Here is a 57,671-nt window from a genome sequence, read left to right as displayed (position 1 = left end):
TGTAAATCAAGATCAGTCAACCATTCTGATTTAGTTAAGTTACCTTTGATTAGTTTTTCCCTTAAGCCCTGGTTTCTGGTCATTCCATGGATTGATATCAAGGAGGTATGGACAATTTTTTGTTCTACCTTGATTTTCTCTAACTCAGCTCTATTGGTATCAAATTTAAAATTATTTTGTGCTGGTAAACTGGCATCAAATATTTGGCATGCAAAATCCCAATGAGATTTATGATCTTGAAATGTTTCCTCTTGGGAACTGCTTAAGGCAAACAAATTAACAAAATCTGATTCAAATTTTCTTTCAATATATTCAACAGCGAGTTTAAATTGTTTTCTAGATGCATCAGTGGCTGGATAATTGGGATTTTTACTCCTGTAACGACCAAATAAAATTTCGAACTGTTCTTTATTTAGATTCATTGTAAAAAACCAATTAAGTGACTTATAAATTGATTATAGACCTTAATTATTAAAGAATTATTAACCGATGTGCATAATAAATCGTCTTTAAGTGCTCTTTATTAATCCAATATATTCTTGAATTGCAAAAGTGAAGTTCTAATACAGTAGTAATTCATCTAGTGATGGGTAAGTATCAACATGAGTAGGGGTACATGGCTTTAGGAGATATATGGGTGATTGCCGCTCTCAGCACTATTTCGAACCGAGAGCAGATATAAAAAGATCAGGCGTTCTGTAGTGATTCTATGACTGCACCAAGGAACCGAGTTGCCTCACCTCCAGTTACAGCTCTGTGATCAAAACTGAGGGAGAGTGGAAGCATGTTGTGCGCTTCAATTGAACCTTCAGGAGTAACAACAGCACTTTTATAGAGTCTTCCTACAGCCAATATTGATACCATCGGAGGAACTATTATCGGGCTGGCAAAACGACCAGCAAATTTACCGAAGTTGGATAAGGTTATTGTTGCACCTTTTAACTTATCTGCGGTAACAGCTCGATTTCGTACCGATTCTTTGAAGTCATTGATGATTTGGCGTAATTCACCATCTGAATGCTTATTGGCGTCGTGTATGACGGGCACAAATAAACCTTCATCATTATCCATAGCCAATCCAAGATGAACTTCTTTAAAACACTGGCGGGCACCATGTCGGGTATCAAACCAGGCATTAAGAGCTGGTTCCATGTTGGATGCATGTACAATTGCTCTAATTAACCGAACAGTGATGTCCGTGCCTTGTTTCCAGTTATTAATATCCGCTTCGTCAAAAATACTTACTGGTACTATTTCCGCATGTGACTGAACCATACTGTTTAGCATGGCTCTTCTAACCCCACGCAATGGTTCAAAACCAACAGGGGGTTGGGAGTTTTTATCTGCCTGATTCTGAACATCAAGGCGGGTGATGACTCCATGCTCTCCTGTGCCTTTTAAGGTGTTCAGATCAACACCCAGTTTTTTAGCCAGCATCCGTACCGCAGGTGTTGTCTTAACACGTGTTCTGTCTGAATTCTGCGAGCCAATTACAAAGTTATCTTCACTGATTTCGGTACTTTCTTCAAGATTACCTACTACAGTACCTTTATCAGCAGGTTTGGCACTTGTTGAAACGAATGCAACTAAAGGTTCACCGGTTTTAATAACATCACCAGGTTTGCCAAAAAGTTTGGCAATAGTACCGCCTTGAGGGCAGGGTACATCAACTACAGCTTTAGCTGTTTCCATAGAAACTAAAGGTTGATCCGCTTTTACTGTATCACCTTCTTTAACAAACCATTCATGAATTTCAGCATCAGGTAATCCTTCACCTAAATCAGGTAGATTAAAAATATTCATTATCACTCCATTATGCTCATAACACTGTTTTTAATACGTGTAACACTTGGTATGTACTGTTTTTCAAGCTGGAAGTAAGGCATTACGGTATCATAACCAGTGACCCGCTGAACCGGGGCAAGAAGATCAGCCATACACTGTTCCATAATTTGAGCAGATATCTCAGCTCCAACTCCACAGGTTTTAGCTCCCTCATGGACAATTACACAACGTCCTGTTTTTTCTACGGAAGCGATTATGGTCTCAATATCTAATGGTTTGATTGTCGCCACATCAATCACGTCACAGGAAATGCCTTCATCACTTAATTGTTTCGCTGCTTGCAGGGTTTCGTGCATACTGGCACCCCAGCTGACTAGAGTTAGATCATCACCGTGCTGCAATGTAAAACATTTTCCTATTGGTAATGCCTGTCCATCATCTGCGACGGGTTGTTTGACTAAACGATAGATACGTTTTGGCTCAAGAAAAATAACAGGATCAGGATTTCGCATAGCGGCTAGCAATAATCCATAAGCACGTTTGGGAGATGAGGGAATAACTACTTGTAAACCGGGTATATGAGCGAATAAAGCTTCTGTACTTTCAGAATGATGTTCGGGTGCTCTAATTCCACCGCCAAATGGCGCTCGGTATACCAGTGGGCAATGCAGTCGTCCACGAGTTCTGTTTCTCATACGAGCAGCATGAGAAATGATTTGATTCATCGCAGGATAGATAAAACCCATAAATTGAAATTCTGCTACAGGCTTTAATCCCTGAATGGACATTCCTATTGCCAGACCGGCTATCATGGATTCTGCAAGGGGAGTATCAAAAACGCGTTTCTCTCCAAAACGCTCTTGTAATCCAACGGTCGCACGAAACACGCCACCGTTTTTACCCACGTCTTCACCAAATACGACGACGTTTTCATCATGGGCTAACTCATAAGCCAGAGCCTGAGTTACTGCTTCAATTAAGGTTATATCAGGCATGACCTGCTTCCTCCATGGCTATTGCGCGTTGTTCCACAAGATATTCAGGTAACTCTGCATAGTGATAATCGAAAATACTGCCTATAGATTGAGGGGCAGTACTTAAATATTCATTAACTGCTTGTTCTACCTTTTCGGAACATTCCATAACTAATTGTTCCTCTTCATCTGAAGACCATAGTTTTTGTGCCATCAGAAAATGTTTGAATCGAGCTATGGGTTCTTTAGGTTTGGCCTGCTCCACTTCTTCCGAAGGTTGATATCGTGTTGCATCATCAGCAGTAGTGTGATCGCAAAGTCGGTATGTTAATGCCTCAATCAATGTTGGGCCTTCCCCGCGGCGTGCTTTGTCAATGGCTTCACCAATGATTTGGCGGGTTGCGAGCACGTCATTGCCATCGATCTGTACGCCTTTAAATCCAGCAGCTATGGCTTTTTGGGCAATAGTTTGAGTACTTGTCTGTTTGTCTCGAGGAACAGAGATAGCCCACTGGTTATTATTTACTACAAAAACAACGGGTAAATTCCAGGTTCCTGCTACATTCATTGCTTCATAAAAATCACCTTCAGAAGTACCGCCTTCACCAATACAGACTACAGCAACACGGTTCTGATTTCGATATTTAAAAGCAAAGGCAACTCCTGCGGCATGAAGGCATTGAGACGCTATTGGTACACAGATAGGTAAATCCTGGGAATTGCCGGAAAAATTACTGCCACGCTCATCTCCACCCCAAAAGGCAAGAATTTCGGACATTTTTACACCGCGCTGCAACTGAGCGGCATAATCACGGTAATAGGGGACGAAGACATCATCGGGTTTCATTGCATGGCCAATTGCCGTTGAAATAGCTTCCTGACCATTAATAGGAGCATAGGTTCCCATTTTGCCAGTTCTTTGCAAGGCAATTGCTTTTTTATCAAAAGTACGGGTAAGTACCATTGTTCTGTATAAATCTTTTAAAGCGGAATGATCTTCTGCAAAGGAGGGTAGTTTACCTACTAACTCACCTTGCTCATTCAAAAACTGCGTGAAAGTAATATCAAATTGAGCAACTGTTGTCATTACATGGCTCCTTGTCAACAACGCGTTGCCATAGAATACTCACAAATTGATTTAAAAACCAGTGAATTAAATTGAAATTAAGTAACTTCCTAATAACTGAGGTAGACGTTATATCGATCCTCTGTACGAGGTGTTGTTCCTGAATTTGGAGATCCTTCACTGCGTTCAGGATGACGGAACTTATCCGTCATCCCGAATGTAAAGAGGGATCTCCTGAACGTGGTGTGGTGCCTGAATTGTGAGAGCCTTCACTGCGTTCAGGATGACGGAACTTATCCGTCATCCCGAATGTAAAGAGGGATCTCCTGAACGTGGTGTGGTTCCTGAATTTGGAGATACTTCACTGCGTTCAGGATGACGAAAGTTAACCGTCATCCCGAATGTAATGAGGGATCTCCTGAATGTGGTGTGGTGCCTACATTTGTAGATCCTTCACTGCGTTCAGGATGATGAAATGTGACTCAGAAATTAAAACATTAGATTGAATATGAAGTTGAGTTGGAGGATGAGGCTTGATTATGAGCGTGTTCCTCATCTTTAGTTAATGAATCCAATTTCTCCTTTAATACTTCGCGAACTACATTATAAATCTCTTGTTTCAATTTTTCAGGTTTCATGCTGTCTTTTTTATTTTTATTAAAAAGTTGCATTTTATTGACAAATTTCGTGTCCAATGCACCTTTCCATTCAGGGCTAATATATATATCGGTATCAGTAGGTCGGAGAGTATGTGATATAAATTTTGCTGAAGTGGAGCGAACGTCTCCATTAGTTGACTCAAGAAATAAGGGTTGAGTTAATTTCAAAGTCTCTGCAACTAACTCAGATATACCATGTTCTTTTAGTTTTGTTTTAGCATCAGGATGCAATGCAGCTTGATACCATGCATTGATCATCGACAACAGTGAGGATAAAACTGGAGGAAGAGTTAATACGGTATCTTCTGGGAATTTATATTCTCTATCCAGGCGGTCGAGCGCGTATTTAAGGGTGGTTTTACCTTCATGCATCGATTTGATCGCGGCAACAAGCAGGTTAAAGTGTAGTTGTCCATTACAAATTATTGAATTTAATTGAAGTTGCTTGTAGTCATGATCCATTAATCCAGAACAAATAATTGATTGTTCGAGAGACAAGAGAGTCGTATTGATTAACTCCCAATTCTTGGAACGAAGGGAGCGTTCTCTAACTGTTTCTTCATCAAGATAAATATGTGCCTTAAATTCATGAAGCCATTGATCTAATTCAGGATTACCCGTGTCTGAACTGGATGAATAATCAATAAAATACAATAAAGAAGATAACATTTCTCTAGCATAAACAGCACGAACCTCATAGTTCGATTTAATAGGGATTGGTGTGCTCTCCAGAATGAAATTGGTTTCAAAAGCAGTATCTTTACTGTTGTAAGTGGTATTAACCATGATGTTTCGTACAGCCAGCGCAAAATAGTCTAAAACAAATTTAGGTACAGGCTTACCATTTTGAAACTCATGAATTGCAGGTATCAGTTCATCATCAAATAGTTTCTTCACCATGCTGATTTGGTGTTGGCGCAGAAAATACAAATTTACATTTTTTAAGACTTGTATGGTGAGATTGACTGAGCCGACAGAATGTACACCAAGTGACGATAGTTTTTTAAGATTGCTTAAATTGTTAGCAACTATATTCGGTTCGGCGTCAACATCGTATACAAGGGTTTCACCTGGATAGGATGAAAGCAGGGACGCAAATGTCAATGCAAATCGAACTCCTCTGGGCGTCCTTGGTGGTGGAGGTGGGGCTGAGTCTGCTCTGGGCGATATACTGGATGATGAGGACATCGGAAGATTTTGGTCTGAACCACCTCTATAAAATGTAGTTCCTCTGATTGAGCTTGGACTTATTTGAAGCTGTCCTTGATCTTCGAGCGGAAGAACAATATTAAAAGGATGACGAATTCGAAACACTTGGATATTAGATACAGTTGCAATACCGTCTATAATTTCTATACCTTCGATTCCTGCTAAAGCATCGTTAATTAGTTGGTGATCAATGGGATCTTTTTCCCCTGCAAATTTATAAACACAATCAGCTGAAGTTGAGCCTTCGGGGAAAGACCATAAGATGTGTTTGGTTTGACAAGTAATATCTTGGAAGTAAATGAACATAAGGCTTATAAAATCAGGGTTTATGGAAAACAACACTGTACAATTTATTAACTTTTATGTAAAGATATATTCAAAAAAAACAGTATTAATAGGGGTTATTTTGAGCAAATTCGTATCATTAGAACTAAATTATCATCTTTTTTTGCAAGATTCATATAAAAAGTTCTGTGATTTACCAGGATTTGTATTGCTCGAAAGCACCGACAAAGCGCGTGGACGCTATGATATTTTAAGTGCTTATCCCTATGATCGTGTTGTAATCTGGTCAAATCAAGAGTCAAAAAACTCCTCTCCAGATACATTACGTGATCTCCTGTTAGACCATGAATCAATCAATGATCTTCCATTTCAGGGCGGAGCAATAGGGTATATTTCTTATGATTTTGGAGCCCAGCTGCTCGGGATCAAAACAATGCCTCAAGAGTCTCTATCAGACATGCCGCTTTTGGATATGGGACTTTACGATTGGGCGATTATCGCGGATCATCTTTTGAGAAAAGTCACATTATTTGCAGCAAATCGTCATTCATCAACAAAAACTCTAATTGAAGAAATCATTCAAATATGGAATCAATCTCCAATTGAACCTCAGAAATATGAATTAAACAGTGAGTTCATACCGCTCGTTTCAAAAGAGAATTATCAACAATCTTTTTCGGCAATAAATAAATACTTGAACGAAGGGAGAGCATATCAGGTTAATTTGACCCAGCCATTTCATGCCAATTTTTCAGGCGATTCCTGGGAAATTTATAGAACGATTACCGATAAGAACCCAGTTCCATTTTCAGCCTTTTTAAGGAACAAGGAAGCGGATATACTTAGTTTTTCACCGGAGCGATTTCTCCAATATGATCAGGGGACTATTCTTGCATCCCCAATAAAAGGCACTATTGCACGTTCGATTGATCCGAAGATTGACGAGCAATTGAAAAATCAACTGATTTCCTGCGAAAAAAATCGTGCGGAAAATGTGATGATTGTCGATCTGATGCGTAACGATTTAGGAAAAATTGCGAAGCCGGGTTCTGTGAAGGTTACTAATCTTTGTGAAGTACAAAGCTATAATTCGGTACATCATCTGGTTAGCGACATCGAAGCACTCTGCATGGATCACTTGAATCCATTTGATATTTTTCTTTCATGTTTTCCCGGTGGATCAATAACTGGCGCACCAAAACTGGAAGCAATGAACATCATTAATGAACAAGAACACTATGCTCGAGGCATTTATTGCGGCAGCATAGGCTATTTCTCAAGCCATGGTCGATTCGATACCAATATTGCTATTCGTACCATAACCGCAAAAAAAAATATTCTTCATTTGGCAGCTGGTGGCGGAATTCTTATTGACTCCAAATGCGAAGATGAATATCGTGAATGTTATACTAAAATTGCAGCGATAATTAATGGACTTAAATAAATTCTCAAAAAATGAGACCACACATTCAGCTGTAATCGTTTTGCATGAACTCGCAACTGATTCTTTAATTCTAACAAAACGTAGCGAACAGTTAAGGAATCATCCTGGAGAAATCAGTTTTCCAGGTGGATTATGGGAAGAGAATGACCTAAATTTTTCAAATACAGCATTAAGGGAACTCCATGAAGAACTTGGGATAATAAAGGAACGCGTTACTCTGATTAAGGAGCTAAAAGATGAACGCACTCTGTCCGGTATTATTATTCATCCATGGTTAGGTCAGATTGAATCTATAGAACCCTATGTTTTAAATTTTGATGAAGTAACAGGGCTTATCACCATTCCTATGTCTTTAGTCCATAGTGCCGCGAATTATCAGAAAATCACTGTTGAGCGGTATGGTGTTCAATTTACGACATGTGAATTTATAACAAACAATGATTATATCTGGGGTGCTACAGCCAGAATCATGAAACAATTAGTTATTGATTCCAAATAATTGTACAAAAATAGAAATTTATACCATGCTTATGGTGTTATTAATGCTGCTCTTCCAAGGTAAAACTTATGAAATCATTCGTTTTATTGATATTGTGTATCTCGTCTTTATTGTGTCATTCCCAATCCATAACGATTGGTTCGTCCAAATTTAATCCACCATTTGAAACATGGACCAGTCAAGAGTCTGCTTATTACGGATATGATATTGATTTGATGATGGAAATTTGCAAAAGATTAAAGATCACTTGTAAGTTTAAAGCGTACACTTTTAATGATCTCTTTGGCGCTACTAAAAATAAAAAAATTGATTTAGTCATCTCATCAATGATTATTACCAAATCGAGAGAAAAACAGTTTTTATTCAGTATTCCTTATTTACAGAGTTATTCGCAGTACATTACCTCAAACGATAATGCCTCAATTAACACGCTTGAGGACCTTTATGGAAAAAGAATAGGCGTAAGAGAAGGAACGCCCTATGGCGATCAAGTACGTTCTGACAATAGAAACAATACCATTGTCACGTATCCAATGATTAATGACATATTTGTTGGGTTACAGAACAATGAAATTGATGCATTTATATTGGACTACGAGTCAGCTAAATATTGGATAGCAACAAATCCAGGTATTTACAAACTTATTGGCAGTAAAAAACCAGTAGGGGAAGGTTATGCAGTTATGACCAGTTTAGATAATAGCGAATTAATTAAACGAATCAATCAAGTGATTTTGCAGATGGAGGATGACGGTACATTCATTCATCTTTATTCAAAGTATTTTGAATGGAAAAACCCTGATTAAATCAATCGGGGTTAACGAATCCCGATTGATTTAAACAATTAAAGCAAAGATATTTTAAGCTGTTACTATAGGCTTTTTATTTTGTTGCGCATCATTTCCAGAAGCTCCTTCTTTTAATGATCTACGCATTATTTTGCCAACATTGGTTTTAGGTAACTCATTAAAAAACTCGACTATCTTTGGCACTTTATAAGCGGTTAAATGTTCTCTGCAATGAGCGATTATTTGTTCCGCTGTCAAATTCGGATCTTTTTTAACTATGCAGGCTTTGACTCGCTCACCAGATTCTTCATCAACAACTCCAACAACGCCAATTTCCAGTACCCCTGGGTGCATACCTATTACTTGTTCTACTTCGTTGGGATATACATTGAAGCCGGACACTACGATCATATCTTTTTTCCTGTCAACCAGATAAATAAATCCTTCTTCATCCATTCTGGCAATATCACCTGTTTTTAAAAAGCCATCTTTAGTGAAAACCAGAGCTGTTTCATCAGGACGCTTCCAGTATCCAGGCATAACCTGTGGTCCTTTAATGCATAACTCTCCACTTGTGCCTATTGGAACTTCCTTGCCATTATCATCGCGGATAGATACATCTGTTGAAGGTAAGGGCAAACCTATACTGCCGTTATATCCATCCATATACATTGGATTCATCGTTGCAGCAGGACTTGTTTCAGTTAAACCATAAGCCTCTAACACACGTGTTTTAGTCATTTCCGCCCATCGAAGTGATACGCTTTTTTGAAGCGCCATTCCACCAGATAAGGCCAGTTTAAGTTTACTGAAATCTATTTCTTTAAATTTGGGGTGATTTAACAAAGAGTTATATAGAGTATTAACGCCTGTAAAAGCTGTAAAACCGGAGTTTTTAATTTCATCAATAAAATGACTTAAATCTCTAGGATTGGTAATTAGTATGTTTTTGGCACCAACTTTCATAAAGGTTAGACAATTCGCTGTTAATGAAAATATATGATAAAGAGGGAGGGCTGTAACAATAATGTCATTATCCGAAATACCTAGGGGTGCAATCCAGGAGTACGCTTGTAATACATTGGCTACCAGGTTTCCGTGTGTGAGCATTGCTCCTTTGGCAACACCTGTTGTTCCTCCTGTATATTGAAGGAACGCAATATCTTCATGATTTAATTCAACATGATGCAATGTTGCTTGCTTGCCTTCGAGTAACGCATAGTTAAATGCTACCGCGTGAGGAATTTTGTAAGCAGGAACGAGTTTTTTTATATGCTTTACAACAAAATTAACGATTAATCGTTTAAATGTCGGGAACAGGTCACCAATTTGAGTAACAATCACATGTTTGACTGAGTTCATTGAAGGTAAGGCTTTCTCTATGGTGTTTGCAAAATTGGCAAGAACGATAACTACTTCTGCTCCAGAATCATTCATTTGATGAATTACTTCATCCGTTGTATAGAGTGGGTTTGTATTTACCACAACAAAACCTGCACGTAAAATTCCAAATAATGCTACCGGATATTGAAGCAAGTTTGGCATCATGACGGCAATGCGGGCGCCTTTTTGTAGGCCCAGTTGTTGCAGGTATGCAGCGAAATCTCTGGTTAAGTGATCCAGTTGAGCATAAGTAATGTCGCTGCCCAGATTGGTGTATGCTGTACGATTGGCATAAAGGCTACATGATTCTTTAAATAAAGATACTAGGGATAAATATTGACTGGGGTCAATTTCATGTGGCACGCCATTTTGATATTGTTCAAACCATCGTTTATCCACTTTGATATCCTTCTGTTATTGGTTCCCACATGCTAGTATAAACAAAAATATCAGTTATGGATATCATAGAAATGAGTGAAAATATAACTAAAACTCAAGCATTTAGATTAAAAGGAAGGCTTTATACCTTTACAGTTTTACAAGTGATGAATACAGATATTGATTTTTTTTCACAGCAATTTGCAGAAACTGTAGTTAAAGCCCCTAAATTATTCGAAAAAACCCCAGTGGTATTTGATCTGTCTTCAGTGAATCAGTTGGAGTTTGATCTTATTGCTTTATTTCAAATTGCTCGAGAGCATGGGATGATTCCAGTAGCAATACAGGGAGGCAATGCGCTACAAGAAACTCTGGCTCAATGTAATGGTTTAGCGGTTCTAAATGCCTCTGCTTCACAAGATAAACCTTTAGTTGAACAACCCGTTGAGCAGCTCACTGCGGAACTAACTACAACCAAATTGTTGACTACACCCGTTCGTTCCGGACAACAAGTTGTAGCCAAAGGCGCTGATTTAATCGTTACATCCTCAGTAAGTCATGGCGCTGAATTATTGTCCGATGGAAATATTCATGTGTACGGAGCGTTAAGAGGAAGAGCTTTAGCAGGAATATCCGGTGATGTACATGCAAGAATCTTCTGTCAATCTCTTGAAGCAGAGTTAGTATCAATAGCAGGTTTTTATCGATTAAGTGATGCCATAGAACCAATTAACGGTCCTTGCCAGATTTATTTATCCAATCAACACATTGTTATAGAGTCCTTATGTTAGAGGCTGTATTTATATCAGATTTACATCTCCATCCAGAAGACTCCGAGATTCAAGAGCGTTTTAATCAATTTATAAAATGGGCGCGAATTTCAGTCAAAAAAATATATATTCTTGGTGATTTTTTTCATGCTTGGGCTGGAGATGATTCGATTAATGAATGGAGTCAAGGAATAGCCAGGCAATTATTTGAACTGACTTTGCAAGGCATCTCCATATACTATATGTGTGGCAACCGCGATTTTCTGCTGGGTAAAAAGTTCGCTAAACTGGCTGGCTGGACTATTCTGCAGGAACCAACCTTAGTTAAATTGGGTGGTGAAAACATATTATTAACCCATGGAGATCGCTATTGCACTAAAGATATAGGTCATCAAAGGTTGAGACGTTTAACTCGTAATCGCTTATTTGTACTGTTGTTTTTAAGTTTTTCTTTAAGATTTCGCGAGAGTATTGTTAATAAAGTTCGTACCATCAGCTCCAATAAACAAAATAAACCAATGGAAGAAATGGATGTTGTTACAGAATCCGTATTGGCTCATATGGCACAATATCAAGTCCGTATTTTAGTTCATGGTCATACTCATAAGCCAGGCCTTACCCAATATCAGAATAAGATGCATCTAATGCAACGATTTGTGCTTAGTGATTGGGATGACACGCCACAAGTATTGTGTTATGATAATACAAAGGGATTCTATTTTACCCATGCATTGTTACAAGAGGAGTACAGTAATGTCTAAATCAAATGATGAAATGCGCGAGGAGCTCGCCAGAATACGTAGAGAAGAAGAGCAGAAAGCACTGACTCGAGAATATCAAGAACGTGAAAGGGCAAGAGCTGACGAACGTGCTGCGGCTATGGATAAATTACATAAAGGACACAAAACGACTGATCCTCAGACTGGCAGAGAGGCAACTCTTTGGGAAGTAGCAATGAAAGAAGCTGATAGAGCACTAGAAGCTGATGTTAATGCCTACAATGACTGGCGTTCTGCGATGATGAAACTATGGAATATTTATGGCTCCATGGCCAAAGCGTTGCATCAATCAACCAATGAAACAATTTGGGCTCCAGCAAGTAACTTAATAGCCGATAAAGTATTATTGCCTGCATCTGATATTCTTAGAGAACTCTTTAGAAAAAATCCAGAGATTGATCTTCCAGAACTTCAGCATTTGGTTACATGTTCGGATGATGGAAAATTATCTATACAACCACTTACCCGTTCAGATAATAATCAAGAAACCAGTCCAGTACTCGATCAATTATTCGAGAAAGGGGTGCGGATGTGGCTTGAACAGCAAGGTTATGTAGCAACTCCAGGCGATAAATCCAAATTTGTTGATGAACATGGTATGGCTTTAGACAAAGATACCTTCAATAAATTAAAAGATGATCCCGACAATGGATTAGACAACTTCCTGAAAGGTGAATCAGAACTTGATTTCAGACCTCGTGGTCCATAGGGCAAGTTTAGTTGGTATCCGGCTGTATGGATTTGATCGCTCATTACTTTATATAGCTCATACCCACTTAGACGGGTAAACACCATTATTAGGTTAAGAGTTTCTCCTCGAACCGTTCGGGCCGAGGAGGCTACGTTCTAATTGTGTCCATCACACCCGGGGATGCCACTATGAAACCGGAACACAGTATCTTTGCTTGAAATAAAAGCATTTTCAACCGTTAAAAATCTATCCAGACGATCATCAATTGAACCGCCATATAAATTGGCTAGGTATAAGTAATCCTGAAAGTGGCGAGCCTCAGATTTAATTAAAGTTTTATAAAATTTAGCTAGTTCCAGATCATTTAGGAAAGGAATAATGGCATTGAAACGCTCACAAGATCGTGCTTCTATAATCGCGCCAATAATTAGTTGATCACATAAGCGTTCAATTCCATCTCGTTTTGTAATGAGTTTATGAAGTTTAGTGGCATAATCTGAAGGTTGCAAAGGACCATAAGAAATACCCTTTTGTTTCATAATATGCATTACTTTTTCAAAATGAAGTAATTCCTCTCTGGCCAAAGGTGACATGATGGCAACTAACTCAGCTTTTTCAGGATATTTGCTCATAAAATTAATTGCGGTAGCTGCTGCTTTGCGTTCACAATGAGCATGATCAACCAATAATAAAGGTATATTGGTTGATGCGTGCTGAAGCCATGAGTTTGGTGTCGAAACCCGTAGAAATGCATTTAAAGTTTGTAAATCAGTATCTAATCGTTTTAACATCATTGAAATACACTATAATTTCAAATAATAAGCCTTATATCACAGACGCTAGCTAATTTAAATTGGATGAATTATGGACGAGCTAATACAAGACGAACAATTGAGTAAATGGTTTTCAACTTATGGTTTAATCACTGCGGAACGATTACTGGGTACCTATCACATTACCTTACCGCAAAATGAATTAATCAGCGCGATTAAAAGTCCATTCAGTTTCTATCATCAGTTATTAAAAATTCCATTAAAAAATGTATTGAATGGAATCGTGCTTCAGCAAGCCGGCGACTATCACATTTATGCCCAGAAACTATTCATTGATTATTTATTATCTGGTGAAAGCGGGAAAAGTGAAACTTCTCCTGGAGCACTAACTCGAGAATCACTGGAAGCTGAGCGACAAAAGTTAGTAACCTTGGGGGAAGATTTTCATCAACTACAATTAGCACAAAATAAATTAATTGCTAACGCCCAGGCACGCCTGATAAAAATTGCAGAGGACTGGAGAAAAAAATTTGAATCGGTACTCACACTTATCAACACTACATTAAAAAGCAATGGTTTTGAAATTAATAAAAGCACCATACGTTCAGCAGTCAATTATGCAATAATTCATTGTGATTATGTCAAGGCAGCGTCACTTGGTAATGAGCTTCTAATTGTGGAGGAATTTAATAAAATTACCAAACTGAAGTTGAGTGATGAGTTAAAAAAAATAATTTTAGGTAATATGTCGGATATCCTGGAGATATTGTCTCATTTCGATTCACAGATCAGCTCATTTTATCAAGAGAATAAGGTGTTGGGTGAGCAAGCAAAATCCTATAGATCCCAATTTTACGATACCATACTGCGCGTAGCTGAATTAATTAAATTATTACCAGAGTACAAAATTGATCCGCAACAAGATGCCATCAACAAAGAATCCTTGTATTTTGATAAAACTATTGGAGAAAAGTAATTGTTAATTCGCCCTAATATAAAGCGAGAATAAAACTGATTATTGGGAAATTAATCTTTTTGTTGAGTCTATAGATTTATCGCTTCGAAAGGATTATTCATTTTTGATGTACGATATTTACAAACACCCAAGATATGATTATAATTCGCTCACAAAGAGTAAAGATAAATCATTTATTGTGACATCAAATACACAATGTATCACCGATTTTAGGTATAAGCATAATGAGTAATTCCACAAACCAAGAGCAATTTGATTCACTAATTAGGGAATTAAATCTATGTCTAGTACAGTATAAAACAGAGAATAATATATTATTAAAGCTTAAATATAATAGTTTAAAGCTTCTGATAGATGAAGTGCAGATAGTTTATCCCAAGCTTAAAAAACGATCATCTTTGCGCACGCTTGAAGAAGTACAACAGATTATAATTGATCTCTTGCAAAAAACTAAAATAATAGCTGAGTCTGATATTCAGAGCCCTCAGTTAATGGATAATCTTTTGGATGCTCAAAATTTAGCAAAAGAATTAGACAGACAGGAGAGACGATCTATTCCATCTAAAGTAATAACTAAATCCTTACCGTTCGCGGCATTATCTCTAGGATTTTTAATCTGTGGTGTAATAGTAGTAGCAGTTTTCAATTTGTTTTGGTTATTTGGGGTAATGGCAGCGCTCTCTACACTAATTATGTTCGCTCTTTCACAGAATAGAGAAGATGAAAACTGTTCTCTCATCTTGGGTATAAATCGCCCTTTCCGCTTTTTTCAAGAAACATGTACGGCTAATAATGATAATTGCTCTGCCTTGTTGACTAAATATAATAACCTTACAAAGAAAGAACAGAAAAAAAGACAATCAACCTCAACAACAGAAGGCTCTGCAATAGAAGATGTGCTCAGTTTTTATGGAGCAGGACCTTATAGTACTATGCCTGCGCATGGGGGGTAATTTGGGTGTTCATTGAAAAATCATCATTCAAACAATCACTTGCATGGGTTGTATTGTAATACAGAATGCTCAAAGAGATGATCTTTATCCACTAACTGTTCTATCAGAAAGAGTAACAGGCAGAATCGTCGGTAAATGCACTCTAAAAATAAGCATATTCTTCCTGCTAAAAGTAGGGCGTGTTGTCAATTGTTCTCAAGATGAATTTATATTAGCCAGAGCCCTATATATTCATGTATAATAACGCACTTTAAAACAAAACCCTTGGAGTACATGATGGCGATAGAACAAACACTGTCTATTATTAAACCAGACGCTGTAGCAAAATCTGTTATAGGTCAAATTTACACTCGTTTTGAAAATGCTGGCTTAAATATAGTTGCCGCAAAAATGATGCAATTGTCCAGAGCTCAGGCTGAAGCATTTTATGAAATCCATAAAGCTCGTCCTTTTTTTAATGATCTCGTTGAATTTATGATTTCTGGCCCAGTAATGGTTCAGGCTTTAAAAGGTGAGAACGCTGTAATTAAAAATCGTGATCTAATGGGCGCAACAAATCCTAAAGAAGCGGCTCCAGGAACTATTCGCGCTGATTTTGCTGACAGTATCGATGCAAATGCAGTCCACGGCTCAGACAGTGCTGAAAATGCAGCCCGTGAAATAGCATTTTTCTTTGAACCTCATGAAATATGTGATAGATAAGGTTGTTTTGGAGTCACTATGGCCGATCAAAAAGTTAATTTATTGAATTATAATTATCAGCAGTTACGCGAGCTGCTGACTCAATGGGGTGAAAAACCGTTTAGAGCGCAACAATTAATTCAATGGATTCATCAGGCCGGCCTGACTGACTTCACTCAAATGTCTAATATAGGGAAAGCATTAATTGAGAAACTTTCTCGGCTTTCCTATATAAAATTACCAGAAATTGTTGCTTGCCAAAAATCCAGCGATGGTACTCATAAATGGTTATTAAAACTGGATTGTGGTAACTGCATTGAAACTGTTTATATTCCGGAGGCCAATCGAGGTACTCTGTGTGTATCTTCTCAAGTAGGATGCGCATTAAATTGTTCTTTTTGCTCAACTGCAAAACAAGGTTTCAACCGAAATTTGAGTACCGCTGAAATAATCGGCCAGGTGTGGTTGGCTGCCAGAGAATTATCACAGGCTCAGGGCGCTCATGATAAACGAATCACGAATGTAGTGATGATGGGTATGGGTGAACCTTTACTTAATTTTGATAATGTTGTTTCTGCAATGAGTATTATGATGGATGATTTTGCCTATGGATTATCCAAGCGACGCGTTACATTAAGTACTTCAGGAGTTCTGCCTGAGCTGGAACGATTAAAAGAAGTTAGTCCAGTTGCCTTGGCTGTATCGTTGCATGCTCCCAATGATGCGTTACGAAATGAACTGGTTCCAATCAACAAAAAATATCCCTTGGCTCAACTCATGGCTTTATGTAAACGGTATTTTAAAGACGAACCCAGAAGAAAAGTCACTTTTGAATACGTGATGTTAAAAGATATTAATGATCAGCTTGAACATGCGAATCAGTTGATCAAATTACTTCGAGACGTACCCGCTAAAGTCAATCTAATTCCCTTTAATCCATTTCCCATGACTCAGTATCAACGTTCATCTCAGGACACAATTGATGCATTCAGAGACCGATTAATTAAAAACGGTATCAATACGATCACTCGTAAAACGCGAGGTGATGATATCGATGCGGCTTGCGGTCAACTGGCGGGTGAAGTAAAAGACAGAACCAGTCGCTCCGAGAGATGGCAAAAACTTCATTTTATTCCCAAAAGTACCAAAACTGATGAGAATAGTCTCTCTACGAATTAATTAATTCGAAATGAGATGACAAAACATTTTTAATTTCTCATTAAGTGGTTATAATGCGAAATCATTTCTAACGTTAAGTGGTTGTCGTGCGAATAGTATTACGGTACTTATTAATCAGTATATTCGTGTTTCTCCAAGCGTGTAAACATGCGGATGAAAATACTGAGCCAGAAACTAAAAAAACCGACCTGAGCAAGGCAGCCAGTTACAATATGCAATTGGGTTTAGGATATTTAAAGCAGGGTGATAGACCACGAGCCAAGAAGAAATTGCTTACTGCAATGGAACAAGAACCAAACTCAGCTGATGTTAATGCCGCTATGGCCTATTATTTTGAGCAGACGAATGAGCTTGATGAAGCTAAAAAATACTATTTAAAAGCCATCTCATTATCCTCAGGAGGCGGTGCGCAATTAAATAATTATGGGACCTTTTTATGTCGCCAAGGTGATTATAAAAAAGCTGAAACATATTTTTTAAAAGCAGTTAAAGATGTCCAGTACATTAATACGTCTGCCGCTTATGAAAATGCAGGACTTTGTGCATTGGCTATTCCTGATAATGATAAAGCAAAACTGTACTTTACAAATGCTCTGGATCAAGATCCTTCAAGAAAGGAATCGTTATACGAACTGGTAAAACTCGAAAGCAAAATGGGTCATGATGCAGAAGCTTATAGTCTCTTGCAAAAGCACCCTGATTTGGTATTAAACGATCGATATTTTTTACCTTTAGCTAAAGACATTGCCATTAAAACTGGCAATTACGCTGTAGCTGCACAATATGAAAATAATTTCAGGAAAATGGAATCAACTACTGATAATAGTGGAGTAAATGATGAATACAACAGCCACAATGGATGATGCGAATCCTAATGAGATTGACAATCCAGGAAAACAACTAGCGAATCTACGTCAACAAAAAGGTTACACAATTGAGTATGTTGCCAGTAAATTGCATTTAAGAGTTCGGATTATCGAGTTAATTGAAGCCGGTGATTTTCAGTTATTACCCGAACCGGTTTTTGTTAAAGGCTATTTACGTGCTTACTCAAAATTATTGGGAGTATCTCCCGAACCTTTTTTAGTAGTATTTAATAATCAATATACTTACGAAAAGAAGCCTGAGCGTGCTCTTTGGCAAAGTAAACGTGAATCTCATAAAGCGGAATACATCATCAGATTAGTGACTATTTTATTTGCGGTTGGGGTAATGGTAGCTGTAGGTGTCTGGTGGCAAAAAAATCGAGATACACAGCCTGTATTTTCCAGTAAAGAAAGTCCTGCTAATTTATCTTTAAATGATAATACTACAGAACTTAAGCTAACTGATTTATCCAAAATGCAGTCATTATTAACCCCTAACTCACAAATGACGCCTCTGGAGAAAGAAGGTGGCTGAAAAAATTCAAGCAATACGTGGTATGAATGACATTTTACCTGATAGAACAAGCATTTGGCGCCACATAGAACAAGTTTTTGTACACTGCTTATCTCGATATGGTTATCAGGAAATTCGTTTTCCCCTAATAGAAAGCACCCAATTATTCAAAAGAAGTATTGGAGAAGTTACTGATATCGTTGAAAAGGAAATGTACACTTTCAACGATTTAAATGGTGACAGCTTGACATTGAGACCTGAAGGTACTGCAGGTTGTGTACGCGCCTGTGTGGAACATGGTTTATTACATAACCAGCAGCAAAAACTCTGGTATATGGGGCCCATGTTTCGTCATGAAAGGCCTCAAAAAGGACGATACAGACAATTTACCCAATTCGGTGTAGAAGCATTTGGGATGCCCAGCTCCATTATTGAAGTTGAACTGATTGCCTTATCTTATCGTATCTGGAAAGAGCTTGGATTTGAACGAAATGTAGAGCTGCAAATCAATACATTAGGTGAGTTGTCGGAGCGTCAGGCATATAAGAATATCCTGGTTGACTATTTGCGCGATAATTTTGATCACTTGGATGAAGACAGTAAAAGACGCCTGGATAGAAATCCATTACGCATTTTGGACAGTAAAAATCCGGATTTACACCAATTGATTGCAAATGCTCCAAAACTGATCGATGTTCTCGGAGAACAAAGCAAAGATCATTTTAATACTTTTCGTGAAGGTTTGCATACGCTGGATATACCTTATACCATTAACCCATTTTTGGTACGAGGTCTAGATTACTATGGACATACTGTATTTGAATGGGTAACCGATAAGTTGGGTAGTCAGGCAACAATTTGTGCGGGTGGGCGATACGACATACTGGTTGAACAGATTGGTGGAGCTCCAACGCCTGCGGCAGGTTTTGCATTAGGTATAGAGCGAATTGTATTATTGATGGAAACATTAAATCTATTGGAGCAACACAATCCAAAACAATCCTTATATATTATTACAACAAATCAAGAAGCATCAATAAAAGGTCTTTTGATGGCCGAAACGATTAGAGATGCGTATTCAAATGTTGAAATAATCACGAACACAACCGGTGGCTCGTTTAAAAGCCAGTTTAAAAAAGCAGATAAGAGCGGGGCTCGTCTGGCATTGATTTTAGGCGATGATGAAATAGCCAATATGAAGGTCAGCATAAAGGATCTGCGAGTTGAAACAGAGCAGATTACAATAGATCAAAATGCTATTATTGAATTCTTGAATAACTATCTTGGGTGAGTGCGGGAGAACTATATGTCAGTGTATATGACTGAAGATGAACAATTAGAGGTTATAAAAAAATGGTGGAAACGTTACGGTAATTTAGTAACTGTTTTTTTATCACTTATTCTTCTTTGCATAGCTGGATATAGGTATATGCATTGGCATCAGGATAAATTGAAACAACAGGCATCTATAACGTATGAAAATATGATGGTTGCATTTTCGAATCAGAATATAAAATCAGTTCGATCATTCGCAAATGAATTGATAAAAGATTATGACCATACTGTATATGCAGATGTTGCTCATATGACTTTGGCAAAAATCTATGTAACTAAAAATAAACTGGATAAAGCTCAAAGCGAATTACAATTGGTAGCTGCAAATAGTGATATGAACGCCTTAAAACAAATTGCAAAAATTCGGATTGCCCGTTTAATGGCTGCTGAAAAATCGTACACAAACGCTTTAAATGAACTCAGTTCTATTGTTGATGAGACTTATTTGCCAGTTATCAATGAATTAAAAGGCGATATTTATGGAGCAACAGGTCAATATCAAGAAGCCATTAATGCTTATCGTTTAGCAATTGATGAAGTAAAAACAAACGGTATGGGCAATTTATTTTTAGAAATGAAAACTAATGAATTAGCAATTAAAAATCAATCGACAAATATCAATGAAAAGAAAGTCCAATCTGCTTAATGCTGTTGAAAATAGGATTTATGGTTTATGAAAATTAAAATATTAATATTATTACTGTGCACAATGCTCCAGGGATGTACTCAAGTTGATGATTATCTGTTAGGTAAAGATAATACACCAAAACCTAAAAACCTTGAGGAAATTCAACCGAAGATTAAAGTATCCCAAAACTGGACTGCTCCGGTAGGAAAAGCACGAAAATACAGTGAGTATTTAAAGCTTAAGCCTGTTATCAGAGGTGATATAATATACACGGCAGATACCAGCGGTATAGTTCAGGCTGTTAATAAAAAAGATGGTCAGGTTAAATGGTCAACTCAATTAAATCATGGAATTCTTAGTGGCCCAACCGTTGCAGAGGGATTTGTTGTTGTCAGTACGAACGCTTCTACTTTAGCTTTATTGAATCAAGCTGATGGTAAAGAGTTGTGGCAAACCAAAGTATCAGGAGAAATTTTATCTCCTCCAGCACTTTCTCATCATAAAATAATAGCAAAAACTGTTGATGGAAAAGTGTATGCTTTCGATGCTCAAAATGGAAAGCAATTATGGTCAGCAGAACACGGCTCACCGAGTCTGGTTTTAAAAGCCAGCTCTTCACCGGTAATTATGGACAATCTGGTTCTTATAGGGTTTTCTGATGGAAAATTGGATGCTCTGGAATTGGATTCAGGCCGACTTGTATGGCAAAGAAGTATTGCTTATGCAACAGGGGCTAGCGATGTTGAACGATTAATTGATATTGATTCAGATCCCATTATAAAAGATAAGGTAGCCTATTTAGGCAGCTACCAAGGATATATTGGTGCTTTATCTTTGACCGATGGTCAATTTATCTGGAGAAAACCAGGATCTGTATTCAAAAATATGGTATTGAGTGCGAACACGCTCTATCTTACCGATAGTAATGATGTGGTTTGGTCGCTGGACAGGCTAACAGGTCATGTCAACTGGAAGCAAACTGCCCTAAAAGCCAGAGGACTTACGGAACCAGTACTCGTAGGTGAAGATATCGTTGTTGGGGATAAAACCGGTTATCTGCATTTCATGGATTCGCAAACTGGTGAATTAATGGCACGATCTCAATTATCTGCGGGAGTCAGTATTTCTCCAACGGTGGCTGGAAGGAATCTGTATGTATTAACAGACAATGGACTGCTTAATCAACTGTCTGTGAGTTAAAATAATGATTCCAGTAATTGCTCTTGTTGGACGCCCTAATGTTGGTAAGTCGACATTATTTAATAGACTTACTAAAACTCAGGATGCTCTGGTAGCTGATTTTCCTGGCCTGACCCGTGACAGGCAATATGGCCAGGCTTTCCATGATAATAAACCGTTCATCGTAGTGGACACCGGCGGAATTGGGGTTGATGATATTGCTGTTGACAGTTTAATGTCGAAACAATCTGCGATAGCACTCAATGAAGCAGATGCAGTTCTTTTTCTGGTAGATGGCCGTTCAGGTTTAACCGGAATTGATGAACAAATTGCAGCCAATCTACGAAAACTGAATAAAAAAATTCACCTGGTGGTTAATAAAACAGAAGGATTGGATGATGATATTGCCTGTTCAGATTTTCAATCTTTAGGTATCACTGACGTTCACTCTATCTCAGCATCTCATGGAAGTGGTATCAGCTCCCTATTAGAGACAATTTTATCACCATATACTATACCTGAAGTTGATGATATTACCCGAGATAAAACAATTAAAATAGCCTTCGCTGGCAGACCTAATGTTGGAAAATCAACTCTAATTAATAGAATACTGGGTGAAGAACGTGTTGTTGTATACGACATGCCTGGAACAACCCGTGACAGTATCTCAATACCATTTGAAAGAGATGAGCAGAAGTACGTTCTTATTGATACTGCAGGCGTACGTAGAAAATCACGTGTGGATGAAAAAATCGAGAAGTTTTCTGTAATTAAAACATTGCAGGCAATCAAAGAATCGAATGTATGTTTGCAATTACTGGATGCAAAAGAAGGCATTACCGATCAGGATATGAATTTATTGGGTTTTATTATTGAATCGGGTAAAGCACTGGTTATTGCTTTTAATAAATGGGATGGCCTTGACGAAGAACATAAAGAACGAGTTAAAGACGAATTATCCCGACGCTTACATTTCGCTAATTTCGCTAAAATCCGGTTTATTTCAGCTCTTCATGGCAGTGGAGTTGGTGGATTATTTAAAGACATCAATGAAGCTTATGAATCTGCCACGCAATCATTCTCTACTCCTAGATTAACCCGTTTATTACAAGATATCAGTACCAAGCATACACCTCCCTGTGTTAGTGGCAGAAGAATTAAACTACGTTATGCGCATATTGGTGGACATAACCCTCCTGTAATTGTTATTCATGGTAATCAACTTGACGCATTACCAGATAGCTATAAACGCTATTTAAACAATGAGTTTATTAAACATCTTGGCTTGGTTGGTACTCCCTTGAAAATTGAGTTTAAAGGCGGATCGAATCCATTTGCCGAGAAAAAGAATAAATTATCTCAACGCCAGGTCAATAAAAAGCGACGATTGATGAAACGAGTTAAAAGTAAGAAATAGAGACACCTCTGATTTTTAATTTCTTACTTTATTGATTATCGTTCATAGGATTTAAGCTCTTCTTATATTGCTAGGTATTTTGAATCATTAAAACCTAACGTTATCAAGAATAGGGAACAAGCATATGCATTCTTTTTAGGCTCTATGGCTATTTCGCATAAACCCAACGTTTAAGGATAAGCCTCTTTTTTGTATTGAATTTCCCTCAAATTGATTAATATTGCACCATGTTCTATTTTTATACTATAAGCACATTTATAGAGATCGATATCATGAGTGACACCAACAGATTAAATCATATGAATTTGGAGGAGGAATATATTAAGGCAAGGAAAGCTTATTGTGATGCAATGATGGGCCTGGTGGTTAGAGCAAGCGAACTGATCAACGAAAGTCCAATAAATGAAACGATGAAGCAGGCTATAATAAAGTCTAGTGGGGTACCGATCCATGTTGGTGAAACACAAGATGACTTCGAGGAACGTTTCGAAGACACAATGGGTCAGACTGTAGACGAATACGTTGACTTTGCTCTTACAATTTTAGAACAAAAATTAGAACCAGCCAGGCGTTCTATAATTTTTGCTGCAAATAAAGAACTTGGTTCACTTACTTCTGGGGTATCTGGTACTGCAAGGAAAGACTTTCAAGAGACGATCCATGAAGGAGCCGAAGCTAAAACTACAGGGGTGGCGAAATGTCTCCCTGAACATGAACTCTGTGTGCAAGCTTTTAACCGAGCTAGAGATGCGTACAGAGATTCAGCTACAAATTTGATAGAAGGGATGAGTTCCGATGAGCTTGAAGAGCAAGAGAATTTGAATAACGGGCCGAGGTTTTAAAGCACTGACTCATTCCAATGCACGATGATAATCAATTAGAATGATAAATATTTAATATATGAATAACCGTATTCAACAAGTACTCAGGAACAATGGGCATTTTTGATATTGTCCCCAATTGAGAATTGCTTGTTTTAATGTTTGCAATCGTTCATAGGATTGATAAACCTCTAACAAAATGACATAAAAACATCAAAAATTGATAGGCGAATAGCTGCTACAAGATGCATTCGATGACACGGTTAACTTTTGTATACAAAATTGATTCTAGACTTAACAACTTTAGCTTATTGATAACGTATCAAATGATTACCAATAGAGATTGGATAATTTTCTATTAAGATTGATCGTATATAATAAATTAATGAAGTTCTGTTTGAGAGGTACTATATGCCTGATCTATTAAATGACGAAAAAGCAGCTGCAAAGGCTCGATATGAAGAGTTTTTAAATGCAGTGATTGCAATGAATCTTCGTAATGCAAACATGCAATTTCAGATATCCCCTAATCAGTCGCTATTCGCGCACATGCTAAAAAATAATTCTGTTTCTCCATTACATATCGAATTCAAATCACATAATACAGGCGCTACATTCATGGTTGATAATAAATTTTTTCCAGCCAGCTGGGTTTTGACTGTTCCAGAGAACGCAACAAAAGAAGAAATGGATTGCATGAGAGATATCATGTTGGAAACAATAGCACATCCAGTTGGCGCTCATAAAGACTATGAGCCTAAAATGATAATATGTTTCTCAGAAAAGACTCCCGAGGAAGAGATTATTCAATTTGTTGAAGCCGCTCAAGCAAAGGGGATTGAAGTTCACTTGTATATTGGAAAACCAGCTGATTTCGAAAAAATAAGTTTAGAACATCAAAAGTTATCGAAGGAATTGGTTGCAGCTGGAGATATTGACAAGGTACCTGGTTGGGCTGGATTGTTGAATACCGTCTCAAATACAGAAGGAGGACGAAAGGGCGAGGAACTGATGGAACGAATTAACTCAGAACAAAGTATTTCTCTTCGCTGTTGAACTAATCATTCGAAAAAAGGGACATCCCTTAATTTTCATATAACAGCGGCAAGAGAATATGACATATCCATTGATGCACTAATCGATTCACAATTCATCTTCTATACACTAATTTTTACAGAATATGTTCGAAAACAATATTACCTATTAATTAAGGGTATGTTTGTATTCATACGCAGGATAAAAGAAATAGAATGGGAATATTTTGATTAGGTTATACACTAAAACAATGGGTGCAAAAAAAACAACCAGTAGAAAAAACACTCTTGGGAGATGTGCAGACCAAATCATTATACATATCGGGGCTATTAATGACGCTAGAGTTAAGATCCGCACGAAATATATTTTTAAGGTCAATTTCCAGTTTCCGATGGCCAATTTAATTGACTCTCTCCAGGCAAAATAAGGTGCAGCGTTGTTTGTTACGGTTAATAACGGTGTAAAAATAATACAGGGGTAAGTAATTAATATTATGGGCAATTTAAGAAATTTAATATAAACACCTATCGCATTTACAAGAGCAATTAAAATCATCATAACAAATAAGCCAATACCAGTATTCGCAGAGTTGTATAAATCGTTAAAACCCGAGTTTTCATCGATTTCTTCACCATCCAGATAAGAAAATATTGCTTTATATAATCCGTCAAGCAAAGGAAATAATGTAAAAAATACGAGGGTGCCAGCTAAAGTAAGATAAATAAAATTCAATACTGGGTGTTTGAACGTAATGAATCCCAGGCTTTCGAGACCCAAGGGAATAAGTACTCCAAAAACAATCAAGGCCGCCAAAGGCGTTAACAGTAAAAAACTTAATGGCCACCATAGCTTGCTGCGACATTTATTATAGGATTGCCATGCTGTAGTAAGTGAATTCATGTTTTTATCTTGTAAATCAATGGATTAATTGTGTGATATTAACACAATTAATCGGTTGTTTTTAACAGTTTAAATAAATATATTTTGATTCCTAAAATAAATTAAGTTCTTGTTTAAACTCTCAATGTTAGAACATCACATGGCGCATGATTTACAGTAGCATGAGCGGTACTTCCGAGAAAAGTTTGGATCCCCTTGGATGAGTGATTTCCTATAATAATCAATTGGCAATCTAGTTCTTTAACTTTGCTGAATATATGTTCTTTAACGGAACCAATTTCCACAAATTGTTGATTAGAAGGAACTTTAAGATTTTCACCAATTAATGACAAAACAGTTTGAGCATCATCCTTGGCTGGGTTAGCTAATTCAGTAAAGCCCAATCCTTGAGCCAATTGTACACTGGCTGGCAAGTCGATTACGTGTAACAGATATAATTTTGCATTGAATTGTTTGGCGATATTGGCAGCTTTTTCTGCAAGATGGTAATGCTCATTAAGTAAATCGGAAGCGAACAGAATATTTTTGTACATATTAACCTCATTTTAAGTAGAAGCGTTAAATTAAATTGTAGCCGATTAATGACGATGCAAATTGGAGTTACAAACTCATTCCCGGATTAATTTCTGATAATGGGTGTATTACAAAGTCCCTTGATAAGTAATGTGGATGAGGAATAGTCAGATTCTTCTTATGCAGTGATCTATTTCCATATAATATTATATCGATATCAAGAGTTCTTGGACCCCAACGTTTTTTTCTGACCCGTTCATGTTGGTCTTCAATTTTTTGACACCATTTTAATAGTAGTTCGGGTTTTAGTACTGTGGATATTTTAACTACTGCATTACAAAAATCTTGCTGACTTGTCAGTCCCCAGGCCTTTGTCCAGTATAAACTGGAGTGTGACAAGACTGAAGTATCAGGTAGAACACGCAGATCCTTAATTGCCTTTCTAATCTGACGTTCAGGTGCTTTTTGATTCGAACCAAGACTTAAATAGCAGATATTCATTTGACGGCTTTGGGCTTGCGTCTTCGTCGTGGCTTGGATGAAGACGCGGGTGTAAGAAGGGCAACCATTTTTGCCTGTTCAATTTCATCCACTTCTTGAAAATTCGTCCACCATTGCGCCAACTCAATGGACTCATCTCCAGCCAAAGCTCTTAACGCCATGAAATCAAATGCAGCCCTGAACCTTGGGTGTTGGAGCAAATTAAAAGCTCGTCCACCCAATCTTTTCGAAAATCGATATTGTAACAACCATATTTCCCTGATTACCTGGCTATAACGTTTCGGGATGGAAATAATTTTGTTTTGCTCTGCTATTGTCAGAGACATAGCCTTCTCTATTGCTGGTAAAGGATCAAGCCCTTCACTTTGTAATTTTTTCGAGATTTCAATCATGGGAAACCATAATAACACAGCAAATAGAAATGCTGGCGTTACGGGTTTATTATCTCTGATGCGAGTATCCGTATTTTCCAGGGCGATACCCAGCAAAGCATGCACTGGATACTCACTTTGAAACAATACAGAAGTCTGGGGACACAGATGTTCAAATAAACCATATTGGATTAATAGTTTTTGTACCGTTTCTGCTTCACCACACTGGTACAACTTGGTCATTTCATCAAATAAACGCGAATTGGAAACATGTGTAATCAAATGACTGATATCAGGGAAGGGTGCTTCTGTTTCCGGAGCCAGTTTAAATTGTAATTTAGCACTAAATCTGATAGCTCGCAGCATTCGAACGGGATCCTCTTTATAACGGGTTACTGGATCTCCAATCATTCGAATTAATTTCTGCTGTACATCATTAACCCCACCGGTAAAGTCGATAATCGTTGAGTCATCAATGTTATAGTATAAAGAATTGATGGTGAAATCTCGACGCCATGCATCTTCATCAAGTGAGCCATAAACATTATCGCGAACAAGCATGCCGCGCTCATTGGTTTGTTGGCTGGCGTCTACAGCATCATGTCCTCTAAATGTTGCAACCTCAATAATTTCTCTATGAAATAAAATGTGTACCAGTTTAAAACGACGACCAATTATCCGACCATTTCTAAACAGGTTTTTAATTTCATTGGGCGTTGCATTAGTAGCCACATCAAAATCTTTGGGCGCTTTATGAAGTAATAAATCACGAACACTACCCCCAACAAGATATGCTTGAAATCCGCTGCTTATCAAGCGATTGAGTACTTTGATAGCATTAGTACTAATATCTGTTTTGGATATTGAATGCTTGTTTCGTGGTATTATATAAGCTGAATCTACAGGGGGTTTATGAGCCCTGTTTTTCTTTAACAGCTTTTTGATGAATTTGATGATTGCTGATTCTCACTTGTTTGATTAAACACAAATAATTATAACGAAGCAAATGAATAAAGTGAATCATTTACCTTTACAAATATTTTAGAGAGAATGGTTTAACTGAAATTTTACAGGGATAGGATATGGAGTTTATTGATGTATTCTTGAGTTTAATTGCATTAATTATTCTTGAAGTTGTTTTAGGTATTGATAACCTGGTTATTTTATCGATACTAACCGAAAAACTACCACAGGAAAAAAGAAAAAAAGCACGAAGATGGGGGCTTACCTTTGCCTGGATGACTCGATTATTATTATTAGCATCAGCAGTGTACATGGTAAAACTAGTAAAACCTTTGTTTTCAATAGGCGGTTTTTCATTTTCAGCGCGAGATATATTTCTTTGTTTGGGTGGTGCGTTCCTGATTTGGAAATCAACTGATGAAATTCATCAGGACGTCACCAATGAATCCAGAACATCCTCCATACCTAAAAATTCAAATTCAGCAGCAACTTTCAGAGGAGTCATTATCCAAATCGCATTACTTGATGTTATTTTTTCACTGGATAGCGTATTGACGGCGGTTGGATTAACTACACGGTTTTGGGTAATGGCGCTTGCTATAACCTGTGCCATCATTATCATGATTTATGCCAGTGAACCAGTCAGTGATTTTATCTCGAAACATCCTACTATTAAAATGCTGGCACTAAGTTACTTGATCCTGATTGGTACAGTTCTGGTGGCAGATGGTTTTTCATTCCATGTTCCAAGAGGTTATTTATATTTTGCAATGGGATTCTCTTTAGGGGTCGAATCTTTGAATTTATTGAAACGTACAAGAAAAAAACGAAAAAAAATGACGAGGAAGTAGTATGTTATTAATCAAAGCTTTTCACATTATTGCACTTGTTGCCTGGTTTGCTGGTTTGTTTTATCTACCCAGGCTATTTGTATACCACTCTACAGCAGAGGATAGTATAAGCCTCGATCGATTTAAGATAATGGAACGCAGGCTCTATTATGGAATTACCTGGCCCGCGGCTATTCTGACAACGGTGTTTGGTTTGTGGTTGATCTATTACAATATGGACTATTATCTAAAAGCCGGATGGATGCATGCCAAATTATCTTTAGTTCTGCTTTTATGGATTTATCATTTAACCTGCGGTTATTATCTCAAAGTTTTTGCTCAGGACAAAAATAAAAAATCATCCCGGTTTTATCGGATATTCAATGAATTACCTACGCTATTGCTTATTTCTATTGTTATTTTAGTTGTGGTTAAACCCTTTTGATATTCAGTGAACGACAAGACCATCCCTGTAATTATATTCATTAGAATAAACAGGGATAGCAGGGCAGAGTTCATTGATGAATTTAATATCAATCCATTTCAACCATATCAAAATCTTCTTTACCGGCTCCACAATCAGGGCAAAACCAGTTTTCAGGAACATCGTCCCACAGTGTTCCCGGTTCAATTCCATCTTCTGGCCAACCTTCAGCTTCATCATATATAAATCCGCAAATGACGCATATGTACTTTTTATACTCTTGCATAATGAATACTCTTTAAAAAAATGGGTAATTTATCTACTGTTGCGCATTAAGTAAAGTTAAACCTCGAATCAGTACTGTTTTTTTTGCTAATCCAATTAAAAAATTGTAACATCAGTACATGAAAAGTGCTTCTAAATGAAGCATCAGGTGGGATTTGTCGACAATTGCTCAACAACTTATCTGTGGTGTGCCCTCCAGGAGCAAACTGAGTACCAAGGACATGATGAGGTTAATCAGAGTTTATACAATCTTGGAACTATTAGTTGTTAACAACTCCTGGTACTTTGCATTAATTGTTTTTATTTCTAATATAGATTTGTGAGATATCCTATGTCCCGTTCATCCGATTTATTTGTTCAGGCTCAAACAGTTATTCCAGGTGGTGTTAATTCTCCTGTTCGAGCATTCAAAGGTGTAGGTGGCGATCCTTTGTTTTTTAAACAGGGTGTTGGCGCTTATCTAATCGATGAAGATAATAATCACTACATTGATTATGTGGGTTCATGGGGACCTCTTATTCTCGGTCATTGTCATCCGAAAGTAATTGAAGCGGTAAACCAGGTTTTACATAGTGGAATGAGTTTTGGCGCACCAACAGAACTTGAAATACTTTTAGCTAAAAAAATTATATCGCTGGTACCTTCAATTGAAAAAGTACGAATGGTTAACTCAGGTACCGAAGCAACAATGACCGCGATCAGACTGGCTCGAGGATATACCAATAGAAATAAATTCATCAAATTCAATGGATGCTATCACGGTCATAGCGACGGCTTGCTCGTAAAAGCGGGTTCTGGCCTGCTTACTCTAGGTATCCCCTCAACTCCGGGAATTCCTGCAAGTATCACTGAACATACGTTAACTGCTGACTTTAATGACCTTGATCAGGTCGCTCAACTATTTGAAAAATATCCTGAAGATATCGCTACAGTTATATTGGAACCCGTTGCTGGCAATATGGGATTTATCCTTCCTAAACCCGGTTTTTTACAAGGACTGCGCGAGCTTTGTGATAAATATCATGCTGTATTAATATTTGATGAAGTAATGACCGGATTTAGAGTAGGTTTACATGGTGCTCAAGGATTATTTGGAATTAAACCGGATATTACCACTTTTGGTAAAGTGATTGGTGGTGGTATGCCTGTTGGCGCATTAGGGGGAAGTTCGGAAATCATGTCTTTTCTGGCGCCAGAAGGCCCTGTTTATCAGGCCGGAACTCTTTCCGGTAATCCGCTGGCTATGGCAGCAGGATTGGCTACCTTGAATGAAATAGAACAACCTGGATTTTTTATGCACTTGAATGAAACAACCACTCATTTGATTGCAGCGCTGTCTGATGTTGCCGAATCAATGCAAATACCGTTATTCACCGCATCATTAGGCGGAATGTTTGGATTTTGTTTTACTGATAAATCCGAAGTCTGTGATTATGGTGATGTCGCCTCCTCTGATGAGCCATTATTCAAAAAGTTCTTTCATGGTATGTTGGAACATGGAGTATATTTTGCTCCTTCCATGTATGAGGCAGGCTTTGTATCCAGTGCGCATGGCAAACAGGAAATACTTAAAACTCAAAGCGCAGCAGAGCGCGTATTGAAGCAATTAAAAGGGTAAAAGTGTTAATTTAACTTGCACTAATTTCAATTGATTATTCGTGGACAGTTTTAATTTTAAAATACTAGACAGTCGTTTTTCTCCATGTCATTCTTGGGTATAAATCAGCTGGCTAAGGAAAGCATATCATGTCGATATTGGGTAAACAAAGAGCACTATGGAGTACCATTCCAGAGGGAACTATTGCGCTTTTTTTCATACAAGTAGTTTCAACGCTTAGTTTTAGTGTTCTTTACTCGACATTGGTTTTATACATGAAAGGAAAACTGGGGCTTCAGGTTACTACTGCAAATAGCATTATGGGTGTTTTTATTGCATTTAATTTTGCTCTGCATTTACTTGGAGGTTTCTGGGGTGGGCGATTATTATCGAACAGATCGCTGTTCTGCGTTGGTATGATAGCTCAGGTTGCAGGCTGCATCTTATTATCAGTTGGTGGCATTAATTCCTTATATTATGGTCTTGCTGCGTTTTTAACAGGGTCAGGATTGAATGTAACCTGCCTCAATTGCATGCTCACTCAAAGATTTTCACCTAATGACACTCGACGCGAAACCGCATTTTTATGGAATTATGCTGGTATGAATATTGGCTTTTTCATAGGATTCAGCCTAAGCGGTGTATTTCAAATAACCCAAAATTATCAAAGACTGTTCCTGCTTAGTAGTCTTGGAAATTTATTTGCCTTGCTTATTTGTCTTTATTGTTGGAACCAATTGGCGGATAAGGAAACAACCTATTCCAGAAAAGATAAACGCTCTCAGAAGAAAGCCACGGCTCTGGGGGTTGGTTTCATTATGTTACTTCCTTTTTTGTTAAGCCAAATGCTGCAATATGCTGATTGGGCTAATAAACTGGTCATTGCAACAGGTATTTTTATGCTGGCATTGACCTTTTATATTGCATATCAACAACCTACAAAAGAAGCGAAGGATAAAATATTAGCTTTTGCCATTCTGATGATTGTTGGTGCTATTTTTTGGATGTTGTACCAAATAGGGCCAATGGGATTAACGGTATTTATTGATCATAATGTGCAAAGAGAATATGGTAACTGGATTATTCCTCCCCAATGGTTTCAAAATATCAACACTGTAGCTATAGTCATTGGTGGCCCTTTATTGGGAATAATGTTTTCCAGAATGCGTTCGAAGGGAGTTCAAATCAATATACCCACGCAATTTGCTCTCGCTTTATTTTGTATTGGACTGGCATTCGCGATACTCCCTCTGGGAATTGTTTATGCAAATTCCGCAGGAATGGTTAATCCTGGCTGGATAGTAACCAGCTTTATTTTGCAGAGCATTGGAGAACTGTTAATCTCCCCAATTGGTTATGCCATGATAGGTTATCTGGCTCCGACATCACTTCAAGGAGTAATGATGGGGATGTGGATGCTGATTACTGGAGTAGGGGCAACCTTGTCTAGCTACAGTTCAAATCTAATGATTATAGGACAGAACAGTACATCACCATTACTGACTAATACAGGATACAGTAAAGTATTTTTATACTTAGGCTTATTTGCTATCGGCTCTTCATTTATACTATTAATGCTTGTTCCTAAGTTAAGGAAGTTAATTCAGGAAAAAAAGCATGAAATTCTGCAAGATGGTAATGTTAATGTAACCAAGAGAGTGACTGTATTTGAGTAGTCCATTTGTACCAATTGAAACGGCAGATCTTGAGTGGCTCAATGATTTGCCTTATTCTAAACACTTCAATGATGTATATAACTCCGCTGAAAGTGGGATCAAACAAAGTCGTTACGTATTTGTTGATGGGAATCATCTCCTTGGTAGGTGGTCAGAACTTCCCCAAAATACTTATTCACTATTTAATATTGGAGAAACTGGGTTTGGTACAGGTTTAAATTTTCTTCTGACTTTAAAGTTGTGGGAAGAATACGCACCCAGTTCAGCACATTTACATTATTTTTCATGTGAAAAACATCCTCTAGAATTGAACGATATAGAACACTGTTTAAATCTTTGGCCTGAACTATCGATACACACCAGACAATTGCTGGAACAATATCCTGTATTGACACATGGATATCACTATTTATCATTTTGTAATGGTCGAGTTAAGCTGACTCTGATGTTAGGTGATGCACTGGAGTGTTTTGAGCAATTATTAGTTTGTGGTGACTCTCAACTGGAATCAAAAGTACGGTCTGGTTATATCAATGCCTGGTATCTGGACGGTTTTTCTCCATCCAAAAATGAAGAGATGTGGTCATACTCTCTCTTTTCAGTAATTGCCATGTTATCGCAAGAAGATTCCACTTTTGCAACATACACCGCAGCCGGAATTGTAAAAGCCGCTTTGACCAAAGCAGGTTTTACAATTGAAAAGAAAAAGGGCTTTGGTCCCAAACGGCACATGCTTTCAGGAACCTATAAAAAGTCACAACCTTATAGAATAAAGAATCGTCAAACACCCTGGCATACAGGTTCTCCTTTTAAATCTGCAAATAAATCAGTACATATAGTAGGAGGCGGACTTGCTGGGTGTTTCATTGCTCATTGTTTAGCCAACCGGGGTTGGAGGGTAACACTATTTGAGGAAAAAACGACGGTTGGTGCAGCTGCTTCAGCCAATCATCAAGCAGTATTATTCCCCAAATTGTCGGCTTATAAATCACCATTAACTCAGTTAATGCTTTCATCATTTCTTTATGCGAGTCGAGTATATAATAATCTGATGAAACACCATCCAGATCTAGGCTGTTTAAGCGGTTCTCTATTATTAGCTTATAATCAAAAACAACTACATGCCCAACAAAGTCTTAAAAATTGGCTTCACTATTATCCCGAACTTGGGGAGCTGGTTGATCCCGATAAAGCATCCGATTTGTCTGGCTTGAATATCAGTGAATCAGGTCTTTATATTCCTCGCTCAGGATGGATTAACTCACCGCGTCTTTGTCAGATTTTAGTCGATAGAAATGAAATCACTGTGAATGAAAATACTTTGATTGATTCTATACACTTTAATGGTTCAAGCTGGATAGTCAATAATAAAGACGCAGACGCTTTAGTCTTATGCACTGGAAACAAGATAAACTCGTTCAGTGAGTTAACAGATTTACCGATGAAGCACATTCGAGGACAAATGTCTTCAATTCGCTCAACACCAAACAGCTCTAAACTTAAAATTCCTCTATGTGGAGAAGGGCATGTTTTACCTGCCATAGAGGGAATGCATTATTTTGGTGCCAGCTATAACCTTGGTGATTCCTCTGAACACACTAATACAGAGGATGATATAAGCAATTTAAATAAACTGGTGAAAATCTCTTCACCAGATTTATGGTCCAAAGAAATAATTGATCATTGGGCCGCGGTCAGGGCTTCTACCCCGGATTATCTACCTGCGGTAGGCCCTGTTGCAAAAGCAAAGGAATTTATTGAGCTGTTTTCAGGTTTAGAATCAAATTCCAAAAGATGGATAGCACAACCTGGCCCCTATATTCCCGGGTTATTCGTTTGTGCAGGATTTGGCTCCCGAGGATTAACTACTATCCCATTATGTTCGGAATGGCTGGCTTCATTAATCAATAATGAAATCAGTTGTCTGCCAAGAAATCTTATCCATGCAATAGCACCCAGTCGATTTTTGCGAAAAAACATAACTCGAGGAATATATTGATTTTATTAGGAAAAATCAGAAATTGTTCCACCCGATGTGTTGACGATTCAGTGATAAGTTATTAAATTGTCAGAGGTTTTATTTTATTAATAACTCAAGCTTAACTTGAACTTTCTTTATCAGCTATAATCAACATTTTCATCATGTGAGCGGATTGTGCATAGTATTGACTTTTTTCAAATTGATGCGTTTACTGATAAAGTATTTCATGGTAATCCAGCCGCTGTATGTTTACTTGATGATTGGTTGAATGACGAATTGCTTCTGGCAATAGCCGCGGAAAATAATTTGTCAGAAACTGCTTTTATTATTGAAGCCCATAATGGATTTCATATTCGTTGGTTCACCCCAAATGGAGAAATCTCCCTGTGTGGGCATGCAACCCTAGCTGCTGGCTTTGTCTTGTTTGAATTAGAGAAATGTTCAACTGATATCATCACTTTTCATAGTATGAGTGGGGAACTTTTTGTATTAAGAAAGAAAGACCGACTTACCCTTGATTTTCCCAGGTTGAGTTATATTAACTCCCATTCTTCAGAGAATATAGCACAGCTTATAGATCAACCTGTATTAGAAACATACGACAGTGATCTCGATTATTTAATTCTTCTTGCAAATGAGGCACAGGTGATTAATGCACAAGTTGACTTAAAAAAACTTATGAAGTTGCCTAAACGAGGCTTAATAATTACCTCTGTATGTGCTGAAGCTGATTTCTATTCTCGTTGCTTTTATCCAAGGCACAGTATTTCAGAAGATCCCGTAACAGGCTCTGCTCACTGTGTTTTAACACCATTCTGGGCAAATAAATTAAATAAATCGAGTTTACGTGCTATCCAGGGCTTACACAGAAAAGGGGAGTTATTTTGTGAGTTAATGGATAATCGTGTGTTTATTTCTGGTTATTGTCGATGGTATCTCAAAGGACATTTAGTAATTTAGTAAAATCGATTGAGATGGACTTCTCATTAGAGCATAATAATAACCCTTTAGGTCAAAGGAGTAATATGGAATGACCAGTTCAATGGGAAAAGCGTTCAGACTTGCAGTGGAGGATAATAGACCGCTACAAGTCTTGGGTACCATCAATGCTTATACTGCAATGTTAGCTGAATCAGCTGGATGTAAAGCCATCTATCTTTCAGGTGCTGGCGTAGCGAATGCCTCTTATGGTTTGCCCGATCTTGGAATGACTAATTTATCGCAAGTTCTGGAGGATGCCCGCCGTATAACCGATGTCTCTCCATTACCACTTTTAGTAGACGTCGATACTGGATGGGGACATGCCTTTAATATTGGTCAAACAATCAAATTAATGGAAAAAGCAGGTGTAGCAGCCATTCATATCGAAGATCAGGTGTTAGCTAAACGATGTGGACATAGACCTAATAAAGCTATTGTCTCAGAAAAGGAAATGGGCGATCGAATTAAAGCCGCGGTTGATGCCAGAAAGGATCCGAATTTTGTCATTATGGCAAGAACTGACGCCTACGCGGTTGAAGGAATGAATTCTGCGATAGAGCGTGCTCAACTGTGTGTTGAACTGGGCGCTGATATGATATTTCCAGAGGCGATGACGTCTTTGGATGAATATCGAACTTTTACTCAAAGTATTAAAGTACCGGTTCTGGCTAATATTACTGAATTTGGTAAAACACCATTATTTACTCGAGATGAACTCAATGATGCAGGCGTTTCATTAATTCTTTATCCGTTAAGTGCATTCAGAGCAATGTCGAAAGCGGCACTAACAACCTATGAGACTATAGTCCGACAAGGAACGCAAAAATCAGTTCTGGATACTATGCAAACACGTGAGGAACTGTATTCTATTCTTGGATATCACAAATACGAAGAAAAACTGGACCAACTGATGGAGGAAGAAAATGAGTAGTAAGAGTGGAGGTTTAGCCGGTGTTGTTGCTGGACAATCAGCAATTGCTACTGTTGGCCTGGCAGGTAAAGGTTTGAATTACAGAGGTTATTCTATTGACGATTTAGCTGAATATGCAAGCTTTGAAGAAGTTGCTTATTTATTGCATTATGGCCATCTTCCAACACAAAGTGAATTGGATAAATACACTAAAAAACTGATAAGTCTGAGAGGAATCCCGGAACAATTAAAAACGGTATTGAAGTTGATTCCCAAAAACACACACCCTATGGATGTATTAAGAACCGCCTGTTCTTTTTTGGGTAATATTGAACCTGAAGAAAATTTTTCTCAAGAACATGAGATTGCCGATCGGCTTTTGGCCTTATTTCCTGGAATTATGTGTTATTGGTATGCCTATCATTATGAAAACAGGGAAATTTCCGGTTACAGTGATGAGAATACCGTCGGCGGGCATTTCCTAGCCTTATTGCATAATAAAAAACCCAGTAAAATCGAATCGGATATGATGAATGTTTCTCTCATACTTTATGCAGAACATGAATTTAATGCATCAACCTTTGCCGCACGAGTCACGGCAGCTACATTGTCTGATTTTTACTCTGCGATAACCAGCGCGATTGGAACTCTGCGTGGGCCTTTGCATGGTGGGGCTAATGAAGCGGCTATGGAATTGATTGAACAATTCAAGACACCTGATGAAGCTGAAGCCGGATTAAAGCAAATGCTGGCGAACAAAGCATTAATCATGGGATTTGGGCATAGAGTCTATACAACAAGTGATCCACGTTCTGATATCATTAAAAAATGGTCGTTCAGATTAGGTGAAGCGAAGGGTGATCTGAAGTTGTACCACATTTCTGAACGCATAGAAGAGGTCATGTGGAGTGAGAAGAAACTATTCCCCAATCTCGATTTTTATAGTGCGTCTGCATATCATTATTGTGGCATACCTACCCATTTGTTTACCCCCATTTTCGTTATGTCCCGGATCACAGGTTGGTCTGCGCATGTATTTGAACAGAGAGCCAATAATAAACTAATCAGGCCTACCTCAGAATATATTGGACCAGAACCCAGAGCATTCACTGAAATTGAGAAAAGAGGTTAATATGAGCAGTTATGTAGAAGATAATGTTAAACCTGATTACGATCAGGTTATCGTAGATATTGCTGATTATGTTTTAAATACTAAAATTGATAGCGTTCTCGCTTATGAAACAGCACGTCTCTGTTTAATGGATACTTTAGGCTGTGGTCTGTTGGCACTAAATTTTTCCGAGTGTACAAAACTCATGGGCCCCATAGTCCCTGGAGCCACACTTTCAGGCGGAGCACGTGTTCCTGGAACCCATTATGAACTGGATCCAGTTCAGGCTGCCTTTAATATTGGGACTATGATACGTTGGCTGGATTTCAATGATACATGGCTTGCAGCAGAATGGGGTCATCCATCGGATAATTTAGGTGCTATATTAGCTGTTGCAGATTATTTATGCAGAGAACATTGTGGTAAGGGAAGAGCGCCAATTTTAATGCAGGATGTACTCACCGCAATGATTAAAGCCCATGAAATTCAAGGTTGTCTTGCTCTGGAAAACAGCTTTAACCGTGTAGGATTAGACCATGTTTTTCTGGTTAAGATTGCCAGCGCAGCGGTTGCAGCGCAATTGTTCGGCGCCGATCGTGATATGATGTTAAGAACTTTGTCCCAGGTTTTTGTTGATGGCCAAAGTTTAAGAACTTATCGTCATGCGCCTAATGCAGGCTCCAGAAAATCATGGGCCGCAGGAGATGCCACATCACGAGCAGTTCGTCTGGCTTTGATCGCTAAAACAGGTGAAATGGGGTACCCCAGTGCATTAAGTGCTCCTACCTGGGGATTTTATGATGTTTTATTTGACAAAAAACCGTTTAAATTTCAACGTCCGTATGGCAGTTATGTCATGGAAAATGTCCTGTTTAAATTATCTTATCCTGCAGAATTTCATGCACAAACAGCCGTTGAATGTGCGGTTGCTTTACATCCTTTAGTCACTCAGCGATTCAATGATATTGCGCGAATTGAACTGGTTACACATGAGTCCGCTATACGAATTATCAGTAAACAAGGCGCGTTGCATAATCCAGCTGATAGGGATCATTGCCTGCAGTATATGGTGGCAATTGGTTTGCTGTTTGGTGATTTAAAAGCGGAACATTATGAAAATACCGTAGCTGCAGATCCAAGGATAGATGCCTTAAGAGCCAAAATGCACGTCACAGAAAATGAGCGTTTTTCTCGTGAATATCATGATCCTGACAAGCGATCTATAGCAAACAGCATCAAGCTTGTTTTCAATGACGGTACGGAAAGTGAATTAATCACTGTTGAGTATCCAATTGGTCATAAACGACGACGTGAAGAGGGAATTCCTGTATTGATATCCAAGTTCAAGAACAACCTGAGTACCCGATTACCCGCTAATCGAGTAGAACAAATCATGAATGCAATGAGTGATACCAATACTCTAGCTGCAATGAAGGTCAGTGATTTTATGGCGCTATGGGTTGTGAACTAATCGCTTGTGAACTCAGGCAATGATTTTATTGCCTGAGCTAAACCTAAAAGTCCTTGAATTGTTTTGTATTAACACCATAAACCAATAATGTTAATCGTGATAATGTAAGGGTCTGCTACATTATCGCAATAAGACTTCTACAGGGACAGGGTATTCCTACAGCCGCTCTGCTTACATTGAAGATACTTCAGTCACCGTTTCATCTAAAGTAGTATTAAAATAGTTCGTTAATAGTGGCTCACTCGGTGAAAAAGAGCGAACTGGAGAATCTTTATTTTATTCAATGAATTTCAAATTCCAGGGTAACAAGGGGGCTTATCAGGTATCTTGGATTTTTTTGTTGACTCCAGTTTCCCAATCAATCCAATAAAGAGACCTATTATAATTAAAATGGTTCCAATAAGTTGTGATTTATTGGGAAGATTATTCATTATCTGATAAGAAAAGAACAATGAGAAGATAGGTATTAATGTAGAACTTATCGATATTTCATCAATTTTTGCATACTTTAAACCTAGAAATTTAAAGTAGGTATTAAAAGCCACTATAATCCCGCCATAAATCAACATCCATCCCCATAAGAATTCGGAGAATATGTCACTAAAATGCCCCCAGCCGAACATAGCCAGGGCAATATAAAAGAAAAAGACAACCCCAAGACCCATGCGAAACAGATTTAAAATCCCTAGTGGAATTATTTTACTTGTATGAAACCCAATTAAACCAGAGATAGTACTGCTGAGCACAGCTAGCAGTACGCAAATCTCCCCGGAATAGTGATGGGATTTCAGGAAACTATTTAAAGCACCTTGAGTTTGAGTGGCCGAAGTCAACACGCGTGGTGCCGTATCTGATGAAAAAACCCATTTTTGTAGGACTGCAATAGTAATCAGGCCAATGAGGGTAAATAAAGATCCAATCAGTACTTTGGGCAGTGGTTTTTCATTTAAAAATAACCATCCAAAAAATAAAGTTAAAGGAATTTGGAATGTTGAAATAATAACCACATTAACAACGTCAGTATTCATGATTCCAAGGAAATATAATGTTGGGGTAAGAACGCCGGATGTGAATGCCGACAAGGTCATCCAAAACCAATTTCTTCTTGATATTGACTTCATTTTAAATGATCTGTTCTCCTTAAAATAAAGAAGATAAAGCGTAATAAGTGCGATTAAATTACCAACAAAGAGTACATTACAAAAAGAAATAGGGTTATGTCCATTAATCAGGTGCTCATTGCCAGTTTGAATTAATTTTGCAGTAACAGGGGTGGCTGCACTCGAAATAAGGGCGCTGAGGCTAATATATATCATCCCCTTATACTTGTTTTGTGTATTCAAATTATATCCGGATAATTGATTGTATTATGTACTAACTATATCGTTATTTTTATTTATATAACAGCCAATTTGCCTTATACATGAGAAGCGGGTCTTATCATGGGATCAGGTACCTTTTAAGCCGTCTTTTTCATCAATTCCTAATGGGCTTCTTTTAATTTCATTTCTATAGCCACTCTTTTATATAAAGAACTCTCCTGAAACAGGCAAAATACTTGTATTGAAATGTTCTTGGCTGCATACAAAATGAAGAATTTCTTGAGATACAAAACAATTTCTACTTTAGGCACTAATTAATTTATGATCTAAATATGACCTATAATATTGATACAAGGTCCATTTTAATGATGTTCCACGGTACTGTTTTCAGTTAACTACAATCCGATAAGAGGTAGTATATGAAAAGCAAAATAGAAGATATTTTTTTCTATCGCAGCAAACAATTTCAAGATCAAACTAAAGCAACATGGGGAATGAGTTTATTTACTGAAAACACCCAAACCCCTCAAACTTTTTCCACATTTTGGGACAATATTCATGCAATCCAATCGACTAAGGGAAAAGAAGAGTATGCCAATAGCCAATGTGCTGTATTAAAAAATATAAAAGTTAAAGATATGAACATTGAATTTATCCCAAATAAAGGTTTGTATATCTCGGATAAAAATGATGAGGATGTTTTTGCTGTACTTGATTACCGAGACAGTTTTAATGGAGAACTCAGAGGCTCAACTCTTAAAACTGTTCTGGAACACTACTCCACTACCAATTCAAATGAATCGGTTTACGATGCACTGAATAATATATTGCACAGTCATCACAATCCAACTTTTAGTGGAGCAGTTAAACTACTAAAGATTGGTGAGCAGGTCCAGAGTATAGTGTTTAAAGCGATCGATACTGTGCTTGGTTGGGTTGATAAACTGCAACCTGCAAAAGCATACTCTGATGAGTGGACTAAAAACGAACAATTGGTCAATGAACAATTCCCCAAATTTCTTACAGAATTAGATAAAGCCAATCTGGAGCAACTTCAAGAGCGTTTAAACAGCAATGAGTTTCTAGATGAACCCTACTCATCTGCACGTGAAGATGCTATCAGACAATTACTAACTTACAGAAGGACGCTATTTAAAGAAACAGATACGGTAGGTATTAATTTAAAAGATGAGCGTAAAGCCAGTAAATGTCATTTTAGTGAACAAATGATCAATGCTTTGGTAACGACAAAACCTGCAACCGGACAAAGTTATAAAGCCTATATAGAAACCTGCATAAAGAAAGCAGAACAACAATTGACTCCAGAAGAAGTCAATGATTGGCCAAAAGGTGTTTTTTCTCATCGTTTGAGGGATATTGTTAGTGAAATAAAGGATAAGCCAGCTCAATCAAATGAATTTAGAATTCAACCGGAATAGAATAAAGCTCCATTGTGGATTGCTTCGTTTTGCTCGCAAAGAAAAAGTGAGGTACATAATAAAGGACGTGTTCGTGAGATCCATACAGCTGACAGACTTTGCTTACTAATAATACTGGCTCTGTTAATCCCGCAAACAAGTCGCGGGACGATTGGAATAATTTAATGATTTGTCTATATACTCTATATTTTTCGATGCAACCCGGCTGAAGCCAACACTTTTGTTGCGATCTCCTCAATGGAGTACTTCGTGGAATTGATATAGGGAATTCCTTCCTTTTGATACATTGCTTCGACTTCAGTAACCTCCAATCGGCATTGCTCTGAGGACGCATACTTACTATTTGGTCTTCGCTCCGATCGAATTTGTTGTAGTCTATGTGTATCAATAGTGAGTCCAAATAACTTATGCTTATAAGGTTTTAATACTTCAGGTAACTGAAAACCTATAAGATCATCCTCTGTAAAGGGATAATTCGCAGCCAAAATTCCATATTGCAAAGCCATATACAAACAACTTGGTGTTTTTCCGCAACGTGAAACACCAATCAATATGATATCGGCTTTATCATAACCTCGAGTTTTAACACCATCATCATGGGACAAGGCAAAATCAACAGCTTCTATTCTATGGGTGTATGATTTATCGTTAGCTACTCCATGTGTTCTGCCAACGGTATAGGATGATTTTTCATTTAATTCATTTTCTAATGGGCCGATAAAGGTACTGAACAAATCAAATACACAGGCATTAGCACTTTTAAACAATTGACGAATTTCAGGATTTACTAAAGTCATAAATACCAGAGGTTTAATTCCTTGTTGATCGAAGGATTGATTCACGCGCTGGATCACACTCTCAGCTTTTTGAAGCGAGTCAATGTAGGGTATGGTTTGTTTTTCAAATTCAATATTTTCAAATTGTGTAATAAGACTGTTTCCCAACGTTTCAGCAGTAATGCCTGTTCCATCAGAAAGCATAAAAACCTGACGCTTCATAAAAATCCTTAAAGAATAAGATAAGTTATAAATTTTAAACGAAATATGAAATATAACCAGTAAGTGTACTTATTTGTACCTATCTGCTATCTTAAAATTAGATATACTTAGTATAGATAACTCTACGGAAGGGTATCATGGAGCAAGACAGATATTCCATTAATAACAAAATGTATGTATTGGGAATTATAAGTTTAATCCTGGCTTTGGGATTATTTTTCTTCAGCATGTACATCCTGCCATTTTTAATATGGAATTTATACTATGATGTACCTGATTTGGTTAGTAATATAATCATGTTTTTTGAAAATCGATATGAGTACAGTGAAGCTGCGAGTAGAGTAATTACCTGGTTGATTTTCTTTTTGCCCAGTTTAATGGCTGGTTACATCTCATACTATATTTCCAATTACATAGATGATCAAATATTAGGTCTTGCTAAAAAAGTTAATCCTGAACTTGAAAAAGAAACGACTATAGAACATCAGAAAGATGTTAAAGAATCGTTGGGATTAGCAGCAAAAATAATTTTATTAATGATATTAATTGTTGCTGTTATATTTTTATTACAAATAATCATTCAAAGCACCGCATAATAATGACAGGAGTATTCATGTTCAATATGAAACGCTGGAAAATAAAACGGCTGACCAAAAAGATTAAAGCCATGCAAAACAACCGGGTTAATAATCAACCTGGAGATGAAGTCATAAAAAGAGAAATTCTTTGCTATTATGAATTGGCCGGATTATTCAAAAAACTAAAAGGGAACAAAAACTTTCCTTATTCTGAAATCATGCTAATTGAATGTTATCGAAAAGCAGCCGATCTGGATGACTCCGCCGCTCATTATCAATTAGCCCAAATCTTTATTGATGAAGCTAAATACAGACAAAGTTTAGATAATGAAGGAATTTTTAATAGTCCTGCAAACCTGAAAAGAAGTCAGCAACTCTATGAAGAAGCGCATGCACATTTATTGGCAGCTGAAAAATTAGGCCATATTGCTGCCAAAAGACTCAGGGGTCTCTGTCTGATTAATGGCTGGGGGCTCATTGTGGATAAGGATAAGGGCTTTGAGTTGATTGTTGAAAGCATCGAGCAGGAAGGAAGCTGGGATAAAATTCCACAAATTTTCGCCTCTATGGGATTAAATAAACCTGAGTTTTTCTCTGCAATTATGCAGAGAAGAAAAGCATCCAGTTAAATACTTTCTATTCTGGTAGATCATCGACTTTAAATCTACCAGAACGTACTGGAACAAAGCGTTAATTGATCACCTAATTTTGGCCAAACTTGATTATATTTTGGCTTCATCATACAATATGCAATCATTTTTTGTCGAGTTAAATTGATATGCCCCAGTTTAAATTAAACCAAGCCGTTACTTTGGATGAGTTCAGACTATTAACTGATTGGATTCATCGAATGAACAATCAAAGAATTTATCGTGAAGATCTTTCTAATGAGACTTTAGAACAGATATTCAGTACCATAGGCAAGATCAGATTAATACGATGTAATACATCATTTCACACGCTGACAAAAGAATTTAACGGAACAAATGATTTAGTTAACCTTAAAATTGGTGTCAATCCTGTTTATAAAAATACCGTTGAACTGCGAGCGCTATCATTGGCTTGTCAAAATAATGACCCCCTCAACAAGAGTATGGTACGCGAGAAATTAATTATTGGTAGTGACTACTATCCAATATTGAGAAAAATACCCAGTCAAGAAGAACTGTTAGAATGGGTTCAAGATGATGAGGAGTATAAAAATATCCTTGATAATCCGTGTTTTACATATCGTATTCCTTTGTTTAGAACAACCATTCCCCTAGATCCTTCCATTCCAATAAGCAAGTTTAATGATCTGGTGGCCTGGATACATCGAATACGTGATGTCAAACAGACTCCTGAAGATATTGCCACTGATCAATTGAGGGAAATGTATAAGCTTATTGGAAAAATTCGAATAGAAATTCTAACTAAAATCCATAAGTACAGCACAGGTACTTATCTTGATGGTCGTAGTCCCAGGGGAAACATGCTCGTTGGTGCTCATAAAGAATATGCAAATCCATCACACTTATTTAACTTGTGGCAAAATAATACTAATAGTGTTCTAAGTGATATTTTAGATGACTTTTCACTCAAATATTGGGACTATAAATCAATAGTTGAGAATTTACCTGATGAAAAAGAAATTAATTCATGGGCTTCATTTTTTGATTTGACTATTCAAAGAAAATTAACTGCCGATGGTATTATTGTTTACTATAAAGACGTACAGGCGGAAATAAATACCACGATCGGGGATTTTTTGAAAAAAATTCAATTACTGGAACAAGATAAGCACAGAACGCCCAAAGTACTCCAAGAAGCACAGCGATTAGCAAATACAATATCCTTGGCAGCCAATGATTATTTGGAATCTGTTAAGCATTACCCCGAGAGCAGGGGGAATGCTAGGAAGCTATTTATTAATAAGTGCTCTGATGCAATACACAAAGCAAAACCAATATTAGAGAAAGAATTGGGTTGGGGAGATTATTTAACTAATTTATTAAAATCCCTTGCAAATGCATTAATACACGTCAGTAATTATCTGACTGGATCTAAATGTAATTTATTTGCTTATGCAACCACGCCATTAGTAACTGAGTTCGAAGAACTTGGAGAGAATTTACAGATTAATTTAGCTGGCAGTTAATAAATAATAAAAAGTAACAATTTAGTATATTCTGAAGGTGTCATTTCGAACGAAGTGAGCGAAACCTTAAATCCAGCAAAGTGCCAGCAGCGGGAGATCCTTCACTGCGTTCAGGATGACGAAACTCAACCGTCATCCCGAATGAAATGAGGGATCTCCTGAATGGGGCAGTGTGCCTGCATTTGGAGATCCTTCACTGCGTTCAGGATACGAAACTCAACCGTCATCCCGAATGCAATGAGGGATCTCCTGAATGTGGCACTGTGCCTACATTAGGAGATCCTTCGCTGCACTCAGGATGACGAAACTCTCAAAAGAACGTCATCCCGAACGGAGTGAGCGATACCTTAAATCCGGCACAGTGCTAGCATCGGGAGATCCTTCACTGCGTTCAGGATTACGAAACTCAACCGTCAGACATGAATGGGGTCGCTACCCCATATATGACGTTTTATCAAGGGGTCGTTTAGCAACTGAATAATCAACTTTTTATCAACGTCTTTCAATTTTCGTTTTTTAATAACTTCCTGGTGCGAATTTATAGTCAAACACCGCCAAGCAACTTTTTACCATCTGCCCGTAATTCTCCATTTGGAGCTACATGCCTATATAAAGTTTGCTTCGTTATGCCCAGCTCTTCACACAAAGAGCCAATTTTAGTTTCAGGCTGCCCTAGAGAAACCATCGCTAATCTAAGTTTTGCTTGAGTCATTTTATAAGGCCTACCACCTTTTCTCCCTCTTGCACGAGCAGACGCCATTCCTGCGAGAGTGCGCTCTTTAATCATTTCACGTTCAAATTCGGCCAAAGCTGCAAAAATACCAAATACTAGTTTTCCCGCAGCAGTTGTTGTATCAATAGCGGCGCCATGGCCAGTTAATACTTTAAATCCAATTTCTCTAGCTGTTAAATCATGAACTGTATTAACAAGATGACGTAAATCGCGGCCCAGTCGATCCAGCTTCCAGACTACCAAAGTGTCATTTTTACGTAATGCTTTTAAACAATTAGCAAGTTCAGGGCGATCATCCTTTTTACCTGAAGCAAAATCTTCATAGAGTTGATTCGGTTCAACACCTGCTTCCAAAAGAGCATCACGTTGTAAATCCGTACTTTGTGAACCATCAGCTTTTGAAACCCGCATATAGCCAACTAGCATTTTTCTCTCCATCACTTGCGTCACATAAACGTTCGATTATGTGACTAATAGGATTGATTACTAATAATATAGATAAAATGGTAACTTAACTGGTAACATAAATAAAGTTAATTAAATAGTTGAAAATTAGATTATGTGACCAATGTTTTTAGGTTCCTTAATTTGGTATGATACATACTATATTTTAAGGACTTTTTTCAATCATCATGCAAATAACAAAAATCACAATAAGAGAAAAGATTTATACTGTACGTAACCTTCAAGTGATGCTTGATAGTGAGCTTGCAGAAATATATGGAATTGAAACAAGAACTTTTAATCAGGCAGTAAAAAGGAATGAAGCAAGATTTCCATCGTCTTTTAGATTTCAGCTAACAACAGATGAGTATGAGTCTTTAAGATCACAAATTGTGACCTTAAACAAGTTGTCACAGGGACAGCATCGAAAATATATGCCTTATGTGTTTACAGAACAAGGGGTTGCCATGCTTTCTGCGGTATTAAAGAGCAAAACGGCAATTGAAGTGAGCATTCAAATCATTGATTCTTTTGTGGAGATGAGGAAATTTTTTGCTACACATAACGATTTAGTCATGAAAATCCAGCAAGTTGAGCAAAAGCAAATTTTACATGAGGCTAAAACTCAAGAAAAATTTGAGGCAATATTTTCTGCATTAGAAGAAAAACCAATTGTTCCTAACCAAGGTGTTTTCTATGATGGTCAAATTTTTGATGCATATGTATTTATATCGAAATTAATTAGAACGGCGAAAAAATCAATAATTTTGCTCGATAATTATGTTGATGAGACTGTTTTGGAGCATTTGTCCAAATCTGCACCACAAGTTAAAGTTTATATACTGACAAAAGCAATCAGCAAACATTTGAAATTGGATATTGAAAAGTATAATGCGCAATATAAAAAGATAGAGGTGTTTCAATTTGATTTATCTCATGATCGATTTTTAATTATCGATGAATCTGAGATATACCACATTGGCGCGTCCTTAAAAGATTTAGCCAAAAAGTGGTTTGCTTTTTCTAAGCTTGAGCATAGTAGCTTTGGTTTGATGGAGCGAATAAATGCCATTATTCAAAGTAAGTAACTTTAAGATCACAATTTGTGATCTTAAAGTTACTTAGAGCAATAGTGAATGGCATCGAAAATTGATGACATTTTATAGAGTGAAACCCAGATGAATTCTTTTGTCATAAATACGGAGTTAGATAAAGCCGAAAAGGCTGTAGCTCGGGTCACGATGGGTTGGGAAGCTCCTATACCCTTTGCAGTAACCACGCAGGAAGAGTCAGCTTATCCTTTGCAAGCGCTTCCAGCTATTTTACAGAAAACAGTTTCCGATTATCAACAATATGGCCAGCAACCGATTTCACTAATTGCTTGTGGTGCATTGGCTAATGTGTCTTTGGCTTGCCAGTCTTTAGCGAATGTGGCAAGAGATAATTATTTAATTAGCCCTGTTTCCTTATATTTCATAGTATTAGCAGCGAGCGGTGAAAGAAAATCAGCATCAGATAATTTATTTTCACAAGCTGCCAGAAATTGGGAAGAAAAAGTACACTCTCAGCGTTTGCCTATGGTCAATGCAGCGAAAGTGTTGCATCGCGCTTGGAAAATGCAATGTGACGAGCTGACTTATCGATTACGCTCTGGATCTTTTTCTGACGATTATGCAGATACTCGGGAAGAGCTCGAAGAACTTATGATGCATGAGCCTGAAATACCGTTGCTTCCAACATTATATTTTGAGGATGTCACGCAAGAAGCACTAGCTCATAGTTTAGCCCATGGTTGGCCAAGTGCCTCTCTTTGGTCTGATGAGGCTGGTATTATTATTGGTAGCCAGAGTATGCAATCAAATCCGACTCGATTTGTCGCATTACTCAATCGCTTGTGGGATGCAAAACTTTTTACTACGCATAGAAAAACATCCGATAATTTTGTCTTAAAAAATCGGCGTCTTACTTTAAATTTACTGAGCCAACCCATTTTGATGCAACAATTGTTAGGCCAATCTCAGCATATTGCGCGCCAGAGCGGTTTTTTGCCACGGTGTTTGTTGGCTTATCCTAAAAGTCTCATGGGAACACGTCTATACCAGGAACCCAATGATTCTTTATCCTGTTTTAGCGCCTATCACGAGCGGATTACTTCCTGTCTTTCTCAATCGGAAGAGCTGGGGATCAAAGGATGCATTAATTTGCCAACATTAGTTTTTAGTCCACAGGCTAAACAAAAATGGATTCAGTTTTTTAACCATATGGAATCAGGGCTGGTTGATGATGGCCCATGGTCGGCGTTAAAAGATTTTGTGAGTAAAGCTGCTGAGAATTCCGCAAGGCTAGCCGCTCTTTTTCACCTGTTTGAAGGTAAAGTTGGGGACATAAGCACCGAGCATATTGAAAGTGCTATTGAAGTCGTGCGCTGGCATATGCAGGAGACTCGGCGGTTATTGGCTACTGAAAGTTCTCAAAGTGAGGTTCAGGATGCACAAAAACTGCTGAACTGGTTGATGGTAAAAGATCATTGCATTGTTAGTGTAAGAGAGATTCAAAGATTGAGTCCTTTAAGGGATAAATCCAGAATGAATAAGGCGATAGATATATTAATGGATCATCATGTTATCAGAGAAACAACGCAGGGTAATAAAACTATTCTGGAAATAAACCCACATTGCTCTCAATAAGTTTTGCGACACTGCGACAATTGCGACAAATATTGAATGATAGGGGTTATTGTAAAAACTAGCTGTCGCAATTGTCGCAGTGTCGCAAGTAACGAAAAAATATAAGGCAGTATACTATGGCTATTTTTGAAGAAATTGAGCACCTAGAGCAGGAGGCTGCTGCTTTTGGTTTGCAGTGGGAAAACAAAGATCAAATCATGACTCAGATTCGTAATGAGTGTTTAGAAATAGAGGAACATCTGCATTCCCCGAACAGAGAGAAGCATTACAGGATGAAATAGGCGATCTTTTGCATGCAGCCTTTTCGCTATGTGTATTTAGTAATTTTTCACCTGAGCTTACCTTACGAAAAAGCCTCGATAAATTTGAACATCGATTGAATGCGATGAAGGATATAGCCAAAGAACAAGGCTTGGCCGATTTGAGAGGAAAATCGTTTGATGAATTAATGCAGTATTGGGAACAAGCAAAAATAAGAACTAAGTTACCTCAGAAGGGCATGGTTCGCGGTACTAAAAAGGCTTTAGACATTTGGGAATCGAAAGTGACTCAAAAGGAGTTGATTCTAAACAATGTTTGGTGTGGTAAATGCCGTTCTTCTTCTACCATTAAGGATCCTATTGCCACAGTAGTTGGTAAGAGCATCGTACTTAATGGAAATTGTGCAACATGCGGTGAAAAGGTAGCGAGATATATTGAGGAAAGTTGAAGATTTTTCAGCAGGGAAGCATTTGCTAAAGACTAAACTTGGAGTTTTGTGTGCATTTTGAATCAGATCAAATTATTTATTCTCCTTCTGACTTAACGTTGTATATGGAAAGTCCATTTGCTTCCTTAATGGAGCATTTGGCTTGTATTGAGCCATGCACGCTTGATTTGGTAGATAAAGAAGATCCTTTGTTATCCGTATTGCAACATAAAGGCTTACAGTTTGAGCAGGCAATTTTAGCATCATTTAGATCGCAGAGTTTGCAAGTCGTATCTATTGAAAGAGGAAAGAATGCCTATCAGGATACACTGAACGCCATGCATAAAGGTGTAGATATCATCTATCAAGCAGCTTTATCACTGCATCCATTTAAAGGATATGCTGATTTCTTAGTTAAAGTTGAGGGAGACAGTGATTTAGGGGCGTTTCACTATGAACCTTGGGATATTAAGCTTTCAAAAACAGTTAAACCTCAATTTGTTATTCAATTATGTTGTTATGCAGAAATGCTGGAAGTGATTCAAAATAAAAGACCTAATAGGATTACTGTTGTTACGGGTGACAAACAACAGGTGCAGTTAGCAACAAACGAACATTTTTATTATTACCTGCATCTTAAAGAGCGTTTTCTTGAAGTGCATGGCCATTTTTCAAAAGAAGATTTACCCGACCCTGCCGATTCTGATCGCTTTGGTCGTTGGTCTACCTATGCCAATGAACGTCTTATCGCATTAGATCATCTAACTCAAGTTGCAACGATTACCAAGAGCCAAATCAAAAAGCTAAACAAGGCTGGAATCAAAACAATGCAATCCCTGATCGAACTGCCCCAATTGAGAGTTAAGGGAATTCAGACGGAAGTGCTTAAACGTCTTCAGTTACAGGCGAATATTCAAAAAATGAGTATGGGTAAAGAAAAACCTTTATACGAGTTATTGCCACATGACAATCAAAAGAAAAGTGGTTTGGCTTTGCTTCCTTCTGCATCTCCATTGGACGTTTATTTTGATATTGAAGGATTTCCTTTAGTAGATGGGGGATTAGAGTATCTTTGGGGCGTTGCCTATTTTGATGAGAAAGGGGTTCGGCAATATAAAGACTTCTGGGCGCATGATAAGGTGCAGGAGCAAACAACGTTTCAATCGTTTATCGAATGGGTATTTGAGCGTTGGCAACGTGATCCGCATATGCATATTTATCATTATGCGAATTATGAAATAGCCGCATGCCGGAAATTGATGGGACGGTATGGCATTTGTGAAGCTATGGTGGATACCTTATTGCGCAACGAGGTATTTGTTGATTTGTACAAAATTGTTAAAGGGTGCCTGCGCCTAGGTGAGCCGCGTTATTCAATAAAAAATGTTGAACATTTATACAGAGGGAAACGTGATACAGAGGTTGGTTCCGGTGGTGATTCTGTGGTGGTGTATGAGCGTTGGCGTGAAGATCCTGATGGGGATAGCTGGGAGAGCTCAAGCATTTTAAAAGCGATTCGGGATTATAATATTGATGATTGTCATTCTACCCAAGAGTTGGTTGATTGGTTGCGAGCTTGTCAACAGGAGAATGGAATATTCTACCTTGGAAAAACGGAGATAGTACCTGATCCTGAAAATGAAACCATTACAGAGTCTATTCGGTTACATGACAAACTACTTGAAAAAGCCAATCACCTAAAAACGCAAGCACTAGAACAACAAAGCAAGGTTGCCAGTCTTTTTGCCTGGATCCTGGAATTTCATCGCCGTGAAAAGAAGCCGATGTATTGGAGATTATTTGACAGACTGGGATCAAGCTTTGATGAGTTGTTTGATGACATTGATTGTCTTGCCTATTGTGTACGTACTGATAAAACCCCTTATAAGCCTACACCTCGTTCCAAAAACTTAGCTTATGAATATCGGTTTGATCCTAGCCAGGAGTTCAAAGCCGCTGCTGATAAATACAAAGTATTAGGAGAAGAACGTCCAGATGGAAAAACATTAAGTGTTACCGTAGTCAAAGAAGATTCAAGATTGAATGAAGGTATTATTGTTCTACAGACAGGAGTTAACTTAAGTGAAGTTGTGACTTTAATTCCTGATGAAGACATCAATGCAGAACCGCTCCCTACGGCGATCATGCACCGTGCCGAACAATTTTATCAAGGCCAATTAGAGAATACCGCGATTCATGATTTTTTGATGCGTAATCCACCTAGAATCACAGGAAGATTGCCCGATTCTCCTATAGCACCAAGCCATGAGCCAGCTACTCGCCTTACTCAAATTATTTCTGCCGTCATCAATATGAATAACAGTTATCTTACCATTCAAGGCCCGCCAGGATCAGGCAAAACGTATACCGCAAAACATATTATTGCCGAACTTTTAAAACAGGGAAAACGAATAGGTATCTCGTCCAATAGCCACAAGGCGATTAATCATTTATTGATAAGCACCGCTGAATATTGCAAAAAAGAAGGCATATCAGCTTATTTTGCTTGCACAAAAGAAACAGACGAGTCACTAACTAAACTTGGCATTTCTATCTTTGAGAATAAATCTATCGCAGACAATTTGCGACCAGCATGTGTTATTGGAACAACTGCATGGGGATTTGCAAGGCCAGATTTAGAAAATTCATTCGATTACTTATTCATTGATGAAGCAGGACAGGTGAGTGTCGCGAATTTAATCGCGATGAGCCGTGCTACCAAAAATATCATCTTAATGGGTGATCAAATGCAGTTGGGACAACCCTCTCAAGGCAGCCATCCAGAAGAAAGTGGTGCATCAATTTTAGATTATTTATTACATACCACACCAACAATCCCTGAAAGCATGGGCGTATTTCTAGGAACCACCTATCGTATGCACTCAGCTGTCAATCAGTTCATCAGTGACGCCATTTATGAGGGCAAGTTGGAATCAGCAGTAGAAAATGATAAACAACGCATTGTAGTGCCTGAAGGTTATCAAGGTATTTTAAATAAAGAAGCAGGTATCATTTCTGTGCCGGTTATGCATGAAGGCAATACTCAGGCAAGTGATGAAGAGGTAGATCAAATTGTCTTATTAACTCAAGCTCTTCTTGGTCGAACATTTATTGATAAAGATGGGAAGGAACGCCTCATTGATTGGCAGGATATCCTATATGTTGCGCCTTACAACCATCAGGTAAATAAACTAAGAAATGTTTTAGGACAACAAGCCAAGGTTGGTAGTGTCGATAAATTTCAAGGCCAGGAAGCGCCTATTGTATTTTTGAGCATGTGTGCAACTAGCGGCAATGAATCCCCACGTGGGATGGATTTTTTGTTTAATAAAAACCGAATGAATGTTGCTATTTCCCGCGCACAATGTATGGCAATCATAGTTTATAGCCCTATGTTGCTAGATACCTATGCCAATAATTTAGACCAAATGGAAATGGTTAATTTATTTTGTAGGTTATTGAATAGTAAAAAATATACATAATCCGCAAAGTTCTATTGTTAAAAATTCAAATTGTCTAATATAAGTCTATAATGAATAATAAAATACCATAGGACTTTAGGGGTCACCATGGAAGGTATTATTCAGTTGGAGCATTACTATCATCGTTCAAAAGAACGAGTAAAAGACTTAGGCGAGGTATTTACACCAGAATATTACGTAGAGGAGATGCTAAAGCTTCTTTCTACTGAGAATGATTTTTCCTGGAGCAATGAAGAAATCGTTTTTTTTGAACCCTGCTGTGGTAATGGGAATATCGTAATTGCTATTTTTCTAAAAAGAGCGGGAGCGTTTTATACTAACTCTATTTTACATAATAAGAGAGAATATGCAGCTTACTATGCTGTAGCAAACACGATTCATTCCTTATGGGCGATTGATATCGATCCCGAAAATATTGCGGAATGCCGTACTCGTCTTTTTAAGGCATCAATAAAGTTCCTACTAGATAAACTACAACTTACCGATTTTAAGATCCTTATCGGTCGAGATAGAGACTATCTTGCGCATTTACTATGCGCTATACAATGGCATATTCATGAAAATGAAATGTTATCTGCGGTAACACACCAGTCAAAATTATCTCGTTCTAATGCTCAAAAAACTAAATTAAGTGCCGAATGGGTGGCATTAAACAAACACCATCCTATTGATTTTGATTTGACTTGGATTGATTTTTTCGAGAAGAAACTAAACAAAAACATTATCCCCTTGGTTTTTAAGCAAGCGATTAAATTTCTTGAATCTCAGAACGGACAGGGTAGCGATAAATTCGATTTTGCTAGAACTATATTTACCAGTGATCAAATCGTCAGAAGTGAAAATCAATATGTTGCTAACAAAGGTGAGGCAACATGCAGACAAATTTAACACTAAATTCAGCTCATGCATTGGATGTTTTAGGAAATGTAGTAGGGCGCGATCAACAAATAATGACTATTGATAAAGCTGTGCATCTGGTCTCACTTTTAGATAAACCAGATTTTTTGGATGAAAAAGTAGTTTTCTTCGATCCATTTTGCAAAGCAGGAGAGATTCTTTTGGGTTGTGCATACTTAAGTTGTCTGAATAAAAGTATAGCCAAAGAAGCGCCGATAATGCTTGAAGATATAAAAGCAGAATTATATAGATCAGGTCGATATTTTGGCTTGTCGCCTGATGAGAGGCATCATCGATTGAGTTTACGCACATTTTTAGGAAATAAGCTTTCGCATGATGAAAAATATAATCAAATCATTAGGAATGGGAACTATTTATCAGAAATTGATGGGCGATTAGACGCCCCAAAATTTATACAGGAGTTTAATAGTATGCTTGATTATATAAATTCCAGTAAGAAATATAAAAAAATTATTGCTGTGGGGAATCCTCCTTATCAAGAGTCTGATGGCGGAGCGGGAGCAAGCGCTAAGCCAATTTATAATTTTTTTGTAGAAGCGCTAATCCAATCGAATGCCGTACATGAGTTTATATTTGTCATACCCGCGAGATGGTTTTCTGCTGGAAAAGGCTTGGATAATTTTAGAAAAACCATAATGACTTGTAATCAGATCAAGAGCATAACCTATTTTGAGAAAGCAGAAGATGTTTTTCCTACAGTACAAATAAAAGGCGGAGTGTGTTTCTTACATTGGATATTGAAACAAAGCAATTTAAAACCAATTTTTATCGTTGGAGACGAGAAAACCACTTTAGATTTAAATCAATATGATATTATTCCTGATGATCCTTACTCTACATCAATTATTGGCAAGGTTTTAAATAGTGGACACGTGAATCAATATGTATCTTCAATTGCCTGGGCAGGAAAACCCTTCGGGCTTAGAACTTTCTATTTCCAGAGAAACGAGAGCATTTGTGACAAAGAGCCTGATGCAATCAAATGCTATACATCTGGGCGTAGGATTAAGTACATTAACAGAAATATTGTATTGAAAAACGCTGATAATATAGACAAATATAAGGTAGTAGCTCCTAAGGCATATGGTAAAGGTATGAAGAGATGTACCTTGCCGAAGCAGCATATCTTTATAATCGGTAAGGGTGAAATTTGTACTGAGACTTATAATGTTATTGGATGTTACGAATCCAATGAGGAGGCTGAAAATTTCCAACGATATCTTCAAACAGATTTTTCTCGCTACTTATTGGGTTTAAGGAAAATAACACAGGATATACCAAAGGATCGATGGAGTTGGGTACCCTATATTGATGTAAAGAAAAAATGGACGGATAAAGAATTATTTTCCTTGTTTCATATAACGCTCGAGGAACAATTACATATTAAGAAAAAAGTTCAGGAGTGGTCATAAAATGGAGTTCCTGGAGCTATATGCCTATGCAACGCCGTCTGATTTGGAAAAAGGGCGCGTGAAAGTTGGTCATTCTAAAGTGGGTTGGTACAAGGAAAGAATTAAACAACAGTTTGGCACCAGCAATGCTGAATATCCGGAATCAATCTTGATTGGTACACTTCCACTCGGTAAGCGTGATCATCATGTTCATGCTCAATTAAAGAAAAATGGTATTAAAAAAGTAGATGGTGGCCCAGGAAAGGAATTTTTTTACGCAACGTTTGATGATGTAAAAAGGGCATACAATGAAGTAGTCCATGGAAGTCCGAGAAGGGATAATTATCCCTTAAGGAATGAACAATATTTGGCTGTTCAAAAAGCAAAAAAATGGTTTTTAAAAGAATATCCAGAAGAAATTATTCGAGCCTCTACTTATCCTAATCGATTCTTAATTAACGCAAAAATGCGTTTTGGAAAATGCTTTACTAGTATTCACTTGGCCAAAGTATTGCAAAGCAAGAGAGTATTGATTGTTACTTATAAGCCGGATGTTATTGATGAATGGCTAGATACCGTCAATGAACATATAGACTTTAAAGGTTGGGTTGGTATACGTGCCAAACCAAAGTCCAAAATATCTACAGAGCCTAACTTAGATACTCATGCAAACTTTACTAAAAGTGAGCAATCGATTGTAGTATGCGTATCGCTTCAAGATTTATGGATTGATGTAAATGGGAAAACCAAGAGTCGCTTACAAAACATTCCCAAAGTAGTCTGGGATTTAATTATTTTTGACGAAGTTCATTATGGTAGCAAAACAGAAAGAGCCGCACATATTCTTAATCAACTTCGCTTTATTCACCGATTGGATCTATCTGGAACACCGTTTAAGTTAATTGAGCAAGACGATTTTTGTGCTCAGCAAGTCTTCACATATAGCTATTTAGATGAACAAACAAAAAAGCATCAGGAAATAGCAAATGATCCCGAAAATAAAAAAGATAAAGTCTATCGTCTAATGCCGGATCTTAATATTTCTGCTATAGAAATAACAGAGCGAGATATTGCTGAACAAAGAAATATATTTGAAACGGACAATATCGATTTTTCCTTAAATAAATTATTTCAGACTGATGAAAATGGTAATTTTACATATGAAGACGCTGTTGATCATTTTATTGATGGTCTAACTCGCTCGGATCATAATGCCCGCTCAATTAGTGTTTTTGGTAAATTAGGCCAAAAACTAAATTGCCCTTCAAAGCGA

General features: G+C 37.6%; 53 protein-coding genes (2 of these 53 running past the window's edge). 38 read left to right on the top strand and 15 right to left on the bottom strand.

Features of this window, described 5'->3' with window-relative positions; all coding sequences use genetic code 11:
- From IZU94_RS02445 to IZU94_RS02425, 5 genes are all read right to left on the bottom strand, one after another.
- A protein-coding gene (locus IZU94_RS02445) for a preprotein translocase subunit SecA (RefSeq protein WP_203107654.1) crosses the window boundary here: on the bottom strand, positions 1-422 show its beginning. It extends 8,326 nt beyond the left edge of the window; only the first 422 of its 8,748 coding nucleotides appear in the window; its start codon is at positions 420-422; the stop codon falls past the left edge of the window.
- A 265-nt stretch (positions 423-687) separates the two neighbouring features.
- A complete protein-coding gene (locus tag IZU94_RS02440; protein ID WP_203107652.1) occupies positions 688-1,803 on the bottom strand; it encodes a dihydrolipoamide acetyltransferase family protein in 1,116 nt (371 codons plus the stop codon).
- A gap of 2 nt (positions 1,804-1,805) precedes the next feature.
- The gene (locus tag IZU94_RS02435; RefSeq protein WP_203107650.1) at positions 1,806-2,780 is read right to left on the bottom strand and encodes an alpha-ketoacid dehydrogenase subunit beta; all 975 of its coding nucleotides are present in this window, start codon (positions 2,778-2,780) and stop codon (positions 1,806-1,808) included.
- Positions 2,773-3,846: a pyruvate dehydrogenase (acetyl-transferring) E1 component subunit alpha gene (pdhA, locus tag IZU94_RS02430; RefSeq protein ID WP_203107648.1), complete on the bottom strand. Its 1,074-nt coding sequence runs from the start codon at positions 3,844-3,846 to the stop codon at positions 2,773-2,775. Before pdhA ends, IZU94_RS02435 begins: the two co-directional genes overlap by 8 nt.
- A 476-nt stretch (positions 3,847-4,322) precedes the next feature.
- Positions 4,323-5,999: a hypothetical protein gene (locus IZU94_RS02425; RefSeq protein WP_203107646.1), complete on the bottom strand. Its 1,677-nt coding sequence runs from the start codon at positions 5,997-5,999 to the stop codon at positions 4,323-4,325.
- Between the two features lie 100 nt (positions 6,000-6,099).
- On the opposite strand from IZU94_RS02425, the gene pabB reads away from it, so the two are divergent.
- The 3 genes from pabB (at position 6,100) to IZU94_RS02410 (ending at position 8,727) form a co-directional block, all read left to right on the top strand.
- The gene (gene pabB / locus IZU94_RS02420; RefSeq protein WP_238400671.1) at positions 6,100-7,422 is read left to right on the top strand and encodes an aminodeoxychorismate synthase component I; all 1,323 of its coding nucleotides are present in this window, start codon (positions 6,100-6,102) and stop codon (positions 7,420-7,422) included.
- Positions 7,409-7,921 carry an NUDIX hydrolase gene (locus IZU94_RS02415; protein ID WP_203107644.1) on the top strand — a complete coding sequence of 171 codons (513 nt, stop codon included), beginning with the start codon at positions 7,409-7,411 and terminating at the stop codon, positions 7,919-7,921. The genes pabB and IZU94_RS02415 overlap by 14 nt, the downstream gene beginning before the upstream one ends.
- A gap of 68 nt (positions 7,922-7,989) precedes the next feature.
- Positions 7,990-8,727, top strand: coding sequence for a transporter substrate-binding domain-containing protein (locus IZU94_RS02410; RefSeq protein ID WP_203107642.1), 738 nt, complete (start codon positions 7,990-7,992; stop codon positions 8,725-8,727).
- A 54-nt stretch (positions 8,728-8,781) separates the two neighbouring features.
- On the opposite strand, the gene IZU94_RS02405 is transcribed toward IZU94_RS02410, so the two are convergent.
- Complete coding sequence (locus IZU94_RS02405) at positions 8,782-10,491, bottom strand: AMP-binding protein (RefSeq protein WP_203107640.1); 1,710 nt, start codon at positions 10,489-10,491, stop codon at positions 8,782-8,784.
- Positions 10,492-10,562: 71 nt separating this feature from the next.
- Here IZU94_RS02405 and minC point away from each other — a divergent pair, with 71 nt between their 5' ends.
- Genes minC through IZU94_RS02390 form a run of 3 tightly spaced genes read left to right on the top strand, consistent with a single transcriptional unit; the run spans position 10,563 to position 12,728 of the window.
- The gene (gene minC, locus IZU94_RS02400; protein ID WP_203107638.1) at positions 10,563-11,261 is read left to right on the top strand and encodes a septum site-determining protein MinC; all 699 of its coding nucleotides are present in this window, start codon (positions 10,563-10,565) and stop codon (positions 11,259-11,261) included.
- Positions 11,255-12,001 (top strand): UDP-2,3-diacylglucosamine diphosphatase, encoded by a 747-nt coding sequence (locus tag IZU94_RS02395; RefSeq protein ID WP_203107636.1) that lies wholly within the window; start codon positions 11,255-11,257, stop codon positions 11,999-12,001. The genes minC and IZU94_RS02395 overlap by 7 nt, the downstream gene beginning before the upstream one ends.
- Complete coding sequence (locus tag IZU94_RS02390; RefSeq protein ID WP_203107634.1) at positions 11,994-12,728, top strand: hydrolase; 735 nt, start codon at positions 11,994-11,996, stop codon at positions 12,726-12,728. Before IZU94_RS02395 ends, IZU94_RS02390 begins: the two co-directional genes overlap by 8 nt.
- Before the next feature lie 137 nt (positions 12,729-12,865).
- On the opposite strand, the gene IZU94_RS02385 is transcribed toward IZU94_RS02390, so the two are convergent.
- On the bottom strand, positions 12,866-13,501 hold the full coding sequence (locus IZU94_RS02385; RefSeq protein ID WP_203107853.1) for a MiaE family protein: 636 nt from the start codon (positions 13,499-13,501) through the stop codon (positions 12,866-12,868).
- Between the two features lie 73 nt (positions 13,502-13,574).
- On the opposite strand from IZU94_RS02385, the gene IZU94_RS02380 reads away from it, so the two are divergent.
- The 12 genes from IZU94_RS02380 to IZU94_RS02325 all read left to right on the top strand — a co-directional run bounded on the left by IZU94_RS02380 (position 13,575) and on the right by IZU94_RS02325 (position 25,088).
- Positions 13,575-14,459, top strand: a complete 885-nt coding sequence (locus tag IZU94_RS02380) for a hypothetical protein (protein ID WP_203107632.1) — start codon at positions 13,575-13,577, stop codon at positions 14,457-14,459.
- A gap of 224 nt (positions 14,460-14,683) precedes the next feature.
- Entirely contained in the window at positions 14,684-15,412 is a 729-nt protein-coding gene (locus IZU94_RS02375) for a hypothetical protein (RefSeq protein WP_203107630.1), read from the top strand.
- Positions 15,413-15,688: 276 nt separating this feature from the next.
- On the top strand, positions 15,689-16,114 hold the full coding sequence (gene ndk, locus IZU94_RS02370) for a nucleoside-diphosphate kinase (RefSeq protein WP_203107851.1): 426 nt from the start codon (positions 15,689-15,691) through the stop codon (positions 16,112-16,114).
- Between the two features lie 18 nt (positions 16,115-16,132).
- Positions 16,133-17,272, top strand: a complete 1,140-nt coding sequence (gene rlmN / locus IZU94_RS02365; RefSeq protein ID WP_203107628.1) for a dual-specificity RNA methyltransferase RlmN — start codon at positions 16,133-16,135, stop codon at positions 17,270-17,272.
- Between the two features lie 86 nt (positions 17,273-17,358).
- Positions 17,359-18,135 carry a type IV pilus biogenesis/stability protein PilW gene (gene pilW, locus IZU94_RS02360; protein WP_203107626.1) on the top strand — a complete coding sequence of 259 codons (777 nt, stop codon included), beginning with the start codon at positions 17,359-17,361 and terminating at the stop codon, positions 18,133-18,135.
- Positions 18,110-18,673: a helix-turn-helix domain-containing protein gene (locus IZU94_RS02355; RefSeq protein WP_203107849.1), complete on the top strand. Its 564-nt coding sequence runs from the start codon at positions 18,110-18,112 to the stop codon at positions 18,671-18,673. The genes pilW and IZU94_RS02355 overlap by 26 nt, the downstream gene beginning before the upstream one ends.
- Positions 18,666-19,943, top strand: a complete 1,278-nt coding sequence (gene hisS, locus IZU94_RS02350) for a histidine--tRNA ligase (RefSeq protein WP_203107624.1) — start codon at positions 18,666-18,668, stop codon at positions 19,941-19,943. Before IZU94_RS02355 ends, hisS begins: the two co-directional genes overlap by 8 nt.
- 15 nt (positions 19,944-19,958) lie before the next feature.
- On the top strand, positions 19,959-20,633 hold the full coding sequence (locus IZU94_RS02345; RefSeq protein WP_203107622.1) for a YfgM family protein: 675 nt from the start codon (positions 19,959-19,961) through the stop codon (positions 20,631-20,633).
- Positions 20,634-20,660: 27 nt separating this feature from the next.
- Positions 20,661-21,815 (top strand): outer membrane protein assembly factor BamB, encoded by a 1,155-nt coding sequence (gene bamB, locus IZU94_RS02340; RefSeq protein ID WP_203107620.1) that lies wholly within the window; start codon positions 20,661-20,663, stop codon positions 21,813-21,815.
- 4 nt (positions 21,816-21,819) lie between these two features.
- Positions 21,820-23,211 (top strand): ribosome biogenesis GTPase Der, encoded by a 1,392-nt coding sequence (gene der / locus IZU94_RS02335; protein WP_203107618.1) that lies wholly within the window; start codon positions 21,820-21,822, stop codon positions 23,209-23,211.
- 272 nt (positions 23,212-23,483) lie between these two features.
- A complete protein-coding gene (locus IZU94_RS02330) occupies positions 23,484-24,053 on the top strand; it encodes a hypothetical protein (RefSeq protein WP_238400670.1) in 570 nt (189 codons plus the stop codon).
- Between the two features lie 390 nt (positions 24,054-24,443).
- Positions 24,444-25,088, top strand: a complete 645-nt coding sequence (locus tag IZU94_RS02325; protein ID WP_203107616.1) for a hypothetical protein — start codon at positions 24,444-24,446, stop codon at positions 25,086-25,088.
- Positions 25,089-25,235: 147 nt separating this feature from the next.
- On the opposite strand, the gene IZU94_RS02320 is transcribed toward IZU94_RS02325, so the two are convergent.
- From IZU94_RS02320 to pcnB, 4 genes are all read right to left on the bottom strand, one after another.
- Positions 25,236-25,967 carry a hypothetical protein gene (locus tag IZU94_RS02320; RefSeq protein ID WP_203107614.1) on the bottom strand — a complete coding sequence of 244 codons (732 nt, stop codon included), beginning with the start codon at positions 25,965-25,967 and terminating at the stop codon, positions 25,236-25,238.
- Positions 25,968-26,080: 113 nt separating this feature from the next.
- Positions 26,081-26,500, bottom strand: a complete 420-nt coding sequence (locus tag IZU94_RS02315) for a universal stress protein (RefSeq protein ID WP_203107612.1) — start codon at positions 26,498-26,500, stop codon at positions 26,081-26,083.
- Positions 26,501-26,567: 67 nt separating this feature from the next.
- Positions 26,568-26,981, bottom strand: a complete 414-nt coding sequence (gene folK, locus IZU94_RS02310; protein WP_203107610.1) for a 2-amino-4-hydroxy-6-hydroxymethyldihydropteridine diphosphokinase — start codon at positions 26,979-26,981, stop codon at positions 26,568-26,570.
- Positions 26,978-28,288: a polynucleotide adenylyltransferase PcnB gene (gene pcnB, locus IZU94_RS02305; RefSeq protein ID WP_203107845.1), complete on the bottom strand. Its 1,311-nt coding sequence runs from the start codon at positions 28,286-28,288 to the stop codon at positions 26,978-26,980. The genes folK and pcnB overlap by 4 nt, the downstream gene beginning before the upstream one ends.
- Before the next feature lie 146 nt (positions 28,289-28,434).
- Here pcnB and IZU94_RS02300 point away from each other — a divergent pair, with 146 nt between their 5' ends.
- Positions 28,435-29,166, top strand: a complete 732-nt coding sequence (locus IZU94_RS02300; RefSeq protein WP_203107608.1) for a TerC family protein — start codon at positions 28,435-28,437, stop codon at positions 29,164-29,166.
- 1 nt (position 29,167) lies between these two features.
- The gene (hemJ, locus tag IZU94_RS02295) at positions 29,168-29,590 is read left to right on the top strand and encodes a protoporphyrinogen oxidase HemJ (protein WP_203107606.1); all 423 of its coding nucleotides are present in this window, start codon (positions 29,168-29,170) and stop codon (positions 29,588-29,590) included.
- A gap of 88 nt (positions 29,591-29,678) precedes the next feature.
- Here the strand turns inward: hemJ and IZU94_RS02290 are convergent, their stop codons facing one another.
- A complete protein-coding gene (locus IZU94_RS02290; protein WP_203107604.1) occupies positions 29,679-29,855 on the bottom strand; it encodes a rubredoxin in 177 nt (58 codons plus the stop codon).
- Positions 29,856-30,185: 330 nt separating this feature from the next.
- Between IZU94_RS02290 and hemL the strand changes: the two genes are divergently transcribed.
- The 7 genes from hemL to IZU94_RS02255 all read left to right on the top strand — a co-directional run bounded on the left by hemL (position 30,186) and on the right by IZU94_RS02255 (position 39,581).
- The gene (gene hemL, locus IZU94_RS02285; RefSeq protein ID WP_203107602.1) at positions 30,186-31,472 is read left to right on the top strand and encodes a glutamate-1-semialdehyde 2,1-aminomutase; all 1,287 of its coding nucleotides are present in this window, start codon (positions 30,186-30,188) and stop codon (positions 31,470-31,472) included.
- 128 nt (positions 31,473-31,600) lie between these two features.
- Positions 31,601-33,127, top strand: a complete 1,527-nt coding sequence (locus tag IZU94_RS02280) for a peptide MFS transporter (protein WP_203107601.1) — start codon at positions 31,601-31,603, stop codon at positions 33,125-33,127.
- Complete coding sequence (gene mnmC / locus IZU94_RS02275) at positions 33,120-35,126, top strand: bifunctional tRNA (5-methylaminomethyl-2-thiouridine)(34)-methyltransferase MnmC2/FAD-dependent 5-carboxymethylaminomethyl-2-thiouridine(34) oxidoreductase MnmC1 (RefSeq protein ID WP_203107599.1); 2,007 nt, start codon at positions 33,120-33,122, stop codon at positions 35,124-35,126. Before IZU94_RS02280 ends, mnmC begins: the two co-directional genes overlap by 8 nt.
- 156 nt (positions 35,127-35,282) lie before the next feature.
- Positions 35,283-36,068: a PhzF family phenazine biosynthesis protein gene (locus tag IZU94_RS02270; protein WP_203107597.1), complete on the top strand. Its 786-nt coding sequence runs from the start codon at positions 35,283-35,285 to the stop codon at positions 36,066-36,068.
- A 70-nt stretch (positions 36,069-36,138) separates the two neighbouring features.
- The gene (gene prpB / locus IZU94_RS02265) at positions 36,139-37,020 is read left to right on the top strand and encodes a methylisocitrate lyase (RefSeq protein ID WP_203107595.1); all 882 of its coding nucleotides are present in this window, start codon (positions 36,139-36,141) and stop codon (positions 37,018-37,020) included.
- Positions 37,013-38,131 (top strand): bifunctional 2-methylcitrate synthase/citrate synthase, encoded by a 1,119-nt coding sequence (prpC, locus tag IZU94_RS02260; RefSeq protein WP_203107593.1) that lies wholly within the window; start codon positions 37,013-37,015, stop codon positions 38,129-38,131. The genes prpB and prpC overlap by 8 nt, the downstream gene beginning before the upstream one ends.
- A 1-nt stretch (position 38,132) precedes the next feature.
- Positions 38,133-39,581 (top strand): bifunctional 2-methylcitrate dehydratase/aconitate hydratase, encoded by a 1,449-nt coding sequence (locus tag IZU94_RS02255; RefSeq protein WP_203107591.1) that lies wholly within the window; start codon positions 38,133-38,135, stop codon positions 39,579-39,581.
- Between the two features lie 290 nt (positions 39,582-39,871).
- On the opposite strand, the gene IZU94_RS02250 is transcribed toward IZU94_RS02255, so the two are convergent.
- On the bottom strand, positions 39,872-40,897 hold the full coding sequence (locus tag IZU94_RS02250; RefSeq protein WP_203107589.1) for an EamA family transporter: 1,026 nt from the start codon (positions 40,895-40,897) through the stop codon (positions 39,872-39,874).
- Between the two features lie 425 nt (positions 40,898-41,322).
- Here IZU94_RS02250 and IZU94_RS02240 point away from each other — a divergent pair, with 425 nt between their 5' ends.
- Positions 41,323-42,342, top strand: coding sequence for a hypothetical protein (locus tag IZU94_RS02240; RefSeq protein WP_203107585.1), 1,020 nt, complete (start codon positions 41,323-41,325; stop codon positions 42,340-42,342).
- 182 nt (positions 42,343-42,524) lie between these two features.
- On the opposite strand, the gene ppsR is transcribed toward IZU94_RS02240, so the two are convergent.
- Entirely contained in the window at positions 42,525-43,340 is an 816-nt protein-coding gene (gene ppsR / locus IZU94_RS02235) for a posphoenolpyruvate synthetase regulatory kinase/phosphorylase PpsR (RefSeq protein ID WP_203107583.1), read from the bottom strand.
- Between the two features lie 137 nt (positions 43,341-43,477).
- Here ppsR and IZU94_RS02230 point away from each other — a divergent pair, with 137 nt between their 5' ends.
- From IZU94_RS02230 to IZU94_RS18360, 3 genes are all read left to right on the top strand, one after another.
- Positions 43,478-43,936: a hypothetical protein gene (locus tag IZU94_RS02230; RefSeq protein ID WP_203107581.1), complete on the top strand. Its 459-nt coding sequence runs from the start codon at positions 43,478-43,480 to the stop codon at positions 43,934-43,936.
- A 17-nt stretch (positions 43,937-43,953) separates the two neighbouring features.
- Positions 43,954-44,547 carry an SEL1-like repeat protein gene (locus IZU94_RS02225; protein ID WP_203107579.1) on the top strand — a complete coding sequence of 198 codons (594 nt, stop codon included), beginning with the start codon at positions 43,954-43,956 and terminating at the stop codon, positions 44,545-44,547.
- A gap of 149 nt (positions 44,548-44,696) precedes the next feature.
- Complete coding sequence (locus IZU94_RS18360; RefSeq protein ID WP_304600422.1) at positions 44,697-46,055, top strand: hypothetical protein; 1,359 nt, start codon at positions 44,697-44,699, stop codon at positions 46,053-46,055.
- 544 nt (positions 46,056-46,599) lie between these two features.
- On the opposite strand, the gene IZU94_RS02215 is transcribed toward IZU94_RS18360, so the two are convergent.
- Positions 46,600-47,214 (bottom strand): recombinase family protein, encoded by a 615-nt coding sequence (locus IZU94_RS02215; RefSeq protein ID WP_203107577.1) that lies wholly within the window; start codon positions 47,212-47,214, stop codon positions 46,600-46,602.
- 206 nt (positions 47,215-47,420) lie between these two features.
- On the opposite strand from IZU94_RS02215, the gene IZU94_RS02210 reads away from it, so the two are divergent.
- From IZU94_RS02210 to IZU94_RS02180, 7 genes are all read left to right on the top strand, one after another.
- Positions 47,421-48,320, top strand: a complete 900-nt coding sequence (locus tag IZU94_RS02210; protein ID WP_203107575.1) for an ORF6N domain-containing protein — start codon at positions 47,421-47,423, stop codon at positions 48,318-48,320.
- 90 nt (positions 48,321-48,410) lie between these two features.
- Positions 48,411-49,919: a YfjI family protein gene (locus IZU94_RS02205; protein WP_203107573.1), complete on the top strand. Its 1,509-nt coding sequence runs from the start codon at positions 48,411-48,413 to the stop codon at positions 49,917-49,919.
- Between the two features lie 217 nt (positions 49,920-50,136).
- Positions 50,137-50,628, top strand: a complete 492-nt coding sequence (locus IZU94_RS02200) for a nucleoside triphosphate pyrophosphohydrolase family protein (RefSeq protein ID WP_238400469.1) — start codon at positions 50,137-50,139, stop codon at positions 50,626-50,628.
- A 50-nt stretch (positions 50,629-50,678) separates the two neighbouring features.
- Complete coding sequence (locus IZU94_RS02195; RefSeq protein ID WP_203107571.1) at positions 50,679-54,089, top strand: TM0106 family RecB-like putative nuclease; 3,411 nt, start codon at positions 50,679-50,681, stop codon at positions 54,087-54,089.
- Between the two features lie 87 nt (positions 54,090-54,176).
- Positions 54,177-54,977 (top strand): hypothetical protein, encoded by an 801-nt coding sequence (locus IZU94_RS02190; RefSeq protein WP_203107569.1) that lies wholly within the window; start codon positions 54,177-54,179, stop codon positions 54,975-54,977.
- Positions 54,978-54,997: 20 nt separating this feature from the next.
- Positions 54,998-56,419: an Eco57I restriction-modification methylase domain-containing protein gene (locus tag IZU94_RS02185; protein WP_238400669.1), complete on the top strand. Its 1,422-nt coding sequence runs from the start codon at positions 54,998-55,000 to the stop codon at positions 56,417-56,419.
- 1 nt (position 56,420) lies between these two features.
- A protein-coding gene (locus IZU94_RS02180) for a DEAD/DEAH box helicase family protein (RefSeq protein ID WP_203107565.1) crosses the window boundary here: on the top strand, positions 56,421-57,671 show its 5' portion. 1,194 nt of this gene lie beyond the right edge of the window; only the first 1,251 of its 2,445 coding nucleotides appear in the window; it begins with the start codon at positions 56,421-56,423; its stop codon lies off the right edge, out of view.

The organism is Legionella bononiensis, assembly GCF_016786215.1.
Classification (GTDB): domain Bacteria; phylum Pseudomonadota; class Gammaproteobacteria; order Legionellales; family Legionellaceae; genus Legionella; species Legionella bononiensis.
The sequence above is the reverse complement of the archived record's forward strand: the minus strand, read 5'-3'. Positions and strand labels throughout refer to the sequence as shown.

Excerpts from the sequence above, each read along its gene's own strand:
- hemJ (WP_203107606.1), top strand. The coding sequence starts at position 29,168 with ATGTTATTAATCAAAGCTTTTCACATTATTGCACTTGTTGCCTGGTTT.
- IZU94_RS02385 (WP_203107853.1), bottom strand. The coding sequence starts at position 13,501 with ATGTTAAAACGATTAGATACTGATTTACAAACTTTAAATGCATTTCTA.
- IZU94_RS02190 (WP_203107569.1), top strand. The coding sequence starts at position 54,177 with ATGGAAGGTATTATTCAGTTGGAGCATTACTATCATCGTTCAAAAGAA.
- IZU94_RS02315 (WP_203107612.1), bottom strand. The coding sequence starts at position 26,500 with ATGTACAAAAATATTCTGTTCGCTTCCGATTTACTTAATGAGCATTAC.
- IZU94_RS02355 (WP_203107849.1), top strand. The coding sequence starts at position 18,110 with ATGAATACAACAGCCACAATGGATGATGCGAATCCTAATGAGATTGAC.
- IZU94_RS02290 (WP_203107604.1), bottom strand. The coding sequence starts at position 29,855 with ATGCAAGAGTATAAAAAGTACATATGCGTCATTTGCGGATTTATATAT.
- IZU94_RS02380 (WP_203107632.1), top strand. The coding sequence starts at position 13,575 with ATGGACGAGCTAATACAAGACGAACAATTGAGTAAATGGTTTTCAACT.
- IZU94_RS02415 (WP_203107644.1), top strand. The coding sequence starts at position 7,409 with ATGGACTTAAATAAATTCTCAAAAAATGAGACCACACATTCAGCTGTA.
- hemL (WP_203107602.1), top strand. The coding sequence starts at position 30,186 with ATGTCCCGTTCATCCGATTTATTTGTTCAGGCTCAAACAGTTATTCCA.
- IZU94_RS02230 (WP_203107581.1), top strand. The coding sequence starts at position 43,478 with ATGGAGCAAGACAGATATTCCATTAATAACAAAATGTATGTATTGGGA.
- IZU94_RS02425 (WP_203107646.1), bottom strand. The coding sequence starts at position 5,999 with ATGTTCATTTACTTCCAAGATATTACTTGTCAAACCAAACACATCTTA.
- rlmN (WP_203107628.1), top strand. The coding sequence starts at position 16,133 with ATGGCCGATCAAAAAGTTAATTTATTGAATTATAATTATCAGCAGTTA.
- IZU94_RS02395 (WP_203107636.1), top strand. The coding sequence starts at position 11,255 with ATGTTAGAGGCTGTATTTATATCAGATTTACATCTCCATCCAGAAGAC.
- bamB (WP_203107620.1), top strand. The coding sequence starts at position 20,661 with ATGAAAATTAAAATATTAATATTATTACTGTGCACAATGCTCCAGGGA.
- IZU94_RS02435 (WP_203107650.1), bottom strand. The coding sequence starts at position 2,780 with ATGCCTGATATAACCTTAATTGAAGCAGTAACTCAGGCTCTGGCTTAT.
- IZU94_RS02225 (WP_203107579.1), top strand. The coding sequence starts at position 43,954 with ATGTTCAATATGAAACGCTGGAAAATAAAACGGCTGACCAAAAAGATT.
- ndk (WP_203107851.1), top strand. The coding sequence starts at position 15,689 with ATGGCGATAGAACAAACACTGTCTATTATTAAACCAGACGCTGTAGCA.
- IZU94_RS18360 (WP_304600422.1), top strand. The coding sequence starts at position 44,697 with ATGCCCCAGTTTAAATTAAACCAAGCCGTTACTTTGGATGAGTTCAGA.
- IZU94_RS02215 (WP_203107577.1), bottom strand. The coding sequence starts at position 47,214 with ATGCTAGTTGGCTATATGCGGGTTTCAAAAGCTGATGGTTCACAAAGT.
- IZU94_RS02205 (WP_203107573.1), top strand. The coding sequence starts at position 48,411 with ATGAATTCTTTTGTCATAAATACGGAGTTAGATAAAGCCGAAAAGGCT.
- IZU94_RS02390 (WP_203107634.1), top strand. The coding sequence starts at position 11,994 with ATGTCTAAATCAAATGATGAAATGCGCGAGGAGCTCGCCAGAATACGT.
- minC (WP_203107638.1), top strand. The coding sequence starts at position 10,563 with ATGAGTGAAAATATAACTAAAACTCAAGCATTTAGATTAAAAGGAAGG.
- IZU94_RS02375 (WP_203107630.1), top strand. The coding sequence starts at position 14,684 with ATGAGTAATTCCACAAACCAAGAGCAATTTGATTCACTAATTAGGGAA.
- IZU94_RS02345 (WP_203107622.1), top strand. The coding sequence starts at position 19,959 with ATGTCAGTGTATATGACTGAAGATGAACAATTAGAGGTTATAAAAAAA.
- IZU94_RS02210 (WP_203107575.1), top strand. The coding sequence starts at position 47,421 with ATGCAAATAACAAAAATCACAATAAGAGAAAAGATTTATACTGTACGT.
- folK (WP_203107610.1), bottom strand. The coding sequence starts at position 26,981 with ATGAATATCTGCTATTTAAGTCTTGGTTCGAATCAAAAAGCACCTGAA.
- IZU94_RS02320 (WP_203107614.1), bottom strand. The coding sequence starts at position 25,967 with ATGAATTCACTTACTACAGCATGGCAATCCTATAATAAATGTCGCAGC.
- IZU94_RS02250 (WP_203107589.1), bottom strand. The coding sequence starts at position 40,897 with ATGATATATATTAGCCTCAGCGCCCTTATTTCGAGTGCAGCCACCCCT.
- IZU94_RS02330 (WP_238400670.1), top strand. The coding sequence starts at position 23,484 with ATGAGTGACACCAACAGATTAAATCATATGAATTTGGAGGAGGAATAT.
- IZU94_RS02410 (WP_203107642.1), top strand. The coding sequence starts at position 7,990 with ATGAAATCATTCGTTTTATTGATATTGTGTATCTCGTCTTTATTGTGT.
- IZU94_RS02325 (WP_203107616.1), top strand. The coding sequence starts at position 24,444 with ATGCCTGATCTATTAAATGACGAAAAAGCAGCTGCAAAGGCTCGATAT.
- prpB (WP_203107595.1), top strand. The coding sequence starts at position 36,139 with ATGACCAGTTCAATGGGAAAAGCGTTCAGACTTGCAGTGGAGGATAAT.
- der (WP_203107618.1), top strand. The coding sequence starts at position 21,820 with ATGATTCCAGTAATTGCTCTTGTTGGACGCCCTAATGTTGGTAAGTCG.
- ppsR (WP_203107583.1), bottom strand. The coding sequence starts at position 43,340 with ATGAAGCGTCAGGTTTTTATGCTTTCTGATGGAACAGGCATTACTGCT.
- IZU94_RS02300 (WP_203107608.1), top strand. The coding sequence starts at position 28,435 with ATGGAGTTTATTGATGTATTCTTGAGTTTAATTGCATTAATTATTCTT.
- IZU94_RS02280 (WP_203107601.1), top strand. The coding sequence starts at position 31,601 with ATGTCGATATTGGGTAAACAAAGAGCACTATGGAGTACCATTCCAGAG.
- IZU94_RS02440 (WP_203107652.1), bottom strand. The coding sequence starts at position 1,803 with ATGAATATTTTTAATCTACCTGATTTAGGTGAAGGATTACCTGATGCT.
- prpC (WP_203107593.1), top strand. The coding sequence starts at position 37,013 with ATGAGTAGTAAGAGTGGAGGTTTAGCCGGTGTTGTTGCTGGACAATCA.
- IZU94_RS02255 (WP_203107591.1), top strand. The coding sequence starts at position 38,133 with ATGAGCAGTTATGTAGAAGATAATGTTAAACCTGATTACGATCAGGTT.
- IZU94_RS02240 (WP_203107585.1), top strand. The coding sequence starts at position 41,323 with ATGAAAAGCAAAATAGAAGATATTTTTTTCTATCGCAGCAAACAATTT.
- pdhA (WP_203107648.1), bottom strand. The coding sequence starts at position 3,846 with ATGACAACAGTTGCTCAATTTGATATTACTTTCACGCAGTTTTTGAAT.